This is a genomic window from Amycolatopsis iheyensis, from assembly GCF_024703995.1.
Classification (GTDB): Bacteria; Actinomycetota; Actinomycetes; order Mycobacteriales; family Pseudonocardiaceae; genus Amycolatopsis; species Amycolatopsis iheyensis.
Map to the genome: position 1 here is coordinate 1 of NZ_JAMXQV010000005.1, position 44,981 is coordinate 44,981.

The 44,981-nt window shown below is 71.7% G+C and carries 50 protein-coding genes; 22 read left to right on the forward strand and 28 right to left on the reverse strand.

From position 1 onward, the window contains the following. Window positions 1-269: 269 nt before the first annotated feature. Window positions 270-701, forward strand: coding sequence for a TetR/AcrR family transcriptional regulator C-terminal domain-containing protein (locus M8542_RS12130; protein WP_257920198.1), 432 nt, complete (start codon window positions 270-272; stop codon window positions 699-701). Between the two features lie 290 nt (window positions 702-991). Here M8542_RS12130 and M8542_RS12135 read toward each other — a convergent pair whose 3' ends face one another. From M8542_RS12135 to M8542_RS12155, 5 genes are all read right to left on the reverse strand, one after another. Next, on the reverse strand, window positions 992-1,726 hold the full coding sequence (locus M8542_RS12135; protein WP_257920199.1) for a GAF and ANTAR domain-containing protein: 735 nt from the start codon (window positions 1,724-1,726) through the stop codon (window positions 992-994). 363 nt (window positions 1,727-2,089) lie between these two features. Continuing rightward, window positions 2,090-3,262: an AI-2E family transporter gene (locus M8542_RS12140; RefSeq protein WP_257920200.1), complete on the reverse strand. Its 1,173-nt coding sequence runs from the start codon at window positions 3,260-3,262 to the stop codon at window positions 2,090-2,092. 207 nt (window positions 3,263-3,469) lie between these two features. Continuing rightward, a complete protein-coding gene (locus tag M8542_RS12145; RefSeq protein ID WP_257920201.1) occupies window positions 3,470-3,697 on the reverse strand; it encodes a hypothetical protein in 228 nt (75 codons plus the stop codon). A 283-nt stretch (window positions 3,698-3,980) separates the two neighbouring features. Beyond that, window positions 3,981-5,786 (reverse strand): glycoside hydrolase family 15 protein, encoded by a 1,806-nt coding sequence (locus tag M8542_RS12150; RefSeq protein ID WP_257920202.1) that lies wholly within the window; start codon window positions 5,784-5,786, stop codon window positions 3,981-3,983. Continuing rightward, the gene (locus tag M8542_RS12155; protein ID WP_257920203.1) at window positions 5,783-6,964 is read right to left on the reverse strand and encodes a glucose-6-phosphate dehydrogenase; all 1,182 of its coding nucleotides are present in this window, start codon (window positions 6,962-6,964) and stop codon (window positions 5,783-5,785) included. Before M8542_RS12155 ends, M8542_RS12150 begins: the two co-directional genes overlap by 4 nt. Before the next feature lie 271 nt (window positions 6,965-7,235). On the opposite strand from M8542_RS12155, the gene M8542_RS12160 reads away from it, so the two are divergent. Genes M8542_RS12160 through M8542_RS12170 form a run of 3 tightly spaced genes read left to right on the forward strand, consistent with a single transcriptional unit; the run spans window position 7,236 to window position 9,045 of the window. Beyond that, a complete protein-coding gene (locus tag M8542_RS12160; protein ID WP_257920204.1) occupies window positions 7,236-7,715 on the forward strand; it encodes a pyridoxamine 5'-phosphate oxidase family protein in 480 nt (159 codons plus the stop codon). A gap of 52 nt (window positions 7,716-7,767) precedes the next feature. After that, a complete protein-coding gene (locus M8542_RS12165) occupies window positions 7,768-8,205 on the forward strand; it encodes an SRPBCC family protein (RefSeq protein ID WP_257920205.1) in 438 nt (145 codons plus the stop codon). A 6-nt stretch (window positions 8,206-8,211) separates the two neighbouring features. After that, window positions 8,212-9,045, forward strand: a complete 834-nt coding sequence (locus tag M8542_RS12170) for a DUF1295 domain-containing protein (RefSeq protein ID WP_257920206.1) — start codon at window positions 8,212-8,214, stop codon at window positions 9,043-9,045. Window positions 9,046-9,056: 11 nt separating this feature from the next. On the opposite strand, the gene M8542_RS12175 is transcribed toward M8542_RS12170, so the two are convergent. The 8 genes from M8542_RS12175 to M8542_RS12210 form a co-directional block, all read right to left on the reverse strand. Further along, window positions 9,057-10,094, reverse strand: coding sequence for a zinc-binding metallopeptidase family protein (locus tag M8542_RS12175; protein ID WP_257920207.1), 1,038 nt, complete (start codon window positions 10,092-10,094; stop codon window positions 9,057-9,059). Between the two features lie 196 nt (window positions 10,095-10,290). Then, window positions 10,291-10,734 carry a GNAT family N-acetyltransferase gene (locus tag M8542_RS12180; protein ID WP_257920208.1) on the reverse strand — a complete coding sequence of 148 codons (444 nt, stop codon included), beginning with the start codon at window positions 10,732-10,734 and terminating at the stop codon, window positions 10,291-10,293. Between the two features lie 63 nt (window positions 10,735-10,797). After that, window positions 10,798-11,355 carry an alkaline shock response membrane anchor protein AmaP gene (locus M8542_RS12185; RefSeq protein ID WP_257920209.1) on the reverse strand — a complete coding sequence of 186 codons (558 nt, stop codon included), beginning with the start codon at window positions 11,353-11,355 and terminating at the stop codon, window positions 10,798-10,800. Further along, entirely contained in the window at window positions 11,352-11,879 is a 528-nt protein-coding gene (locus M8542_RS12190) for a DUF6286 domain-containing protein (RefSeq protein WP_257920210.1), read from the reverse strand. The genes M8542_RS12185 and M8542_RS12190 overlap by 4 nt, the downstream gene beginning before the upstream one ends. Then, window positions 11,876-12,250, reverse strand: a complete 375-nt coding sequence (locus tag M8542_RS12195; RefSeq protein WP_257920211.1) for an Asp23/Gls24 family envelope stress response protein — start codon at window positions 12,248-12,250, stop codon at window positions 11,876-11,878. Before M8542_RS12195 ends, M8542_RS12190 begins: the two co-directional genes overlap by 4 nt. A 3-nt stretch (window positions 12,251-12,253) precedes the next feature. Then, a complete protein-coding gene (locus tag M8542_RS12200) occupies window positions 12,254-12,430 on the reverse strand; it encodes a hypothetical protein (RefSeq protein ID WP_257920212.1) in 177 nt (58 codons plus the stop codon). 11 nt (window positions 12,431-12,441) lie between these two features. Further along, window positions 12,442-12,717 (reverse strand): hypothetical protein, encoded by a 276-nt coding sequence (locus M8542_RS12205; protein ID WP_257920213.1) that lies wholly within the window; start codon window positions 12,715-12,717, stop codon window positions 12,442-12,444. Further along, window positions 12,714-13,163: an Asp23/Gls24 family envelope stress response protein gene (locus tag M8542_RS12210; protein ID WP_257920214.1), complete on the reverse strand. Its 450-nt coding sequence runs from the start codon at window positions 13,161-13,163 to the stop codon at window positions 12,714-12,716. Before M8542_RS12210 ends, M8542_RS12205 begins: the two co-directional genes overlap by 4 nt. Window positions 13,164-13,344: 181 nt before the next feature. Between M8542_RS12210 and M8542_RS12215 the strand changes: the two genes are divergently transcribed. Next, on the forward strand, window positions 13,345-13,521 hold the full coding sequence (locus tag M8542_RS12215) for a CsbD family protein (RefSeq protein WP_257920215.1): 177 nt from the start codon (window positions 13,345-13,347) through the stop codon (window positions 13,519-13,521). Between the two features lie 351 nt (window positions 13,522-13,872). After that, window positions 13,873-14,232 carry a TetR/AcrR family transcriptional regulator C-terminal domain-containing protein gene (locus M8542_RS12220; RefSeq protein WP_257920216.1) on the forward strand — a complete coding sequence of 120 codons (360 nt, stop codon included), beginning with the start codon at window positions 13,873-13,875 and terminating at the stop codon, window positions 14,230-14,232. A gap of 396 nt (window positions 14,233-14,628) precedes the next feature. On the opposite strand, the gene M8542_RS12225 is transcribed toward M8542_RS12220, so the two are convergent. The 5 genes from M8542_RS12225 to M8542_RS12245 form a co-directional block, all read right to left on the reverse strand. Continuing rightward, entirely contained in the window at window positions 14,629-15,684 is a 1,056-nt protein-coding gene (locus M8542_RS12225; protein ID WP_257920217.1) for an alpha/beta fold hydrolase, read from the reverse strand. A gap of 11 nt (window positions 15,685-15,695) precedes the next feature. Then, entirely contained in the window at window positions 15,696-16,955 is a 1,260-nt protein-coding gene (locus M8542_RS12230) for an esterase/lipase family protein (RefSeq protein WP_257920218.1), read from the reverse strand. Window positions 16,956-17,629: 674 nt separating this feature from the next. Further along, entirely contained in the window at window positions 17,630-18,085 is a 456-nt protein-coding gene (locus tag M8542_RS12235) for a hypothetical protein (protein WP_257920219.1), read from the reverse strand. A gap of 37 nt (window positions 18,086-18,122) precedes the next feature. Further along, the gene (locus tag M8542_RS12240; protein ID WP_257920220.1) at window positions 18,123-19,133 is read right to left on the reverse strand and encodes an RluA family pseudouridine synthase; all 1,011 of its coding nucleotides are present in this window, start codon (window positions 19,131-19,133) and stop codon (window positions 18,123-18,125) included. A 15-nt stretch (window positions 19,134-19,148) separates the two neighbouring features. Further along, on the reverse strand, window positions 19,149-19,535 hold the full coding sequence (locus tag M8542_RS12245; RefSeq protein WP_257920221.1) for a DUF5313 domain-containing protein: 387 nt from the start codon (window positions 19,533-19,535) through the stop codon (window positions 19,149-19,151). Window positions 19,536-19,591: 56 nt separating this feature from the next. On the opposite strand from M8542_RS12245, the gene M8542_RS12250 reads away from it, so the two are divergent. The 3 genes from M8542_RS12250 (at window position 19,592) to M8542_RS12260 (ending at window position 21,556) form a co-directional block, all read left to right on the forward strand. Then, the gene (locus M8542_RS12250) at window positions 19,592-20,029 is read left to right on the forward strand and encodes a MarR family winged helix-turn-helix transcriptional regulator (RefSeq protein ID WP_257920222.1); all 438 of its coding nucleotides are present in this window, start codon (window positions 19,592-19,594) and stop codon (window positions 20,027-20,029) included. A gap of 99 nt (window positions 20,030-20,128) precedes the next feature. Continuing rightward, complete coding sequence (locus M8542_RS12255) at window positions 20,129-21,010, forward strand: TIGR03854 family LLM class F420-dependent oxidoreductase (RefSeq protein ID WP_257920223.1); 882 nt, start codon at window positions 20,129-20,131, stop codon at window positions 21,008-21,010. Between the two features lie 75 nt (window positions 21,011-21,085). Continuing rightward, the gene (locus M8542_RS12260; protein WP_257920224.1) at window positions 21,086-21,556 is read left to right on the forward strand and encodes a hypothetical protein; all 471 of its coding nucleotides are present in this window, start codon (window positions 21,086-21,088) and stop codon (window positions 21,554-21,556) included. Here the strand turns inward: M8542_RS12260 and M8542_RS12265 are convergent. Then, window positions 21,553-23,067, reverse strand: coding sequence for an MDR family MFS transporter (locus tag M8542_RS12265; RefSeq protein WP_257920225.1), 1,515 nt, complete (start codon window positions 23,065-23,067; stop codon window positions 21,553-21,555). The genes M8542_RS12260 and M8542_RS12265 overlap by 4 nt on opposite strands. 125 nt (window positions 23,068-23,192) lie before the next feature. On the opposite strand from M8542_RS12265, the gene M8542_RS12270 reads away from it, so the two are divergent. Then, window positions 23,193-24,353, forward strand: coding sequence for a DUF1015 family protein (locus M8542_RS12270; RefSeq protein ID WP_257920226.1), 1,161 nt, complete (start codon window positions 23,193-23,195; stop codon window positions 24,351-24,353). Here the strand turns inward: M8542_RS12270 and M8542_RS12275 are convergent. Both M8542_RS12275 and M8542_RS12280 read right to left on the reverse strand, forming a co-directional pair. Then, window positions 24,350-25,276: a squalene cyclase gene (locus M8542_RS12275; RefSeq protein WP_257920227.1), complete on the reverse strand. Its 927-nt coding sequence runs from the start codon at window positions 25,274-25,276 to the stop codon at window positions 24,350-24,352. The two genes, M8542_RS12270 and M8542_RS12275, sit on opposite strands and share 4 nt — an antisense overlap. Next, complete coding sequence (locus M8542_RS12280) at window positions 25,276-25,782, reverse strand: DinB family protein (protein ID WP_257920228.1); 507 nt, start codon at window positions 25,780-25,782, stop codon at window positions 25,276-25,278. The genes M8542_RS12275 and M8542_RS12280 overlap by 1 nt, the downstream gene beginning before the upstream one ends. A gap of 55 nt (window positions 25,783-25,837) precedes the next feature. Between M8542_RS12280 and M8542_RS12285 the strand changes: the two genes are divergently transcribed. Genes M8542_RS12285 through M8542_RS12295 form a run of 3 tightly spaced genes read left to right on the forward strand, consistent with a single transcriptional unit; the run spans window position 25,838 to window position 28,366 of the window. After that, window positions 25,838-26,917 carry an ATP-dependent DNA ligase gene (locus tag M8542_RS12285; RefSeq protein ID WP_257920229.1) on the forward strand — a complete coding sequence of 360 codons (1,080 nt, stop codon included), beginning with the start codon at window positions 25,838-25,840 and terminating at the stop codon, window positions 26,915-26,917. After that, a complete protein-coding gene (ligD, locus tag M8542_RS12290; RefSeq protein WP_257920230.1) occupies window positions 26,914-27,918 on the forward strand; it encodes a non-homologous end-joining DNA ligase in 1,005 nt (334 codons plus the stop codon). The genes M8542_RS12285 and ligD overlap by 4 nt, the downstream gene beginning before the upstream one ends. A gap of 1 nt (window position 27,919) precedes the next feature. After that, window positions 27,920-28,366 (forward strand): GNAT family N-acetyltransferase, encoded by a 447-nt coding sequence (locus tag M8542_RS12295; protein WP_257920231.1) that lies wholly within the window; start codon window positions 27,920-27,922, stop codon window positions 28,364-28,366. Window positions 28,367-28,370: 4 nt separating this feature from the next. On the opposite strand, the gene M8542_RS12300 is transcribed toward M8542_RS12295, so the two are convergent. Continuing rightward, on the reverse strand, window positions 28,371-28,655 hold the full coding sequence (locus M8542_RS12300; RefSeq protein WP_257920232.1) for a hypothetical protein: 285 nt from the start codon (window positions 28,653-28,655) through the stop codon (window positions 28,371-28,373). 69 nt (window positions 28,656-28,724) lie between these two features. Continuing rightward, window positions 28,725-29,729, reverse strand: coding sequence for a CobW family GTP-binding protein (locus tag M8542_RS12305; RefSeq protein WP_257920233.1), 1,005 nt, complete (start codon window positions 29,727-29,729; stop codon window positions 28,725-28,727). A gap of 438 nt (window positions 29,730-30,167) precedes the next feature. Between M8542_RS12305 and M8542_RS12310 the strand changes: the two genes are divergently transcribed. The 3 genes from M8542_RS12310 to M8542_RS12320 all read left to right on the forward strand — a co-directional run bounded on the left by M8542_RS12310 (window position 30,168) and on the right by M8542_RS12320 (window position 33,311). After that, the gene (locus tag M8542_RS12310) at window positions 30,168-31,322 is read left to right on the forward strand and encodes a nitric oxide synthase oxygenase (RefSeq protein WP_257920234.1); all 1,155 of its coding nucleotides are present in this window, start codon (window positions 30,168-30,170) and stop codon (window positions 31,320-31,322) included. Between the two features lie 109 nt (window positions 31,323-31,431). Then, window positions 31,432-31,938 (forward strand): flavodoxin domain-containing protein, encoded by a 507-nt coding sequence (locus tag M8542_RS12315; protein WP_257920235.1) that lies wholly within the window; start codon window positions 31,432-31,434, stop codon window positions 31,936-31,938. A 77-nt stretch (window positions 31,939-32,015) separates the two neighbouring features. Beyond that, on the forward strand, window positions 32,016-33,311 hold the full coding sequence (locus M8542_RS12320; RefSeq protein ID WP_257920236.1) for an MFS transporter: 1,296 nt from the start codon (window positions 32,016-32,018) through the stop codon (window positions 33,309-33,311). Between the two features lie 12 nt (window positions 33,312-33,323). Here the strand turns inward: M8542_RS12320 and M8542_RS12325 are convergent, their stop codons facing one another. From M8542_RS12325 to M8542_RS12340, 4 genes are all read right to left on the reverse strand, one after another. Then, on the reverse strand, window positions 33,324-33,851 hold the full coding sequence (locus M8542_RS12325; RefSeq protein ID WP_257920237.1) for an STAS domain-containing protein: 528 nt from the start codon (window positions 33,849-33,851) through the stop codon (window positions 33,324-33,326). A 58-nt stretch (window positions 33,852-33,909) separates the two neighbouring features. Then, window positions 33,910-34,494, reverse strand: a complete 585-nt coding sequence (locus M8542_RS12330; RefSeq protein WP_257920238.1) for a nucleotidyltransferase domain-containing protein — start codon at window positions 34,492-34,494, stop codon at window positions 33,910-33,912. Window positions 34,495-34,640: 146 nt separating this feature from the next. Next, window positions 34,641-36,134 carry a sialidase family protein gene (locus M8542_RS12335; protein ID WP_257920239.1) on the reverse strand — a complete coding sequence of 498 codons (1,494 nt, stop codon included), beginning with the start codon at window positions 36,132-36,134 and terminating at the stop codon, window positions 34,641-34,643. Window positions 36,135-36,249: 115 nt separating this feature from the next. Further along, complete coding sequence (locus tag M8542_RS12340) at window positions 36,250-37,218, reverse strand: YeiH family protein (RefSeq protein ID WP_257920240.1); 969 nt, start codon at window positions 37,216-37,218, stop codon at window positions 36,250-36,252. Between the two features lie 70 nt (window positions 37,219-37,288). Here M8542_RS12340 and M8542_RS12345 point away from each other — a divergent pair, with 70 nt between their 5' ends. From M8542_RS12345 to M8542_RS12355, 3 genes are all read left to right on the forward strand, one after another. Then, complete coding sequence (locus M8542_RS12345; protein ID WP_257920241.1) at window positions 37,289-38,191, forward strand: LysR family transcriptional regulator; 903 nt, start codon at window positions 37,289-37,291, stop codon at window positions 38,189-38,191. 92 nt (window positions 38,192-38,283) lie between these two features. Beyond that, window positions 38,284-39,153 (forward strand): PadR family transcriptional regulator, encoded by an 870-nt coding sequence (locus M8542_RS12350; protein WP_257920242.1) that lies wholly within the window; start codon window positions 38,284-38,286, stop codon window positions 39,151-39,153. 59 nt (window positions 39,154-39,212) lie between these two features. Continuing rightward, entirely contained in the window at window positions 39,213-40,244 is a 1,032-nt protein-coding gene (locus M8542_RS12355; protein WP_257920243.1) for a class I SAM-dependent methyltransferase, read from the forward strand. Between the two features lies 1 nt (window position 40,245). Here M8542_RS12355 and M8542_RS12360 read toward each other — a convergent pair whose 3' ends face one another. Continuing rightward, complete coding sequence (locus M8542_RS12360) at window positions 40,246-41,565, reverse strand: M14 family zinc carboxypeptidase (protein WP_257920244.1); 1,320 nt, start codon at window positions 41,563-41,565, stop codon at window positions 40,246-40,248. A gap of 182 nt (window positions 41,566-41,747) precedes the next feature. On the opposite strand from M8542_RS12360, the gene folP reads away from it, so the two are divergent. Genes folP through M8542_RS12375 form a run of 3 tightly spaced genes read left to right on the forward strand, consistent with a single transcriptional unit; the run spans window position 41,748 to window position 44,917 of the window. Beyond that, window positions 41,748-42,617 (forward strand): dihydropteroate synthase, encoded by an 870-nt coding sequence (gene folP, locus M8542_RS12365; RefSeq protein ID WP_257920245.1) that lies wholly within the window; start codon window positions 41,748-41,750, stop codon window positions 42,615-42,617. After that, on the forward strand, window positions 42,614-43,354 hold the full coding sequence (locus M8542_RS12370) for a pyrimidine reductase family protein (protein WP_257920247.1): 741 nt from the start codon (window positions 42,614-42,616) through the stop codon (window positions 43,352-43,354). The genes folP and M8542_RS12370 overlap by 4 nt, the downstream gene beginning before the upstream one ends. Before the next feature lie 27 nt (window positions 43,355-43,381). After that, window positions 43,382-44,917, forward strand: coding sequence for a hypothetical protein (locus M8542_RS12375; RefSeq protein ID WP_257920246.1), 1,536 nt, complete (start codon window positions 43,382-43,384; stop codon window positions 44,915-44,917). Window positions 44,918-44,981 lie beyond the last annotated feature (64 nt).

Below are 44,981 nucleotides of genomic sequence, written 5' to 3' on the forward strand. Positions count from 1 at the left end.
CGGTCGGTCGATGCCACCAGACCCGGTGACACCACCCCCCGGATCATGCCTTCGACTGGGGGCGCAAGTCATGCCGGGCCTGGTGACCACAGCTCCTTGATCAGGAACCACGAAAAAGGTAACGGGGGCGCCATGTCGCTCTACCGCCACATCACGAACAAGGACGACCTCGTCACGCAGATGGCCGACCTCGTCTTCGGCGAAGTGGAACTGCCCGATCCGGGGCCGACGGGCTGGCGCGCCAAGCTCGAACTGGTCGCACGACGGCAATGGCCCTGTTCTGGCGGCACCTCTGGCTGCCCAAAGCGGTCTCGTTCACCCGTCCTTCGCTCGCGCCGAACATGATGCAGCACACCGAATGGACTCTGCGTGCGCTGGACGGCTTGGGCCTGTCACTGCGCACGCGCATGCAGGAAGCGCTCGCGCTGCACTCGCTGGTGCTCAACGCCGCGTTGTCCACAGCGGACGAAATGGAGGCCGAGCAGGAGACCGGAGTGACCCTCGCTCGCTGGTTGCAGACGCAGCAGACCAGGACCGAGGAGCTGTTGGCGAGCGGCCGGTTCCCCCTGCTGGCCCAAGTGCACGAGGAAATGGTGCCCGATCTCGACGAGCTGTTCGAGTACTGTCTCGACCGGCACCTCGACGGATTCGCGATCCTGGTGGCCGAGCAGGAGGCTCGCCGGGTTGGTGAACCGAAGTGACGGCTGCGCGGCCGGCATGATCCGATTCCGGCCGGACGGTGGTCGCTGCTGCGGAGCGAGCGCTACGACGCGCTGAAGCCGACCGAGTTCGCGGCTCGGGCCGCGTCATCCCGGGCAGCGCTGGTGCGTCCAAGCCCGGCGCGAGGGTAGGTACCCGGGTCGGGTGGTAGCGGTGGCGCGGGTGCCGCGATCTCCGGTGTCCGCAAGGACTCTCAGGGCGACCGACCCGGCCCGGAGACGACGGGCCGGCTGAGGCGCTTCCGGTGTGGATCGTAGGGTTTGATGGGCGGTCAGTCGGCAGTCCTCGGCCGACCCGAAACCTCGACGACGAATCGACCGGCGACGTCGCGCAGCTTGGTGTTGGTCTGCTGGGATTCGGTGACCAGTCTCCGCATGGCGGTTTCGGCGTCGATGCGGTGAATGGCCATGAGCATGCCCTTGGCTTGTTCGATCACCGCGCGGGAACGCATGGCGGTGGTGAGGTGCTCGCACTGTTCGGCCGCGTGACGGTAGCGGCGCGCGCTGCGCAGCCCGAACGAGACGAGGGTGGTGTAGACGGTGATCAGGTGCGATTCCGCCGCGGCGAACCCGTGGTCGCCGAAGCCGAACAGGTTCAGCGCACCGGCGAGCGTGTCGTCCACGCGCAGGGGCGCGGCCAGGTAGCTGCCGACGCCGAAAGCGGAGGCGCGGCGGGCGAACTCCGGAAACCGGTCGGCCGCGTTCGGCATGGCGATCCGCACGACGTCACCGGTTTCGGCGGCGCGCAGGCAGGGTCCGGTGCCGGCCTGGTACTGGCCGCGGTCGATCTCGACCGCGCGCGGGTCGGAGTGCGCGGCGGTTTCGGGTTCACCGTGGTGGAAGGCGGTGATACTCGCCATGTCGGCATCGGGGAACGCTCGCACAGCCTCGGCGACGATGGTGTCGAGAACGCTTTGTTCGCCTTCGTCGCTCTCGAAGGACTCGGTCAGCGATCGGGCCGCGCCGGCGAGCTCGTCGAACGCGCGGGGCAGGTCTTGGTCGAGCATGGTCGCTCCTGTCGAACTGTGGCGGGTGCGTGCGGAGGCCGATCCCGGCCTCTTGCCGCCGCTGTGGTTTCAACGGAGCGGCCGGAAGCGTAACCGCCGGCACCGACACTTTCCGAGCAGCGACGGTCCAGTGTCGCCCGTGATACGGGGAAAGGCCGGTAGTTGCGCTGGATGCCGTCGGGTCAGCCCCTCACGGTGGATGGACAGTGTGGTGGATCACATCCGGTGGTCGCTTCGCGCGAGTCGCGTGTGAGACGGTGCGAAAGGGGTATGCGCCGGTGTCTTGCCTACGCGCAAGGCGGCTGAAAAGGGGTGGCGCCGGTTCAGCCAGCAGCCGGCGCCACCGCCGGGGACGTGGTTCCGTCATGCCTGGTCGAGCCGAGGGTAGAGCACCTCCTTGACCAGCAGGAGGATCGCCGCGGCGACGGGAATGGCGACCAGGGCCCCGATGATGCCCAGCAATGCTCCGCCGACCAGGACGGCCACGACGGTGATCAGCGCGGGGACCTTGAGCGCCGTGCCGATGATCTTCGGGACCAGCAGGTAGTCCTCGGCCAGCCGGTAGACGAGCGCGAACCCGACGGTGGCCAGGCACACCGGCAGCGACACCGTGAGCGCGACGACGCTGATCAGCACGCCGCCGATCACGGACCCCACCACCGGGATGAGATCCAGGACCGCGACCGCGACGGCCAGCAGAGCCGCGTAGGGCACCCCGAAGACCAGCAGCCAGATCAGGGTGAGCACGCCGGCGATCACGGAGACGGCCAGGTTGCCCAGGACGTAACCGCCGACCTTGGCGAAGATGTCGTCGCCGATCAGGATGGCGCGTGGCCGGCGGGAATGCGGGATCAGCCGGTACATCGTGGTGCGGATCCGGGGCAGGTCGGCGACGAAGTAGATCGTCAGGACGATCACGACCAGCGCGTCGGTGACGACGCCGAACACCGCTTTGCCCGCGCCCAGGACGCCACTGGTGAGGCTGCCGCCCGAGCTGAACGCCGACTGGACGGCCTGTTGCAGGTGGAACCGGTCGTTGAGCCGGCCGAGGAACGTGGTGTGGTCCTGGAGCTGACGCACGTAGTCCGGTGCCTGGTCGACCAGGGCGGTCGCCTGTTCGACGATGACGGGGATGGCGGCGGCGAGGAAGCCACCCAGCACCGCGAGCGCGGCGACGAACACGGCGGCGACGGCGAGCCAGCGCGGGAAGCGGTGGTTGACCAGCCACGACACGACGGGTTCCAGGCCGATGGCCAGGAACAGGGCGAGCCCGACCAGGACGAGGATCTGTTCGGCGCCGGCGAGGAGCTGGATGAGGCCGTAGGTCACGGCGACGCCGGCGGCGGCGGTCATGCCGATGAAGAAGGGGGACCGGCGGTCGAGGCGTTTGCCGACCGTGCCCAGCGGTTGTTCGGGGGTGCTGATTTCGGCGGCTTCGGCTTCGGCCTCGGCGACCGTGCCCTCGTCGGTGTCGCTGTGCGGTTGCCCGACCAGCGGATGGTGAGCTTCGGCGGCGGGGCCGGAGGGTGACGTCATGGGATACCGCGCTGTCTCGCACCGGGCGGTGCGTGGGGGAGGGCCGGCTCGATCGTGAAGAGCGATCTGCGCGCTGGTGATCGGCTGGTGGCTCAACCTCGCGCAGGATAGCGATCCGCGCCGGAATCCAAACCTCGTTCGCGGCACCCGTTATGCGGATGGCATCGGGACTTCGCGGATCTGGTGATGGCGGTGGCCCGCTGGGCGTCAGCCGATCGCCGTCCTGCGGTCGAGGTACTCGACGGTGCAGCCGGCGAGCCGCCGCGCGGCGTCCTCGGCGTGTGCCAGGCACAGCCTGCCGCCCTCGCCGTCTTCGTCGGTGACGACCGTGGCGACCGGTTCCGCACACGGGCTGTGGAGCCGGTCGTAGCTCCACTCGCGGCCGCAGCCGATGACGGTGCACCGGGCCCGGTCGGTGTCGGACCGCAGTGTCATCCCGTGGACGGGGCAGACGCCCCACGGAACGTCGCACATGTTCGGGTCACGAGACACCCGGACGCGGACGAGGTACTCGGCGGTCCGGGAGATCTGCTCGGGTGTAGTCCTCCAGGTCGTCGGTGGCCTTGTCCATCGGCTGGGCCAGCCGGTTCAGGCTCCCGTCGTCGGCAGCGGCTCGGGCGTCTTCTGCTCAGGCATCGTCGTCCGTGGAGGTGAGGGAGCGGGAGGAGGCCACCGATGAGCTCTTTCTCACCCATCCGCGAATCCGGGTAATCGCCGCTCACCCGTCCAAGGCACGGTCGAGGTTGATCGCGGAACTGATCAGGGACAGGTGGGTGAAGGCCTGGGGAAAGTTGCCCAGCTGGTCACCGGTCAGGCCGATCTGCTCGGCGTACAGACCGACGTGGTTGGCGTAGGTGAACATCTTTTCCAGCGCCAGCCGGGCGTCTTCCACCCGGCCGGTGCGGGCCAGGGCTTCCACGTACCAGAACGAGCAGATGGAGAACGTGCCCTCGGCGCCGTCCACCCCGTCCGGCGCCTCCTCCGGGTCGTAGCGGAAGACCAGGCTGTCGACGACGAGTGACCGCTCCAATGCGGCCACGGTGGAGACGAACCGCGGATCGGTGGGACTGCAGAACTTCACCAGCGGCATCAGCAGCAGGGACGCGTCGGGGACGAAGTGGTCGTAGTGCTGCGAAAAGCTGTTCTCCTCCGCGCTCCAGCCGCGGGTCTGGATCTGCTCGTAGATCTCGTCGCGGACGCTCGTCCAGCGGCCGAGGTCGGCGGGCAGGCCCCGGCGGCGGGCGACGCGGATCATGCGCTCGATCCCCACCCAGCACATCAGCCGGGAGAACGTGTGGTTCTGCCGTCCGGAGCGCGCTTCCCAGATCCCTTCGTCCGGCTGGTCCCAGTGCTCGAACAGCCAGTCCAGCACCTGGACGAGGTTGTGCCACGCCTGGTGGGAAATGCCGGCGCTGTACTTGTCGAACAGGTAGATCGAGTCGATCAGCTCGCCGTAGATGTCCAGTTGCAGCTGCCGGGCCGCGGCGTTGCCGATCCGGACCGGCGCGGAGCCGCGGTAGCCCTCCCAGTGGCCGAGGACTTCTTCTTCGCGCGCGGGTTCGCCGTCGATGGTGTACATCACCCGCAACGGGCCGAGGTCGCCGTCGCCGGGGTCGTCGAAGCGGTCGGTGAGCCAGCCGAAGAAGTCCTCCGCTTCGCAGGTGAAGCCCAGGCGCAGCAAGGCGTAGAGCGAAAACGCGGCGTCCCGGATCCACACGTGCCGGTAGTCCCAGTTGCGCTCGCCGCCGACCTGTTCCGGCAGCCCGCAGGTCGGCGCGGCGATGATCGCGCCGGACGGTTCGTGGGTGAGCAGTTTCAGCAGGAGCGCGGAGCGGTGCACCATCTCCCGCCAGCGGCCGGTGTAGGTGGACTGCTCGATCCAGGACCGCCAGAACCCCACCGTGGCCCGGAAAAGGTCCTCGACCTCGTCGTCCAGTGGGCCGCCGGGCGGGTCGCCGTCGAGCACCTCGAGCACGAACACGGCGGTGTCGCCGGGGCCGAGGTCGAACTCGCCGGCGATCCCGCCGTCGGTGGGCTCCAGCGGGATCGACGTGCGCAGGCCCAGCCGCAGCCCCGGGCCGTCGAAGACGACCCCGTTCCCGTCGGTTTCGGTCCGGTGTGCCGCGCGGCCGTAGTCGAACCGGGGGCGGACGTCGGTGCTCACGCGGACGTGGCCGCGGATGTTCACCACCCGCCGGACCAGTCGTTGTCGGTGGTCGGGGTCGCGCCGGCACCGGATCGGCATGAAGTCCTGGACCTCGACGATGCCGTCCTCGGTGAGGAAGCGGGTGACGAGGATGTTGGAGTCGGGGATGTAGAACTGGTGCCGGTTGGTCACTTCGCACACGGGGTGCAGTGCCCACCGGCCGCCGTCGTCGGCGTCGAGCAGGGCGCCGAACACGCTGGGGGAGTCGAACCGGGGTGCGCAGAACCAGCTGATCCCGCCGTCGGTGCCGACGACGGCGGCGGTGCGCAGGTCGCCGATGAGACCGTGCTCGGCGATCGGGAGGTACCGCTCGCTCATCGGCCCTCCGCGTTCCGCGGTCCCTGCGAACCGCGGTCGTACCGCTGGGTGGGCGGCGGCGAGTCCAGTACCGGTGCGGCCACCTCCCACAGCCGCTCGACTTCCTCGGCGCTGGTGAACCAGGTCCGGTCACCCCGCAGCGCGTCAAGCAGCAGGTGCGCGTACGGCGTCGCTTCCGACTCGTCGGTGAGGTCGAAGCGGTGCGGGCCGGCCGTGACCACGATGTGTGTCTCGGCCAGTGCCTTGCCGGTCCGCAGGAGGAAGGGCACGCCTCGCCAGCGCCCGGTGTCGACGAATGCTTCCAGCGCGACATACGTTTCCCGGTCGGATTCCGGGTCGACGTCGTCTTCGTCGCGGTAGCCCTCGTACTGGCCGAACACCGTGCGTGCCGGGTCGAAGGGCCGCAGCGCCCGGAACACCGCCAGCTTGGCGGCGTGCAGGCTTTCGGCGTCGGGGTGGTTCGGCGGATCCATGGCCAGGACGCCGAGGACCTGGCACAGGTGGGTGGGGACCATGTCGCGGAAGGTGCCGGTGGACTCCATGAAGGACCCGCGGCCTTCGATGTCGATTTCCTCGGGCACGTCGATCCGCACGGACGACACCGGCCCGGTCAGCTTCCCGGGCAGGTCCCGGACCGCGTCCTTGCCGAGGAAGTGGTCGATCCGGAAGATCCGCTCTTCGGGGAAGACGGCCCGGACGGTTTCGTTCAGCTCGCGGGCCGAGGCGAGGTCGTGACCGAACGGCTTCTCGACGATCAGGCGCGCGTCCTCGGCCAGACCGGTGTCACCGAGCATGCGCACCATGGGCCCCATCGCCTCCGGCGGCACGGAAAGGTACAGCATCGTCCGGGCGCCGTCGCCCAGCTCCGCAAGCGCCGCGCGCACGGCCGCGGCGAGGTCTTCACCGTCGTCGCTGTCGGACGTCACGAACGAGAGGTGGCCGGCGAAGACGTCCCAGGTCGCCGTGTCGATATCGCCGAACTCCCGGACGTCCCGGCCGAGGGTGTCACGGAATTCGCGGTCGCTTCCCGGCGACGTCCGCCCCGTGCCGATCACCCGGAATCCGTCCGGCAGGCCGCCCGCCCGCCACAGCCGGACGACACCGGGGAACAGCAGTCGCTTGGCCAGGTCGCCGGTGGCACCGAAGATCACCAGGACGTGCGGAGGGATCTCCGACATGGGGGCACCTCGTTCGATGGTCGGGGATTTCAGGTCCAGGCGACCGGATGCTAGGCGTCCGTTCGGGGCCTCGCACCGCGAAGGACGGGGTCGGCATCACTCGTGCGGGTCATTTCGGAGCGCTGCACCCTCGCCGGGCTTGGCCGGTGACTTTGCGGGTACCCACGCACAGTTCGGGTCGGGGTCGCCGGAACCGGCACCGATCGTCGACCTGGCCGACGGCGCCCGGCGCTTCGAGACGGCCGGAAACCCACTGAAGACGGAGGACTCCATGAGCGACGACGATCACCGCATCGTCACCGAGATCGCGCGGAAGGTCCGCACGGCGATGATCACCAGCCGCGGCGCGGACGGCAGGCTGACCAGCCGGCCGATGACGAGCCAGCGGATGGACTTCGATGGCACCGCCTGGTTCTTCGTCAGCAGGACCGCCGACCTGGTCGCGGACATCGCCCGGGACGGCCAGGTCAACGTCGGCTACGCGGGCTCCGGCTCGTGGCTGTCGCTGAGCGGCACCGCGTCCGTGGTCGACGACCGGGCCCGCAAGAACGCACTGTGGAACGAGTTCGTCGCGGCCTGGTTCCCGAACGGCCCGGACGACCCCGACGTCGTGTTGCTGAAGGTGGACGCGGACTCCGCGGAGTACTGGAACACACCCGGCGGCAAGCCCCGGGCCCTGTTCGAGATGGCGAAGGCCCGGGTGACGGGGAACCGGCCGGATCCGGGGGACAACGACACCGTGGACCTCTGACCCCGGCGGATCCCGGTTCGCAGGACTGCCACGACTACGGAAGGAAGACGCTGTGACCACCGTTTCCCGCACTTTCACCGTCGGCCCCGCGCCCGACGTCGTCGTCCCGTACCTCGCCGACTTCGGCCACGCCGAGCAATGGGATCCCGGCACCGAGCGGTGCACCCGCAACGACGACGGGCCCGTGCGGGTCGGGTCGTCGTGGCACAACACCTCGAAGATCGCGGGCATCAGCACGGAGCTGACCTACACGCTCGAGCAGCTTTCTGCCGATCGGATCGTGCTGGTGGGCCGCAACGACACCGCGACCTCGACCGAGACCATCGACGTCGTCGCCGACGGGAGCGGGTCGCGCCTGACCTACACGAACGACCTGGAGTTCAAGGGAGTCGCGAAACTCGCGGCGCCGCTGGGCAAAGTGGTGTTCGAGAAGCTCGGCAACGACACCGAGCGGCGGTTGACCGACGTGCTCAACGGCCTGGGCCGGTAGCCGCCGATGCGATCGCGACGACAGCCGGGGCCGGACGTGCGCAGCCTGCGCCGGGTGGCCGTGCTCTCGGCCGGGGTCGTGGCGTGTGCCCAGGCCGCCACCGCGGTGGTCGCGCTGCGTGCGGGCCGGCGTGACTACGCCGACGCGGTGTGGGGGCCCGGCTTGGCCGCGGTCGCCGTCACGAGCGCGCTGGCCGGGCGGGGTGACGTTCGGCGGCGGTGGGCGCTCGCGGCCGCGACGAGCGCGTGGGCGGTCCGGCTGGAACGTCAGATGCTCACCCGGATCCGCGGCAGCCGGGAGGAAGACCCGCGCTACACCGAGTTCCTGGACGGCGACTCGACGGCGGCCGTGGTCGGCAAGGTCTTCGTCACCCAAGGGCTGAGCCAGCTGCTGGTCTCCGCGCCGATCCAGCTGGCCGCGGCGAGCGCGCCGCCGCGCGGCCGGCGCAAGTGGCTCGCGCCGGCCGGGCTGGCGGTCATGGCCGGTGGCGCGCTGGTCGAAGCGCTGGCGGATCGCCAGAAGGCGCAGTATTCCGAGCGGGACGAGGACGAGCGGCCGGACGTGCTCGACACCGGGCTTTGGGGCTGGTCACGGCACCCGAACTACTTCGGCGACTCACTGGTGTGGGACGGCGCGTGGCTGGCCGCGACGGCGTCCCCCTTCGGCGGGTGGACGCTGCCCGCCCCGGCCCTGATGAGCTACCTGCTGATGTTCGCCACCGGAGCCAAGCGCACCGAACGGCGGATGCAGGACCGCCCGGGTTACCGGGACTACCAAAGCCGGGTCGCGTTCTTCTTCCCCCGGCCACCGCGGACCGCACCGACGGACGATGCAGCGTGACGGTGTCGAGGTCAGCCGTGCCGGCCGAGCTTGCTGTCGACGAACCGGAGTTTCGCCTGGACGGCCGGTGACAGCGCGAACGGGTAGAGGTCGTCCTTGCCCATGCTGCGGTTGAGCTGGTTGAGCGCCCGCGACAGCGGGACCCAGGTGGCCATCAGGGCGTCGACGTCACGCGGGTGGTCTTCGGGCTCCGCGTCGACCGGGCTGCCGGGATGCGGCGCGATCGGCGTGCCGGCCACGAGCACGCCCAGTGCGGCGGCGGTCTGGACCGTGTCGCGGATGTGGAGCAGGTGGGCGAACGTCTCCGCCCAGTCCTCCCACGGGTGCGCGCCCGCGTAGTGGCTGACGTGGGTGTCGGTCCACTCGGTGCCGGGGTCGCTCGCGTAGTGCGTCGCCAAGGCTTCTTGGTAGTCGGCGCGCTCGTCGCCGAAGACGCGCCGGAACTCGCCGGGGTCGCCGGCGACGAGCACGTCCCAGTACCAGTGGCCGACCTCGTGGCGGACGTGCCCGAGCATCGTCCGGTAGGGCTCGGCCAGCTTCGCGCGTAGCCCTTCCCGGAACCCGTCGTCGCCTTCGGCGAGGTCGATGGTGATCACGCCGCCGGCGTGTCCGGTGGTCACCGGCTCTTCGGCGCTGGACAGCAGGTCGAACGCCAGTCCGTGCTCCGGGTCGTCGGTCCGTGGCGTAGTGGGAAGGCCGAGGTCGTCGAGCTGGTAGAGCAGCCGTCGCTTGGCGGCTTCGGCGACCCGGAAGGTGTCGTCGACGTCCTCGTCGGCCGGGCGGGTGCGGGTCAGGGCGCAGCAACCGCACAGCGGGCCGCCGGCGGCGAGCCAGTTGCACCCGGCGAGTTCGGCGTTGGCGCAGCGCCGGTTCTCGTCGGCCCGGAGCATCGACGCGCTTCCGCGGTCGAAGCCGACATCGGTGCCGCACACCACGCAGGCCGAGTTCTCGAAGAACAGCAGGTTCGCGCATTTCGGGCAGGTGAAGGTGCGCACGGGTTCCCTTTCGTACCGGGCGACGCTCAGGCCCGTGACCACCGCACGGGACATCTGGCCTGGAGTTACCCCGTGGGTGTCCCGGACGAACATGCCCGGGTGGAGGCGTCTTGGCTGCTGCCGACCGATGGCAGGCGACGACGCCACCGGGCGGTGCTGCGGACCGGCTGGCGAGCCGCCTCGCTCACCGTGAGACCCGACTACCCGGTTCGCACGTTCAGGCACCTGCCGAAGTAGCCGCGGTGGCTCGTCACCCCGCAGGGCGTTCGAAGATCTGATCGATCCCGTTCCGGGCGTCGTCACGGATGTGGACGAAGCCGTGGCGTTCGTAGAGGCCGCGGACCCGGTTGCCGCGGTCGATCGCGAGCCGGAACGGTGGCCGATCCGCCGTCTCCCGCAGGACGGCGGCCAGGACCTCGCCGCCGATCCCGCGTCCGTGGACCACCGGGGACAGGTAGAAGTGTTCGATCCACCGAGCGTCCGGCTCCGGGCGGACCGCGATGCTGCCGACGTCCTCGCCGTCCAGCGTCACGACACGGGTGTTGGCGGGGACGAATCCGGCGAGGAACCTCCCGCGCGCCCAGTCGCGGTTCCAGAGCCCGAGTCGTTCGAGATCCGGCCGCATGGCCTCCGCCTTCAGGTCGGCCAGCCATTCCGAGTCGTTCGCCGTCGCCGCCCGGAAGGTCCACCGCACCACGCCATCTTTTCACGGGTGCCCGGTGCCGGCGCACCGCGGCGCCCGGCTGGGCAGGGCCCATCAGGCGACGCGGGAGCCGGCTGCCGTGGTGAAGCGCAGTTCGACCTGGGTGGGCAGGTCGTCGAGGTCGAGGGCCTGGCACAGCCGGGACACACCTTCGTCGCGGATGCGGTCGCGGATCTCGGCGGGGTCGCCGTCCTGCTCGACCGAGACGACCGCGAGCAGCTCCGGGTGGTCGGCCGGGCCGGTGAGGGACGCCGTCGCGGTGCGCACGCCCGGGTAGCCGCGCACTTCTTCGATGAACGGGGCGACGGCCGTGGTGGTGGCCAGATCCGTGGTGCCGGTGCCGGATTCGAAGTGCCAGGTGCGGCCGGCCGGCTTGCGGACCAGCTGCGCGGCCAGCCAGCGCAGCCCGGCCAGCGCGACGACGACGCCGGCGGTCGCGGTCACGTACCACGCCCAGGTCGGCGGCAGTGCGGTGCCCGGCACGATCGGCCGATCCGCGCCGAGCGCCGGGAGCCAGTGGAAGCGGATCGCGGCCGGGACCGCGCCGGCGGCGATCAGCAGCAGGCCGAACCCGGCCAGCAGTGTCCGGTTGAGACGGGCGGGACGGTTCACGACGTGCTCCTCACTGCGCGAAGACGGACCTTGACCTCGGGACGGCGGACCGGGGCGATCCGGTCCAACCGGTTCGCGATCGCGACGCGGACCGCGTCGGCGATCCCGTCGGGGCGGGTCCGGCGCGTCCGCACCCGGACGCGGATGCTGCGCCGTCGCACCTTCAGCCGTACTTTGTCCACGCCGTCGACCTGTGCCGCGGCCCTCCGGAGGGTGGAGCCGTAGCTGTGGCGCGAGGCGCCGGAGTCCAGGTCACCGCGCAGCGGAAGCACGGTGAGCTTGCCCGGAAGCACCGCCGCGAGCACCAGGATCAGGCCGAGCAGCGCGACGGCCCCGCCGGTGATGAGGACGGGCAGGTCGGCCCAGTGCAGGTCGTGCAGCTGCCGTGCGGTGGCGTCGTAGTCCAGCCACGGGCGCTCGCCGAGGATCATCTGGATGGCCACGATCGCGGCGAGCGCGCCGGCCGCGGTCACGACCAGCGCGGTCAGCGCAGCCGGAGTGCTGCGGCGTGGGCGGCGTTTCACGAGACCCTCCTCGAGGACGTGGCCGGCGGGTGCAGTGCGGTGACGGTGATGTCCACCCGTTCGACGTCGAGCCCGGTCAGTTCGCTCACCCGCTCGCGCAGGTGGGCCCGGGCCTGTTCGGTGGTGCGTGCGACCGACGCCGGGTAGGTGATCGACAGCCGGGTGGCCAGCCGCACCCGGTCGCCGTCGACCTCGGCATCGACCTTGACCGAGCGCTCGGCGTCTTCGCCGCCGAGCGCGACCCCCAGCACCCGCCCGGCGGCGCCGCCGACGTCATCGAGCTCACGGGCGGCCTGCGCGGCGATCCGTTCGACCGCCTGGCCGGCGATGACCAGTTCACCCCGCTCTTCGGCGGGCACCGTGGTGGTCATGGCTCAGCCCCGGTCCCGGCCGAACAGCTGGCCGAGGTCGATCTTGCCGTCGAGGTGACGGCCGATCAGGAAGCCGATCGCCCCGAGCACGAGCACGGCCAGGAACGCGCCGAACCCGCCGAAGGCGAGGGCGAGGCCGAGCACGAGACCGGTGAGCAACCCGGTCCTGGTGGCATTCATGGGAACCTCCATCAAGAAGTGGTGGGTACGGCCACGTCGCCGACGAACACGCGTACGGGCCGGTCGAGCGGGCCGATCGCGACCCGGACCGCGGTCGCCGCGTCGGCGGCGGTGGCCGGGTAGCTGAGCACGACGCCGATGGTCACCTCGTCGTCGGTGACGCGGACCCCGGCGACGCGCCGACCGGGCAGCAGCGTCGCGATTTCCCCGATCCGGCCGCCGTGCGGGCCTGCTACCTCGGGCAGGCCCGCCACGGCTTCGGCGATCGCGACCGCGTCGGGTGTCACTGCACCCGGCCGGTGTCGGCGCTCTGGTCGTCGGCGTCGTCGCCGGGCAGGTTGAGGTCGTCCACGGCGATGTTGACCTCGACGACTTCGAGGCCGGTCATCCGCTCGACCGAGGTGATCACGTTGCGCCGCACCGACCGTGAGAGGTCGGCGATCGACACGCCGTACTCCACGACGACCTGCAGGTCGACCGCGGCCTGCTTCTCGCCGACCTCGACCGACACGCCCTGCCCCGCGGAAGCGGTCGCACCCGGGATGCGTTCGCGGATCGCGGAGAAGGCACGGGCGGCGCCGCCGCCGAGGGAGTGCACCCCGGGCACCTCGCGGGTGGCCAGGCCGGCGATCTTCTGCACCACGGTGTCCGCGATCGTGGTCGCGCCCTTGCCGGTGACGAGGGCGCCGGTCGTCTCGGTGGTGGCGGGGGTCTTCGTGGTCGTCTCGGCCATGGTGTTCCTCCTTCGTCGGGTGAACTGTTGTGCCGGGAGGACCCGAGGTGGGTCGGAATCGTCACGGCCACGATCGAGTGAACACGGTCACGCGGCCGGGGAAGTGACGAATGGGTCGCCGGGATGTCTTGATGGCATAACCGTCCACAAGGGACGGTAACGGCGCCGGAGGAGCGAAGACATGTCGTTGGGCGACAAGATCGGGAACAAGGCCGAAGACTTCGGCGGCAGGGCCAAGGAGACGGCGGGCAAGGTCACCGGCGACGACGAGCTGCGCGCCGAAGGCCAGGCCGACCAGGTCAAGGCCGGAGTCAAGGACGCGGTCGACAAGGTCAAGAACGTCCTGAAGAAGGACTGAGCCCGCCCGGGAGACCGGTGGCCGTCGCGGCAAGAGGGAGCGCGCCGGTCACCGCCCGGGGATGGCGGCGGCGCATCGCGGATCGGGCCGGTCCGGCTCGGGGGAGGGCGACCAGGAAGCCGGTGAGCGCGAGCAGCCCCGTCACCCCGAAGTTGACCAGCCGGCGGGCGCGGAACGGCTGACGATGCGCAAGCTCGCCGAACGGCTCGAGGTGACGTCCACCGCGCTCTACTGGCACGTCGCGACCAAGGAAGACCTGCTCGACCTCGCGCTCGATCACGTCGTCGGCGAAGTACCGGTGCCCCCGCCCGGCCCGGACTCCGGACGCTGCTCGTCGGCTGGCGCGCCGCGATGCTCGCCCATCCGTGGTCGCCCGCTCTGCTCGGCCGCCCGCTGCTCGGGCCCAACGTGCTGGCGCGTACCGAGGTCATCCAGGCGAAGCTCGTCCAGGCCGGGCTGGCCGAGCTGGAACTCGCGGCCGCGACCCGCACCCTGGCCGGCTTCGTGCTCGGCGCGTCGCTGGCGGACGCCACCTGGCACCGGCTGGATGACCCGTCCGCGATCGCCAAGGTCCGCGCGCACATCCTCGATTCCGCCGAGCGCTACCCGACCCTGAGCACGTCCGGGTTCGTCGATGCCGGGTGGCCGGACGACGAGCTGTTCGTCTTCGGACTCGACCGGGTGCTCGACCGGCTTCTGGCCAGAACCTGATCGCGGCGGGCTCGCCGAACTCGCGAACCCGTGGCACATCTGCCCGGAGACAAGGCCGAATGCGGTGAGGTAGTCGGCGCGAGCGCGGCCGTGGTTCCACCCGAACCGCCGCTTTGCCGTCAACTCCGCGGTCCGCCGCCCGGATTACCGACCCGACGTTGCTCGATGCGGCGTCAGGACTCCCTGACCGCTTCGGGCAGGGGCACCGGAGTGGCGCGAAAGCGGGCTGGCGCCACCCCATACGAGCGGCGCAAGCCGCGTATAACGACCTATGCGACGAGGCTGATGTGAGCAGCACATGGGTGAGGAAGCCAGAAGGTCGGTAGTGGCGTCGCGCCTGCGACAGCCCGTGGAACCGATCGTGATCCTGCCAAGGCGGCGGATGGCGGTGTCGGATCAGCCCTTGGCCAACCCGTCGAGCAGTGCCGCTGAGAATTCCTTCGGCTTCTCGATGTGCGGGCTGTGCCCGGTGTCTGCGATGACCACCTCGCGGTAGTGGCCGCCCGCCGCGGCGTAGCGGTCGAGGACGGCTCTGGTCTGGGTGACCATCGGCTGCGCGGGGTGGGTGGCCTCGCCCGGCCAGCCGGGCACCGCGCCTAGCCGGCCGAGGTGGGCGAGGTCGAACATGGAGGTGTCGGACACGATCTGGTCGTCCGCTCCCCGCACCCAGAGGATCGGGGGCTTGCGCTCGATCGCGTCGAGGTCGTCGAGGCGGAAATGGCCGGGCGCCATGGTGTTGAGCACGCCACGGGTGCCCGGCGCGACGCCCGGCCACGCGTCGGTCGTGGTGAAGTCGCCGGGGTAGTGGTCGTCGCCGACCCGGGTGGTGAGCATCGATTCGACGAGATCGTCGAGGCGGGCGGGGTGGAACGGCGGTTTGACGTAGAAGGCCAGTAGCACCTGCCGCGGGGAGAACGGCGACTCGTCGGAGGTGTCGCCGTCCTTGAGCCGGGTGACGAAATCCGGGTTGCCGCCACCGCCGCCCGATCCGGCGCCCGCGGCGTCGACCAGCTCGCCGTCCGCGCCCTTGGTGCCGCCGTAGCCGTAGGGCGAGACCGGGTTGACCAGTGTCACGGTGCGCGCGAGCGCGGGGTGCTCGCGCAGCAGCTGCAGGACCACGCCGCCGCCCATGCTCCAGCCGACCAGGTGCGCGGCGCCGACGTCCAGCGCGGCCAGCGTGGCGATCACGTCGTCGGCGTAGTCGCGCACGCCCCGCGTCGCGTCCACCGGCAGCGGGTCGGTGCCGCCGAATCCGCGCAGGTCCACCGCGATCGGGCGGTACCGCCGCGGCAGGTCGAGCATCGATTCCTGCCAGAAGGCCGAGGACGAGATGTTGCCGTGGACGAACACGACCGGTTCGCCGTGCTCGCGGCCGGCTACTTCCAGCACGTGTGTGGTCAGCCGATCGGTCGGCACCTTCGCCGAAGTGATCCCGTCGAGGAGTGTGGTCACTGTCGTCCCTTTCACGCCAGCCAGCTCGTCACCTGGGACATCGACGCCGACGCCCAGCCCAGCTGCAAGTGGTTCACCGAACCGATCAGCGCCGTCGCGGCGAGGTGGCCGATGCCCGTGCTGTTCAACGCGCTGGTCACGAACACGATGCCGTCGCTCGGGCCGCGGTTCTCGTTGAACACGCCGACGATGGTGGGTGAGCCACCGGCCAGCAGGTACACCGAGACGCTTGCCGGGGTGCCGGCGGACTGGATGGTGGAGATCATCGACCCGGCGTCGATCGCGGCCTGGATGCCCGTCCCGTCGGTGTAGAAGCCCTGGCCGCCGTAGTAGGTCGTGTACCAGTCCTGCTGCGAGCCGTCGACGCCGAACGTGCTGTCGAAGCGGGCCAGCATCTGCCGTTGCCCGGGGTAGGTGTCCCAGCCGGCGGTGGGGGTGATCGACAGTTCCGGGTGGTAGGTGTACGCGCCGTAGCAGGTCATCCTCGTGTGCGGGCTCGGCGCGTTGATGCTGACGCCGCACTCCGGCCAGATCGACAGGTCGTGCGCGTAGCCGTGCGCGAACGGGTAGTCGTAGCCACCGTTCGGCCCGCCGAGGGTGATCAGCTTGCGCACGTCGCCGGCGTAGGCCCGTCCCCACGGGGGCTTCACCGAGGACACGTACATCCGGGTGGACAGCTCGCCCTTGCTCCAGCCGACCAGGTCGACCTGGCTCACGCCCAGCCGTGCCTTGATCAGCGCGATCGCGTCGCCGACCTGCTGTGCCTGCTGGCGGTTCTCGCCCTGCTTGTGCGCGAAGCCGATGGCGAACACCCGGTACCCGCGCGAGCCGAGGTACTGCATCAGCCCGGTCGACGGGCACGTCGCCGAACCGCACCCGAAGCCGCCGGACTCGTTCGGATTGGCCCAGGCCCGGTCGGGATTGTCGTTGGCACCGTGGACCAGCAGCACCGGCGTGGCCTTCGCGCCGGTCGACCAGCCGGGTGCGGAGTACAGCAGGAACCGCGACGAGGACGGCTGCGCCACCCCGCCGAAGAAGGTCAGCCGCTGCCCGTCCTGGTTGCCCCGTCCGTCCGGCGGATACTGCTCGTCGGCGAATCCCGGTGTGGTGTCGCGGTAGCGCTCCACCCTGTCCCACCCGTTGGCGACGGTGCCGAACGTCGCCTCCTTGGTCAGGTAGGCAGGATCGGCGGCGGCAACCGGCAAGGCCGGCGCGGCGACCTCCACACCGACGACGATGGCGGCAACGGCCACCAGGCTGAGCAGGCGCACGACGGGCTCCTCACGACACCGGGGGAACTCCGCAACTATCGGCCACCGGGCGAGCCGGGGCAATGTGCGCCGGCCACGTCCCGCGCGCCTCGGACATGGTCGTGGGCACCACGGGCAGCACCTTCCGGATATCGCCGAGCCGCTCGACTGGTTCGCGGATCTAGTCCTTGGTCAGCCGCTTCGCCTTCGGCTTGACCCTTATGCGCGCTCTTCGCTTCGGCCTGTCGGGCTCGGGTCTCGGTGATCCTTCACGTGACGGGGTGCACGACGGCTCCGGGTTCGAGCGCAGGGCGGTGGCGCTCCGGTGCACGATCGCATACGACGACGCGCTTCACGCCGGCAGCGATCGCGGGATCGACGTCAAGGTTCGGCTGCGTCGCGTAGAGGGTGTCGACGGTGTTGTGGAGCCGGTGGGGGCGAAGCTCGTGCGTGCCAGTTGTCTGGGAGTGGCAGGAAGCCAGGCCGTCTACACGCCGTCACGCGTCCGGCCCGGATCGACCCCAGCCAGCCTCAGTCGGCATACAAACGCAGGTCAGGCCCTATCTGGCTGCGAAAGGTGCCAGCGGGGGACGGTCTCCCAAGTTCTGGCACAAATAGGCGAGAGGGGATCTTCAAGCCGTGTCGCCTCGGTGTGACGCGGGCTTGAAGATCCCGCCGGGACCCGATCGGCTGCGTCAGCAGGCGTAGTGGATGCTCGTGAAGCCGACGTACAGCGAGCCGTAGTCCCGCAAGCTCTCGCTGATGTCCACGGTCGAGCCGCCGCCGCCGACCGTGTTGCTGGCCCAGAGCGGCTCGCCGCCGCTCGTGTACACCACGAAGTTGCCATCACCCTGGTAGGTGGCGTAACTACCGGGCCACCCATTGGTGTTGGACGCCCAGCACACCTTCCAGCCGGCGCCGGGCCAGTACTCGACCAGGTTGCCGTCCGTCTGCATTCTCAGGATGAAGTTGCCGCCCGCGGAGTCGAGGTAGTCGTCGGGACCCAGCACGTCACCCCTGAAGAGGGAGTGGCCGTGGTAGGTCGCGGGGCGCGCCGGAGCGGCGTTCGCGGTCGCCGTCGTCAATGGAGTCATCAGCAGGGCGCAGAGCGCGGCGATTGCCGTCATCCGGGTGATCAGCGTCTTTCGCATGAGCTATCCCCTTCGGTGGTCGACGCAGCGGGAGGCGTCACGACTCCCGGTGCGGTTGCCAGCCTTGCGAGGGCGCTGGCGCTGCGGCAAGCCTTTCGACGGTCGTCGAACCGGTGGGCGGCGCCGCCCACGCGTCGAGGTCGTCCCACGCCGACAGCCGCCGGGTGCTGGTGAACCGGCGGGGCGTGCCGGTGACCGGGTCGTCGAACGCGAGCACCTTTGCCAGCAGCTGCAACGGTTTCGTGAAGTCGCCGAGGGGTTTTTCCCGCAGCTGGGGGTAGAAGTCGTCGCCGAGGATCGGGATGCCGAGGCCGCTCAGGTGCACTCGCAGCTGGTGCGTCCGGCCGGTCGACGGCGTCAGCCGGTAGCGGCCCAGGCCGGCGCGGTGCTCGATCAGCTCGACGAGCGTCTCGGCGTTCGGCTCGCCCGGCACCTCCTGCGCGGCCAGCACGCCGCGGTCCTTGACGATCCGGCTGCGCACGGTCCGCGGCAGCGCCAGCGCCGGGTCGTGCCGCGCGATCGCCTCGTATTCCTTGTGCACCTTGCGGTCCCGGAACAACGTCTGGTACTTGCCGCGCAGCTCCGGCGTGCTCACGAACATCACCAGCCCCGCGGTGACCCGGTCGAGGCGGTGGGCGGGGGACAGCTGCGGCAGGTCGAGGTCGTGGCGCAGCCGCACGAGCGCCGTCTCGAGGATGTGCTGCCCGCGCGGGATGGTCGCGAGGAAGTGCGGCTTGTCGACGACCAGCAGGTGCTCGTCGCGGTGCACCACGGTGATCTCGAACGGCACCGGCACCTCGTCCGGCAGGTCGCGGTGGAACCAGATGAACGAGCCAGGCTCGAAGGGCGTTTCGACGCCGAGCGGGCCGTCGATGCCGTGGATGCGTTCTTCGCGGAGCATCTGCTCGATGCGTTCGGGTGTGACGCGGGGGAGCCGGTCGACGAGGTGTGCCAGCAGTGTAGGCCAGTCGCCATCGGCGGGCAGTTTCAGCCGGGCGGGGTCGAGCCCGTGGCGGGGCGGGATCGGCGGCCGGAGCTTGCGTCTCATCGCCCCCGACTGTAACTAACCGCCGGTGCGGTAGCGCGCGATGTAGCGGGCGGTGGCCTCGGCGTTCTTCACCGCGGCGGCCCGGGCGCGCACCTGCCGGCCGGTGTGACGCGGGAAGCCCTGCCGGCCGAGCCGGTGCTCGACGCTCTCGTCCATGTACGCGCACGAGTAGAAGTACGCGACGAGGGCGGCCATCAGGACCAGCGACAGCCGCAGCCCGATCGAGACGGGCACCAGCAACCACACCAGGCACAGCGGCGCGATGCCGACCGAGCGCTGCAGCACGTACCGGGCCCGCCAGTGCTTCGACGTCGCGTCGTGCAACACCCACTCGTTGTAGCGCTCGGGCAGCCGGACGCCGACCGCGTAGCCGAACCAGCGGAGCACACCAGGTCGTTCCATGACGTCCAGAGTACACTAATGATTAGCACACTAATCGTTAGTGTTAGGATCACGACATGATCGATCTGGGCGAGGACCCGCTGAAGCTCGACCGGCAGGTGTGTTTCGCGTTGTCGGTGGCTTCGCGCAGCGTCATCGGCATCTACCGGCCGCTGCTGGAGCCGCACGGGCTCACCCACCCGCAGTACCTGGTGATGCTGGCGCTGTGGGAGCGCTCGCCGCGGTCGGTGAAGGACCTGGGCACGAGTCTGCGCCACGAGCCGGCGACACTGTCGCCGCTGCTCAAGCGGCTGGAAGCACTCGGGTACATCACGCGCGCCCGCAGCCGTGAAGACGAGCGGCAGCTGACGGTGGAGCTGACCGGGAGCGGGCGCGCGCTGCGGGCGGAGGCGGAGAAGATCCCGTACCAGGTGGTCGAGACGCTGGGGATGGACGTCGCCGAGCTGGAGGCGCTGCACGCGGTGCTGACCCGGGTCATCGACGCGACCGCGTAACGGCGACGAGTACCAGCGGCTGCACGGGATCCGAGGCCCCGGAATGCCGCGCCGCCCCGCGCGTTGTCCTCTAGGGGGACCGACTCGTCAGGGGGCAGGGTGCTGAAGATCAGGCTGGGTGTCGCGCCGGCGGCGGGGACCGGGCCGGCGGAGTTCGCCGGGCTCGCGCGGCGGCTCGAGGACGCCGGGGTCGACTCGCTGTGGCTGTCCGAGCTCGTCTACTCACCCGAGGTCGACCCGATGATCGGGATGGCGCACGCGCTCGCGCGGACGTCGAAGCTGAAAGTCGGCACCGGCGTCGCGATCCTGCCCGGGCGGCATCCCGTGCTGGTCGCCAAGCAGCTGCTCACCCTGGCCGGGCTCGCGCCGAAACGCGTGCTGCCCGTCTTCGGCCTGCGGCCGGCCCGGGAAGCCGAGCACGACCTCTTCCCGGTGCCCGCCGGCCGGCGCGCGGCCGTGTTCGACGAGTCGCTCACCCTGCTGCGGCGGCTCCTGGAGGAGGACGAAGTCTCCTTCGACGGCGAGTTCTTCCACGTCGACCGTGTCCACCTCGGCCCACGCCCGGGCAAGCGCCTCGACGTCTGGCTCGGCGGGACGGCTCCGGCGGCACTGCGCCGGGCGGGCCGCCTGGCCGACGGCTGGCTCGGCAGCTTCCACACCCCGGCCCAGGCTCGCGCCGCGCGCATCGCCATCCAGGAGGCCGCCGCCGAGGCGGGCCGCGAGATCGAAGAAGACCATTTCGGGCTGAGTCTCGTGGTGGCGGACCAGGGGATCCCGGCCGAGCTGGCCGCGATCGCGGCCAGCCGGAGCGCGGGGGCGCCGGTGGCGGACCTCATCGCGACCAGCTGGGCCGACGCGCGCCGGCTGGTCGAGCGGTACATCGAAGCCGGGCTGTCGAAGTTCGTCATCCGGCCCGGCCACGGCGGCTTCGACGCGTTCCTGGAGAAGTTCCAGGCCGAGCTGGTGCCCCTGCAGAACTGAGCCGATCGGGTGAGCCGCCTCAACGCGGAGCGGGGCCGGGGCGTGTTCGCCGTGAACCCGATCGGAAGGACCGGAATGCGCAGACTCGCGACCATCCTCGGAACCACGGCGATGCTGGCGGCGGTGACCGCCGGAGCAGCCGAAGCCAGGCCCACGTCGTTCAGCGCCAAGGTGGTGCACGGCGCGGGCACCGGCGCCACGGCCGGGGCGCTCACCGGCGGGATGAGCTGGTCCAGCTCCTTGAAGTCCGTGACGCTGTCGAACGTCAAGCTGACCGTGCGGGCCGGTGAGTGCGTCAACTTCCGGATCACCGGCCGCCAGGGTTCGGCGGTCGTCGCCGGCCCGAAGTCGTACCCGCCGGCCGACCACGGCGGCAGCTACTGCACCGACACCGGCTACACGTGGTCGTTCGGGACGATCGGCCTGACATCCGCCGCCCGCGGCGGGATCGAGTACGTCGACTTCTCCATCACCGACTACACCCACACCCTCGCCGGCTGGACCACCTGCGACCGCGACGCCGCCTGCACCGGCGCCGACCACTAGAACTCGAGCTGCTCCGCCTTCCGCGGCATCAGCAGCAGCGCCACCACCGAAACCAGGGCGACCACCAGCAGCCCGATGAACACGTAGTGCGTCGCCTCCGCCAGGGCGCCGCGCACGAAGGTCGCGACCGGCGAGTCGTCGTGCCCGTCCAGCACGACACTCGCCGCGTCGACCGACGGCGGCAGGTGGCCGGCCACCTCCGCCGGTGGGGCGGCGAACCGCGAAGCCAGCGTCGCGTTGGCGATCGCGCCGAAGACGGCCACGCCGACCGCGCTGCCCAGCGACCGGCTGAACAGGTTCGTCGCGGTCACCACGCCCCGGCGGTCCCAGCCGACCACCGACTGGATCGCCACCAGCGTCGGGCTCGACGTCAGGCCGAGGCCCACCCCCAGCACGAACGCCGCGGCGGCCGCGAACCAGAGTGACGACGACGCGTCGAGCAGCGCCACCAGCGTCCCGCCGCCGATGATGAACACGCTGCCGATCAGGGCCGTGTCACGGAAGCCGATGCGCAGGTAGATCTTGCCCGCCAGGGACGCCGAGAGCGGCCAGCCGACGGTCAGCGCCGCCACCGCGAACCCGGCGACCAGCGCGCCCGCGCCGAGCACCCCCTGGGCGTAGGTCGGCAGGTACGACGTCAGCCCGAGCAGGACCGCGCCCACCACGACCGCCAGCAGGTTGCCGCCCACCAGGATCCGGCGGGTGAACACCCACAGCGGCAGCACCGGCTCGGCGGCCCGCTTCTCCACCAGCACGAACACGGCCAGCAGCAACGCGCCCATGACGAAGATCGCGACGCTCGGCACGGACCCCCATGCCCACGCGACGCCGCCTTCGAGCAGGCCCAGGATGACCAGCGAGCAGCCGATCGTGAGCAGCGCGGCGCCGGTGTAGTCGACCTTGTGGGCCTTGCGCTCCACCCGCTCGGCGAAGTTGCGGTGCAGCATCAGCGCTGCGATCGCGCCCAGCGGCAGGTTGATGAAGAAGATCCAGCGCCAGTCGAGGTACTCGGCGAACACGCCGCCGAGCGTCGGGCCGACCACCGACGCGATGCCCCACACGCTCGCGACGTAGCCCTGCACCCGGGCCCGTTCCTCCACCGTGTAGAGGTCGCCGATCACCGTCATCGACATCGGCTGGATCGCGCCGGCGCCGATGCCCTGCACCGCGCGCGCCGCGATCAGCACCGGCATGCTCCACGCGGCCCCGCACAGCACCGAGCCGACCAGGAACGCGGCGATCCCGAAGAACATCACCGGACGGCGGCCGAGGACGTCGGCGAACTTGCCGTAGAGCGGGACGGTGACCGCCTGGGTCAGCAGGTAGATCGAGAACAGCCACGGGAACTGGGAAAACCCGCCGAGGTCGCGCACCACCGAAGGCACGGCCGTCGCGATGATCGTGCTGTCGAGGGCGACCAGCGCGGTGCTGAGCATGACCGCGAGCAGCACGGGACCGCGTTCCGACCGGAACCCGACCCCCTTCACGCTGGTGGCGGCGGGTGTCGTCATCGGCGATGTGCTCCTCGGGTTCCCCATGACCGGACTCAACTACTTTGCAGTCCTAAGCATTCCATCCGGCGGTGCGCCACCCCAGCGAATTTCCGTCACAGTCTTCTGCGCGGAAGATGGGTGGGATGAGCGACTGGATCCGGCCGATCGGCCAGGGGTGGGTGGTCCGCGACGCGGTGCCGGGCCCCGACGTCGACGAGTTCGCCGAACCCGACCGCGTGGTGGCCGCGCTGGCCACACCCGGGGCCGCGGACAGCCTCCTGGCCGTGCAGCACCCGGCGCGCACGCCCGCGGCGCTGGCCCGCGGGCTCGGCCTGGCCGACGCCGTCCCGGTCGCCCGGGCGGTGCTCGAACGGCTCCGCAAGCGCCACTACCGGCCGGTGCGCGAGTTCGTCGCGCCCTACCGGATCGAGGGGCCCGACGGAGTGGCGCTGGGCTTGCTCTGCCTGGTCGACCCGGCCGCGGTGACCGACGACGGCGCCGCGCGGGTCCGGCACACCGAGGACGTCTACCCGGACGTCGTCGCCGAGCGGGCGGCCGTGCTGGCCGGCCTGGGCTGCGCGACGAGCGCGGCGCTGCTCGTCCCGGCCGCCGACGGGGACCTGCTGACCGAGCAGGTCGAACGCGCCTGCGCCGGGCTGGGCCTGCCCGATCTGTCCACTTCGGACGCCGCCGGGCGGCGGCACGACCTGTGGGTGGTGCCGCCCGGTGCGTTGCAGAACCGGCTGCTGGCCGCGGTCGTCGGCGCCGACCTGCTGGTCGCGGACGGCAACCACCGCGTGGCGGCGGCCGCCGCGGCCGGCCACGGCGCGTTGCTCGCGCTGGTCACGGCCGGTCCCGAGCTGCGGATCGGGGCGATCCACCGGGTGCTCACCGGCACCAGGCTCGGCCCGGAGGACCTCGTGTCACGCTGGTGCGCGGCCGGGCTGGACGTCCGGTACGACGAGCACGCCGTGCCGGTCCCGGGCGAGGTCGTCGTGCGCGCGGGCGCGGCGGTGCTGCGGATCCCGCTGCCCGCGCCGGACGGGCCGTCGCCGGTGATCGACCACGAGGTCGTCGAGCGGGTCCTGTTCGCCGAGGCCCTCGGCGTCGACCCGGACGGGCCGTGCGTCCAGCCGCTCCCGGCGGGCCGCCCGGCGCCGTCCGACGCCGATGCCGTGGTCCTGCTGGCGCCGGTCCGGTACGCCGACGTCCTGGCCGTGCACGCGGCCGGGCGGCGGATGCCGCGCAAGGCCACGTACTTCACGCCGAAACCACGCAGCGGGCTGGTCCTGGCCGGGCTTTAGCCCCGGGCGTCCCACCAGTTCAGGACCCGGGTCGCCGAGAGCGTCAGCCACTTCGACGGCTCACCCGCGGGGACGTCGACGTCGAACCACACGCGGCCCGGGTCGTCGGCGGCCTGGAGCCAGGTGCCGTCCGGTTGCCGTGCCGCGCGGATCAGCTCGATCGCTTCGGCCAGGCGCGGGTCGGGCCGGTCGGCCGCGCGGAAGTGGTCGGCCGCGTTGAGCGCGGTGAACCGCCAGCGCGTCGGGGACGAGAACGCGCCCACGCCCGGCACGATCGGCTCGCCGGTCGAGAGCCGCCGCAGAAGCCGGCGCTCCAGCAGGTACTCCTCGCCCGCCAGCCGTGCCGCGCGGGCAGCGGTCGTGCCGCCGGTCGCGGTCTCGTACGCGAGCAAGCCCTTCACCGAATTGAGCGTCGAGTGGACCGACGAGCGCGTCGACCCTTCGACCCACTCGCAGTTCCAGCCGCCGTCGGGCAGGCGGTGCTCGACGAACCACGCGGCGATGCCCTCGACGTCCGCGCCCAGCCAGAGCCCGTTCATGAGGGTCCACGCGTTGATGCAGCAGTCGACTTCGCCGCCCCAGTAGGGCAGGTCGTCGTACTCCCAGCGGCTGTGCTCGGCCAGCCGGGCGGCCGTGCCGGCCAGCACCGAGGCGTCGACGCCCCATTCACGCAGCGAGTTGAGCGTCCAGGTCGTGGCCGTCCAGGGCTGGGGCTCGTCGCCGCGGAAGCCCGCCGGGAAGAACGCGCCGCCCGCCCACTGGCCGTCCGGGTCCTGCAGCGCCAGCAGGCGGGCGCCGAAGCCCTCGGTCGCGACCCGCGCGCGGGTCGCTTCCCACGTCGACGGCGGCTCGCCCGCCAGGTCGCGCTCCACCTGCCAGCGCAGGGCCGGATCGGAGTCGCGCAACCAGGCAAGCAGGTCCACTACGCCCCCGTGACGCCGTCGATCGCTTCGCGGAGGAAGTCCGCGTGGCCGTTGTGCCGGGCGTACTCGTGGATCATGTGCAGCATGACGAGCCGCAAGGAGACGTCCTCGCCCCAGCGCGCCTGGTGGCCGGTGACGTCCAGCGACTCGGCCGCCTCTTCGATCTTGCGCGACTGCTCGACCTCGGCCTGCCAGGCTTCGAACGCCTCCGCGCGCGTCGACGAGCTCGCGTCGTAGGCGGCCTGGAAGTCGCCCTCGGCCGACCACCGCAGCGGGACGTCCTCGGCGTTGATCACCCGCCGGAACCAGGTGCGCTCCACTTCGGCCATGTGCCGCACCAGACCCAGCAGCGACAGCGTGGACGGCGGGCTCGACGCGCGGCGCAGGTCCTCGTCGGACAGTCCGTCGCACTTCATGGCGAGCGTGGCGCGGTGGAAGTCGAGGAACGTGCGCAGCATTTCGCGCTCGCCCCCGACCAGCGGTGGTTCGGGTCGTTCGGTGGTCACCGGACAGTGTCTATCACGCCCCGGAATGTCGTACCGGTGATTTAAGCTCGCCGACGTGGACTTGCCCGTGATGCCGCCGGTGCGGCCGATGCTCGCGAAAGCCGTGCACGAGGTGCCTCGTGACGCGGGGCTGCTCTACGAGCCCAAGTGGGACGGCTTCCGCTGCATCGTGTTCCGCGACGGCGACGAAATCGAGCTCGGCTCCCGCAACGACCGCCCGCTGACCCGGTACTTCCCGGAGCTGGTGGAGCTGCTGGCGGCCGCGCTGCCGCCGCGGTGCGTCGTGGACGGTGAGATCGTGCTGGTCACGCCGGCCGGGCTCGACTTCGAGACGTTGCAGCTGCGCCTGCACCCGGCGGCGTCGCGGGTGCGCAAGCTCGCCGAGGAGACGCCGGCCAGCTTCGTCGCCTTCGACCTGCTGGCCCTCGGCGACACCGACCTCACCGAGACGCCGTTCCGGGAGCGTCGCCGGCAGCTCGAAGCCATCCTGAAGACCGACGCCGAGGGGCTGCAGCGGGTCCACCTGACCCCGCTCAGCGACGACCCGGCGCAGGCGGAGGACTGGTTCACCCGGTTCGAGGGGGCGGGCTTCGACGGCGTCATGGCCAAGCCCGCCGACCTGCCTTATGAGCAGGACAAGCGGGTGATGCTGAAGGTCAAGCACGAGCGCACGGCCGACTGCGTGGTGACGGGCTTCCGCTGGCACAAGGACGGCGTCGGCGTGGGTTCGCTGCTGCTCGGCCTGTTCGACGACGAGGGCGTGCTGCACCACGTCGGCGTGGCGAGCAGCTTCACGAAGGCGCGGCGCGCCGAGCTGGTCGAGGAGCTGGCGCCGCTGCGGGAGAACGCGCTGGAAGGCCATCCTTGGCGCACCTGGGCGGAGTACGAGCCCGATCCGGCCCGCAAGCCGGGCGCGAACAGCCGGTGGGCGCCGCAGAAGGACTTGTCGTGGGAGGCGTTGCGTCCCGAGTGGGTGGCGGAAGTCCGTTACGAGCACCTGCAGGGCGGCCGGTTCCGCCACGGCGGGCGGCTGGTCCGGTTCCGGCCCGACCGCACGCCGGAGTCGTGCACGTACGCCCAGCTCGACGAGGCGCCGCCCGCCGAGCTCGCGAAGCTGTTCGGGGAGGCCCGATGAGTGAAGCGCTACTGCTCGACGTCGACGGCGTCGAAGTCAAGATCAGCAGCCCGGACAAGGTGTACTTCCCGGAACAGGGCCAGACGAAGCTCGACCTCGTCGAGTACTACCGCGCGATCGCCGGGCCGCTGCTGGCCCGGCTCGGCGGGCGCCCGCTGCTGCTGGAGCGCTACCCGGACGGCGCGGGCGGCAAGAACTGGTTCCAGAAGCGCGTGCCCAAAGGCGCGCCGTCGTGGCTGAGCACCACCGTCGTCTCGACCCCGAACGGCACCACGAGTGACGCATTGGTGGCGAAGGACCTCGCGCACATCCTGTGGGCGGTGAACCTCGGCTGCCTCGGCTTCCACGTCTGGCCTTACCTCGCGGACACCCCGGAGGTCACCGACGAGCTGCGCGTCGACCTCGACCCGTCGCCCGGCATCGGGTTCGACGAACTGCGCGAAGCGGCGGTGCTGACCAAGGAGTTCCTGGCCGAGCACGGCATCGAGGGCCACTTGAAGACGTCCGGTTCGCGTGGGCTGCACCTGTACGTCATGCTCGAACCGCACTGGGACAGCTTCCAGGTGCGGGCCGCGGCGGTCGCGCTGGCGCGGGCGCTGGAACGCCGGCACCCGGCCAAGATCACCGCGCAGTGGTGGAAGGAAGAGCGCGGCTCGCGTGTGTTCGTCGACTTCAACCAGAACGCGCCGCACAAGACGGTGTTCGGCACCTGGTGCGTGCGGCCGCGCGTCGGCGGCCAGGTGTCCACGCCGATCGGCTGGGACGAGCTCGACGGCGTCGAGCCGGACGCGTTCACGCTGAGCACCGTGCCGGCCCGCGTCGCCGAGCGCGGTGACCCGTGGGCGGGCGCGGGGGAGCGGCCGCAGTCGATCGCGCCGCTGCTGGAAATGTCCGAAGCAGACATGGCGAACGGGTTGATGGACGCGCCGTGGCCGCCGGTGTACCCGAAGATGCCGAACGAGCCGCCGCGGGTCGCGCCGAGCCGGGCGAAGAAGGCCTGAGGTGGCCACCGTCGCGGAGTGCCCGGCCGACGACGGGCTGCTGATCGCCCTGCTCACCGCGATGACGGCGGAGCTGGTCGTGGTCTACGACCTGCCGCCGGACGTGCGCCCGCGTCCGCTGGACCCGGCGAGCCGCTACCTCCTGGCCCGCGACGGCCCGCGGGCGATCGGCTGCTGCGCGGTCGAGCCGGTCGCGCCGGGCGTGTACGAGCTGAAGCGGATGTTCGTGGCGCCGGACCTCCGCGGCACGGGCGTGTCGAGCGCGCTGGTGGCGGAGTCCGAGCGGCTGGCCCGCAGCGACGGCGGCGTGCGGCTGCGGTTGGAGACGGGCGTGCGGCAGCCGGCGGCGATGCGGCTGTACGAACGCGCGGGCTACCGGCGGGTGCCGAACTTCCCACCGCACGAAACCGATCCGGAGTCGGTCTGCTACGAGAAGCAGCTCGCCTAGGCGGTCATCGGAGGCCCAGGTCGAGGCTGAGCTGGGTCACGTCTTCGGCCGCCGGGGCCAGCCGGACACCGGCCGGGGGCGCCGGCAGCGTCGCGACGCAGGCCGGGCACGGCGCGAGCTCCGACGTCGTCAGGTCGACCGGCTTCCAGCTGCGTGACTCGCGCTCACCACACGCCGAGCGGCGGTAGCGGAGATCGCCGGAGCGGGTCATGAGGTGCGCCAGGGGCACCTCTTCGGGCAGCACGCCGACCAGGTACCAGCGTGGTGCGCTCACCTCGGTGGTCGTCATGGCCGCCAGTCTCCGTCGCGGGTGGCGGAACCCGAGCGCATTTGCCGATCTTCGGCGTGGCGGCGCGCCTCAGGCTTCGTCGGGCAGGTAACGGAGGATGTGCAACATCCCGCGCTCGTCGACCACCGACGGGTCCGGCGCCACGCACGCCTCGAGGTCGGCGAGCAGAGCGCCGGAGTCGATGCCCGCGCCGATCAGCACCAGCTCGGTGCGCCGCGGCGGGCCGGCCGGCCAGGCCGACCGCTCGAGCTGCACGAACCCGCCGACCGTGTGCAGGTGGAAGCGCGAGCCGTCGCCGAAGTCCGCCTGCCCCTTCATCCGGTAGAGCCCGGCCGGCCGCCGCTCCAGCCAGTCGACGAACGCCCGCGGCGCCAGCGGTGTCCCGGCGGTGAAGGTGACCGTCTCGTAGCGGGCGTGCAGGTGCTCGGAGTGGTCGTCTTCGCGCAGGTCGTCGAACGACAGCTGGCCGACGCGCTCGCCGCGGGGCTCGGGGTCGAAGAAAAGCCGCGGGTCGACGCGGCCGTGCTCGGTCACCAGCAGCGGCCGGCCCGGCGCGAGCTCTTCGACGGTGGCGGTGACCTTGGCCAGCGCGTCGGCGGGCACCCGGTCGGCCTTGTTGAGCACCACGAGGTCGGCCAGCCGCAGGTGGTCGGCCAGTTCGGGGTGGCGCTCGCGGGCGGCGTCGAACTCGGCGGCGTCGACGACCTCGGCGAGGCCGCCGTAGCGGATGTCGGGGTTCTCGCTGGCGATCATCAGCCGGATCAGGTCGCGCGGCTCGGCGATCCCGCTGGCCTCGACGACGATGACGTCGATCCCGGCCTCCGGCGCCGAGAGCCGGCCCAGCATCGCGTCGAGCCCGCTCGCATCGACGGCGCAGCACAGGCACCCGTTGCCGAGCGAGACCATCGTGTCGACCTGGCCGGCGACGGCGAGCGCGTCGACGTTCACCTGGCCGAAGTCGTTGACCACGACGCCGACCCGGGCGCCCTCGCGGTTGGCGAGCAGGTGGTTGAGCAGCGTCGTCTTGCCCGCGCCGAGGAACCCGGCGACGAGGACCACGGGGATCCGGCTCACGAAACGTCCCTCCTCTGCCGATCACCGCGACTCTAACGCCGCGCCCGGGAGGCGCATACACGGGGGAGCGCGACCGGAGAAGACCGTTCGTCGAATGCCCACGAAAAGACGCAGACGCCTCGCGAAGAATGGATCTTGTCGATTCGAGAAGTCGTCGTGATCGACGGTGAGAAATGCGCTGCGCCATGTCCGAATGACGCTTGGTGACAGATTTTTCCGCCGGGTTTTCCCAGCGAGCGACGCATTTCCGGGTGGTCGCGGAAGTCGGTCATGAGCGAAGGATTGCGCCGCGGTGAGTGCGGTGTACGCTGCCCGGCCTGGCCGGAGATGCGGATTTCGCCCCCATCTCCGGCCTGACCCGTTGACGACGAACATCGGAGGAAACGTGGATCTTCGCGCCGGGACGCAGATCACGAATTCGGAGAGTGGGGGCGCGCGATGACGGTTACACCCGAGCGGGTGACACCGGCGGTGTCGCTGAACCACCAGCGCGTCTCGGGGGAGCAGGACGTCAATTCCGCGGAAGCGGAGGAATTCCTGGACTTGATGTTCGCCGAGGGCGCGGCCGAAGAGGGCGCGCGGTTCGAAACCCGGCTGGCGCGGGTCCGCGCGGAAATCGCGGAAACGGGCACCTACACCCACACCCCCGCGGAGCTCGCGTTCGGCGCGCGCGTCGCCTGGCGCAACTCGGCCCGCTGCATCGGCCGGCTGTACTGGAACAGCCTGCGGATCCGCGACCGGCGGAAGGCCGCCGGCGCGGCCGCGATCGCCGACGAATGCGTCACCCACCTGCGTCAGGCCACCCGCGCCGGCCGGATCCGCCCGACCATCACGATCTTCGCGCCCGACACCCCGGCCGCGCCGGGGCCGCGGATCCACAACGAGCAGCTGATTCGCTACGCCGGGTACCGCTTCGAAGACGGTTCCGTGCTCGGCGACCCGCGCCACGCCGAGTTCACCGAGCGGGTGCGAAGACTCGGCTGGCGCCCGCCGGAGCGAAGAGGCTCCTTCGACGTCCTCCCGTTGCTGGTCGAGGCGGTCCCCGGCGAGCCGCGGCTGTTCACCCTGCCCCCGGACGCCGTGCTGGAGGTCCCGCTGACCCACCCCGACCACCGCTGGTTCGCCGGGCTCGGACTGCGCTGGCACGCCGTGCCGGCGATCAGCAACATGCCGCTGGAGATCGGCGGCGTCACCTACCCCGCCGCGCCGTTCAACGGCTGGTACCTCGGCACCGAGATCGGCGCCCGGAACCTGGCCGACGAACAGCGCTACGACCTGCTGCCGGTCATCGCCGAGCTGATGGGCCTGGACACCGCGTCCGAGCGCACGCTGTGGCGCGACCGGGCGCTGGTGGAGCTGACGCTGGCGGTGCAGCACTCGTTCGACGCCGCCGGGGTGACGATGGCGGACCACCACACCGAGTCGCGGCGGTTCCTGTCCCACCTGGACCGCGAGGAGCGGGCCGGTCGCCGGTGCCCGGCCGACTGGAGCTGGCTCGTGCCGCCGCTCTCGGGCGGGCAGACCGCGGTGTTCCACCGGTACTACGACCCGCCGGATCCGGCGACCCGGCCGGCGTTCCTGTCACCGGACTGAGCCGCGGGGAGTGCACCGGGGCCCACGGAGAGCAACGTGCGAGCGCCCGTATGGCGGATCGTGCCCGGCCCATGGCGCAGTACCGCGCGGCAAGGCCGACAATGGGGGCATGACCGCAGTCCTCGTCGCCTACGCCGGGCGCCACGGCGGAACCCGGCAGATCGCCGAGGTCATCGCCGCCGAGCTCGGCGAAACCGGCTTGAGCGTGGACGTGCGCGACGCCGCCGACGTGGCCGGTGTCGCGCAGTACGGCGCGGTCGTCGTGGGCAGCGCCCTGTACTACCACCGGTGGCGGCCCGAGGCCGTCCGGTTCCTCGAGCGCAACGCCCGCGCGCTCGCCGAGCGTCCGGTGTGGTTGTTCCACAGCGGACCGTGCGGCCCTGGCGCGGCCACCCACCAGGTCAGCCTGCCGGCCAACGTGGCGCTGCTGGCCGCCCGCATCGACGCGGAGCGCACCGCCACCTTCGGCGGCCGGCTCGACCCGGCCACGGTCCGCGGCCTGATCCCGCGGCTGATGGCGTCCGGACAGCGCGCCGGCGACTTCCGCGACTGGGACCGGATCAAGGCGTGGGCGCGCGACGTCGGCCGTCGCGTCCGGACCCGCGTCGCGCTGTGACCCTTGCCCGTGCGGGGTCGTGGGTGCTAGACCAGCCCTGAGGTCTTCCGGTGAGAAACCGACGGGACGGGGCAAACGTGACGGATCGGCAAGCGGGGCCCACCCCAGCCAAGAAAGCGCTTACCGCGGATCAGCGCAACAGTTTCCTCGCGGCGCTGCTCGGCTGGAGCATGGACTCGTTCGACTACTTCCTGGTCGTGTTCGTCCTGGCGGACATCGCCAAGGACAAGTCGTTCGGCGCGACCGCGACGCAGCTGGCGTTCATCACCACCGCGACCCTCGTGATGCGCCCGGTCGGCGCCCTGCTGTTCGGCCTGTGGGCCGATCGGGTCGGCCGGCGGGTCCCGCTGATCGCCGACGTCCTGCTGTACTCGGTGGCCGGCCTGCTCTGCGCGTTCGCGCCGAACTTCACCGTGCTGCTGGTCCTGCGGTTCGTCTACGGCGTCGGCATGGGCGGCGAGTGGGGCCTCGGCGCCGCGCTGGCCATGGAGAAGATCCCGGTGGCGCGCCGCGGGTTCTTCTCCGGCCTGCTGCAGGTCGGCTATTCGATCGGGTACCTGCTCGCCGCGCTGGCCTACCTGCTGTTCCACTCGGCGCTGGGCCTCGAATGGCGCTGGATCTTCGTGCTCAGCATCTTCCCGGCGCTGATCAGCCTGCTGATCCGGGCGCGCGTGCGGGAGTCCGAGGTCTGGGAGGCCACCCGCGAGAAGCTGCGCGTGACCCGGACGTCGGTCAAGGACGTGCTGCTCAACGGCAAGGTGATCCGCCGCTTCGGCTACCTGATCCTGCTGATGACCGCGTTCAACTGGATGAGCCACGGCACCCAGGACGTCTACCCGAGCTTCCTGAAGGCCCACGAGAACGGCGGCGCCGGGCTCAGCGCGACGACGAGCACGTGGATCGCGGTCCTCTACAACGTCGGCGCGATCATCGGCGGCCTGACGTTCGGCACGCTGTCCGAACGCCTCGGCCGCCGCCGGACCATCGTCACCGCGGCGGTGCTGGGCCTGCCGGTGATCCCGATCTTCGCGTTCGACCACGGCGCCGGGATGCTCGCGCTGGGCTCGTTCCTGATGCAGGTCATGGTGCAGGGCGCGTGGGGCGTGATCCCGGCGCACCTGACGGAGATGTCCCCGGACGCGATCCGCGGCTTCTACCCGGGCGTGACCTACCAGCTGGGCAACCTGCTGGCCGCGCTGAACCTGCCGATCCAGCAGGCCATCGCCGAGTCGCACGGGTACACCTCGGCACTGCTGTGGACGGTGGTGCCCGGCCTGGTGCTGGTGGCCGTGCTGACCGCGATCGGCAAGGAGGCCAAGGGGATCAGGTTCGGCGAGTCGGCGGTCGCGACGGCGCCGGCGGGCGCGAACTAGCGATCGCCCGGGTCACCGGGACGTCTTAAGCCGCTCCAGCAGTTCCAGCCACTCGATCGCCTCGCCAATCGTGGCGTGGATCGGCAGGGCGGTTTCGAGCCCCAGCGCGTCGACCGCCCGGCGGACGACCGGGGCGCAGCCGACGATCGCGAACGGGACACCCGCCTCCCGCGCGTCGGCGGTCGCCTCCAGCAGCACCGCCAGGCCGCGGGCCGAGCAGTGCGCGGTGCCGGTGAGGTCCAGCAGCAGGAGCCGCGGGGCCAGCCCGACCTCTTCGGTGAGCTGCTGGCGCAGCCGCCGGCTGCCGGAGAGGTCGATCTCGCCGCCGACGGTCAGGACGGTCGTCTCGGCGGTGGCCGTCACCACCATCCCCATCACCGGCGGCGGCTCGAGCTCGCCGTCCAGGCTCGCGTAGTGGCGGGCCATCAGCGCGTCGATGTCGAGCCCGGGCGGGTACGGGGTCGAGTCGATCTTCCGGGCCCAGGCACGCAACGCCGCCAGCACCTCGCGGTGCCGTTCGTCGTCCTCGGGCCAGGCCATGCTGGTTACATCGCTCGCGGGGGTCGCGGCGCAACAGTGGCGTCACCCACGTGGCCCATCAGAGCCGGGCCAGCCACGGGTGGTGGGGGGAACAGGCGGTGCGCACGGCCTCGGCCAGCCACTTCCGCTGGGCGGGGCGAAGGCTCCCGACGACCTCCCGGAAGTCCGTTTCGTCCTTCTCGCGGGTGTTCACGGCCTTGGCGAAGAGCTGGATTTCGGCGCGCAGGCAGGGGATCTCGCCGACGACGACGCCCAGCTCCGCGACCGGGCGGCGCACCGCCGGATCGCGGCGGGAGACCCACTCGGCGCCCTCGGTTTCGTCGAGCATGACCTGCACGCGCCACGGCGCGCCGGCCGAGGGCCGGCACCAGACGTCCTGCACCGCGGGGCCGAGGACCTCGCCGGGCGCCCACGGCCGCAGCGTGCCCGGCGGGTCGGCCGCCCACCACTCCCAGCCCGCCAGCGCGTCCTGCACCGCGAGCTGGTCCCGGCGCAGCACGAGGACGTCGATGTCGTCGTGCGACCGCCACGACCGCCCGGCGACGAGCTCCAGCGCGTACCCGCCGGCGATCCACCACGGCACGCCGACCGGCTCGAAGAGCGCGCGGACCTCGTCCGGCGTCGCCGGGTCCCAGGCGGTCACGGCGCCTCCGGCCCCACGGTGCGAACGACGCCGAGCGCGGACCGTCCCATGGGCCGAGTCTACGAGGCCGGGCCGGCTTCTGACGGCCACGCCGTCCGGGGAGTGCGGGTGGGACCCGGCCCGGGGGCGGGTCCCACCCGTCGGCGTCAGCCGCAGTGCTCGAACCCGCTGGTGTAGGCCACGCCACCGGCCGAGCCACCCCACTTCACGCACTTGTCCGCCGCCTTCGCCGCGACCGGGCCGGCGAAGTAGGAGAACGCGCCGGCGTCGGTGGCCCGCGTCGCGCCTTCGACCTCCAGGAAGGCCGAGGTCTGCGTCGGCGAGCCCGCCGAGGCGCTCTTCATCGTGCTGACGCAGTTCTGCCCGTTCGAAGCGTTGTAGGACAGGTAAACCGTGCCCGCCGAGCCGAGCGCCTGCTGGTCGATCACGCTGTAGCCACCACCGCAGGCGGGGGCCCCGAGCGCGGCTTCGGACACCGTGGCGTAGCGGATCGTGTCGTTGGCGTGGAACTCCGGGCCGGCCTCGAACAGCACGCCGACCGACGCCTGCGACAGCTGCACCATGTCCGAATAGGCCGCGTCCTGGCCCCAGACGAGCAGGCTGGCGCCGGTGCCCGTCCAGTTGCCGCCCTCGTCGAAGGACGAGTGCACCCGCAGCTCCTTGCGACGGTCGCAAGTGGACGGTGCGGCGAAGACGATCCGGTCGTACTTGCCGCCGGTGTCGGTGGCGCTCATCCGCGCCGTCGAGCCCTGCACGGTCGGGGCGACCAGGTCGCCGGCGAAGGCGAACTTCGAGCTGAACGTCGCGCCGCCGTCGGAGCTGATCGCGAAGGCGCGGTTGCGGGTTCCGTCGGCCAGGCACTTGTTCGCGTCGTTGGCCTGGTTGCGGGCGGCGGCGTAGACGCGGCCGTCGGCCAGCTCGGTGACGCTGATCTCCTGCGGGTTGATCGCCGTGGTCGGCGTGTCGGTGGCGCCGCGGTGCCAGGTGCTGCCGTTGTCGTCGCTGTAGACCAGGGCACCGGTGTTCTTGCCGCCGGTCGTCCAGCTCACGCCGGCGACGAGGCGGCCGGCGTGCGCGCCGCGGGTCAGCACGATCCCGTGCGACGGGCCGGTGGCGAGCCAGCCGGGCGCGCTCGCGAAGCCCAGTTCGGTGGTCAGCACGCGCGGCGCGCCCCACGTCTTCCCGTTGTCCTCGCTGATCGACACGCGCGGGATCCGGCCGCACGCGGGGTTGGTGTAGCACTGCATGGTCGACAGCAGCACGACCCGGTTGCTGCCGGGGATGACGATCGGCGCCGGGTTGCCCTTGGTGTCACCGTTGGCCTTGATGACGGTCTGCAGCGCGCTCCACGTCTTGCCGCCGTCGGTGGAGCGCTTCAGCACGAGGTCGATCTCGCCGAGGTCGGCGCAGTTCGCGGCGCCGCCGTTGCGGCCTTCGGCGAAGGCGAGCAGCGCGCCGTCGTTCGCCTTGACGATGGTGGGGATGCGGTAGCAGTCGTGGCCCTCGGTGTTCTTGGTGAACACCAACGTGCTCGCGACGTCGGCCTGCGCGGTGGCGGCGCCGACGGCCGCGGGGACGGCGAGGGCGGCACACCCCAGCAGTCCGGCCAGCAGGCCGCTGGCGATCCGGGTGATCTTCACGGTTCTCCCTACGGTTCATTCTACGTCCTACGTCTCGGCGACAGCGTCGACGCGGTCCGTACAAGACCCGTACAACCCGGCGTATAACGCCCTATACCTGTCCGGTAGGGAAATTTCAGGTGAACAGGGTCAGGGTGGTGAACCCGGTCGCCAGCACGAGAAGCGTCGACAGGAGACCCAGGAGCAGGGCCCGGCCACCGCCGCGCAGCAGCGGCCCGAGCCGGACCGCGCAGCCGAGCCCGAACAACGCGCCGGCGAGCAGGAGCGTCGAGGCGGTCTTCGCGACGTCGAGCGCGAACGCCGGGACGAGCCCGGTGCTGCGGACCGCGACCATCGCCAGGAACCCGAGGACGAACAGTGGCACCAGCGGCGCGGACCCGCCGCGGCGGCCGCGTTCGGTGGCGCCGACGATCGCGACCACCGGGGCGAGCAGGACCACGCGGCTCAGCTTCACCACGATCGCGACCGCGACCGCGGCGGCGCCCGCCGGCCCGGCCGCCGCGACGACCTGGGCGACCTCGTGCACCGAGATGCCGGCCCAGCTGCCGGTCCGCGTCGCGTCCAGGCCGAGGAGGTGGGCGAGCAGGGGGAGCACACCGAGGGCGAGGCTGCCGTAGCAGGTGACGAGCGCGACCGCCGTGGCGACGTCTTCGTCGTCCCGCTCGACCACGCCCTCCATGGCCGCGATCGCCGACGCGCCGCAGATCGAGAAGCCGGTGGCGACCAGCAGGGCGAGGCCGCGCGGCACGCGGACCAGGCGGCCGAGGCCGACGGTGCCGAGGAAGGTGACGGTGACCGTCAGCACCACGGCGGCGAGGGTGCCGGCGCCGAGCGCGACGACCGTCGGGAGGGCGAGCTGGAGGCCGAGCAGGACGACGCCCGCGCGCAGCAGGCGTTTCGTGAGCCGCGCGATGGCCTGGCGGTGCTCGTCGGTGAGCAGCGGCGTGCTGCCCACGACGATGCCGAGCACGACCGCGACGGTCAGGGCGCCCGCGACCGGCCACACCGAACTCAGCGCGTACGCCGCGGCGACGCCGAGCCCCGTGATCGCGAGCCCGGACGTCTTCGCCGCTGTCAGTGCCATGCTTCCAGCATCGGTCCGGCGGCGCGTGCGCGGTAGCCGTCGGTCCGCTGGGAGGTCATAGACTCAGGCTATGACCGGACCGGATCTGGATTCCCTGCGCCTGCTGGTGCTCGTCGACGACCTCGGCAGCATCGGGCAGGCGGCGACGGCGCTGGGCATCGCCCAGCCGTCGGCGAGCAAGCGCTTGTCCACTTTGGAGAGACAATTGGGACTGTCCCTGGTGGACCGCACCCGGCGGGGCTCGGCGCTGACCCCGGACGGCCGGGTGATCGCGGGCTGGGCCCATCGCGTGCTGACCGAAGTGGACGGTCTGCGCACGGGCGCGGAGGCCCTGCGCACCCAGCGCGGCGCACGCCTGCGGGTGGCGGCGAGCATGACGCTGGCCGAGCACTTCGTCCCGGCGTGGATCGGCGAGGTCAAGCGGACCGGGCCGGACACGTACGTGGGGCTCGAGGTGGTGAACTCCGAGCACGTGGCCGAGCTGGTCGCCGACGGCCGCGTGGACCTGGGCTTCGTGGAGTCGCCGGGGCCGTGGCCGGGCCTGAGCACCCGCCGGGTGGCCACGGATCGGCTCGTGGTGGTGGTCCCGGCGGGCCACAAGTGGGCCGGTCGCCGCCGCCCGCTGTCGGCGGCCGAGCTGGCGGACACGCCGCTGGTGGTGCGGGAGCCGGGGTCGGGAACGCGCGAGACGGTGGAGGCGGCCCTGCGCCGGGCGGGGGCCGGAGGGGTGAAGCCGCTGCTGGAGCTGGGGTCGGCTTCGGCCGTGCGGAACGCGGTGATCGCGGGCGCGGGACCGGCGGTGATCAGCGAGCTGGACGTGGTCCGCGAGGTCGCGGGGCGGCGGTTGGTGCCGGTGGCGGTGGCGGGGGTCGAGCTGGGCCGGGTGCTGCGGGCAGTGTGGCCGGCGGGGAGACGGCTGGCCGGGCCGGCGGCGGAGCTGCTGACGCTGGCGGTGAAGTCCGGCGCGGCTTGAGGGGGAGTGCGCTCTGAGCTGGGAGGTTGCCGGCGATCCAACGGCGATATATCGTCGAAGTGTCGGCGATACGGCTAGCGAAGGAGACAGTCATGGAGATGAGCGCTGGAGCACGACACATGTTCGGCGGGTTCGGCGGCGGGCCGGGCCACTTCGGCCACGGTGGCCACCACGGTCCGGGCGGTCACGGGCACCCCGGCTTCGAGCACGGGCCCGGCCCGCACACCCACCCTGGCCACCCGGGCTTCGGGCACGGCCCGGGCGACCATTCCGACCATGGCCCGGGCGAACGCCCCGACCACGACTTCCCCGGTCGCGAGGACTGGGACGGCGGCCCCGACCTGGCCCGCGGCGGCTTCCCCCCACCTCCGCCGCACCCACCGCAACCCCCGGGCGCACCAGGCTTCCCGGGCGGCCCAGGCTCCTTCGGCGGCCCCGGTGGCTGGTTCGGCGGCGCCGGCGCCTGGCAGCGCGTCCAGGAGTTCCGCGGTGGCGGCCGCGGCCCCAGCCGTCCGGTGCGGCCCGCCGTGCTCGCCTTGCTCGCCGAGGAGCCCCGGCACGGCTACCAGCTCATGCAGGAGATCCGCCGCCGGACCAACGAGCGGTGGCGGCCCAGTCCCGGGTCCGTCTACCCGATCCTGCAGCAGCTCGAGGACGAGGGCCTCGTCCGCACCGCCGAGACCGGCGGCCGCCGGGTGGCCGAGCTCACCGAGGCCGGGCGGGAGCACGTCGCCGGGCGGGAAGCCGAGTTCGCCGCCCTCTGGGCCGAGCCCGACGAGGCGCCGAACGCCGATCGGTTCGCCGCCCTGTGGCATGCGCTCGGGGAGCTTTCCGGCGCCGCCGCGCAGGTCGGGCACAGCGGCACCGAGGCGCAGGTCGCCGAGGTGAAGAAGATCCTCGCCGACGCCCGGCGGCGCGTCTACGCCGTGCTGGCCGACGCCGGGCTCGAGGACGAGGACTGACCGCCGCGGGCGGATCGTCCACATCGGACGGTCTGCCCGGGCGGGTAAGCTCGGGTCGCATGGAAGAAGCGGACTTCGCGGCGCACCTCACGGCCACCATGACCGGCAGCGCGCTCACCATGCTGATCGGGCTCGGCCACCGCACCGGACTGCTCGAAGCGGCGGCTCGCGGGCCTGCCACCAGCGCCGGCCTCGCCGAGCGCGCCGGCTTGCAGGAGCGGTACGTCCGCGAGTGGCTCGGCGCGATGGTCACCGGCGGCATCTTCACCCTCGACGCCGGGGAGTACACCTTCCCGCCCGAGCACGCGAAGTTCCTCCTCGGTGACACGGCGGCGAACCTGATGCCGTCCCTGCTCACCCTCTCCGCGTTCACCGGCATCCTGCCCGACCTCGAACGCGCCTTCGCCGCGGGCGGTGGCGTCCCGCGGGCGGCGTACGGGCCGTACCTGGAGACGCTCGGCGCGAAGACCGGCGACAGCTGGAAGCACATCTACCGCGAACACCTGGTGGACGGCTTCTTCGGCGCGGTCCCCGGCCTCACCGAACGCTTGACGGCCGGCGCGCGCGTGCTCGACCTGGGCTGCGGCGCCGGCAACGCGATCGCCGTCGCCGCCCGCGCGTTCCCCGCGTCGCGGTTCACCGGCATCGACATCAACGAACGGGTCATCGACCAGGCGAAGGAGACCACGAGCGGGCTCCCGAACGTCGAGTTCGCCGTCGGGGACGCCGCCGAGCTGACCGGCGACTACGACGTCATCACCGCCTTCGACGCCGTCCACGACCAGGACCGGCCCGACGTCGTGCTGCGGCGCGTCCACGGCGCGCTCCGCGAAGACGGCCTGTTCTTCATGGTGGACACGAACTTCTCCAGCGACGTCGCGAAGAACGTCGGCAACCCGCTCGCCGCGCTGTGCTACTCGATCAGCCTGATGTACTGCACGACGACGTCGCTGGCCGAGGGCGGCGCCGCGCTCGGGGCCATGTGGGGCACCGAAACCGCGCGGGAAATGCTCGCGGACGCGGGGTTCCGGCACGTCGACGTGCTGGAGTCCCCGCGTCCGCAGAACTGCGTCTACGCCTGCCGTCCCTGACTCACTGCTGGTACGGCGCCGCCGCGGCCTTCGCGGCGGTGATGAACGCGCCCTTGTTCTTCGGCCAGAACGTGCTGTCGACGCAGGTGTAGCGCGGCAGGAACCCGCCGCACGTGCCGCTCGAGCCGCCGACCTCGAACGTCACGCTGGCGACGCCGAGCGTGCCGTAGGTGAAGTCGTCGGTGGTGCCGCTCGTGTCGTAGCCGACGGTTTCCTCGTTGGTGCCGACGAGGTAGCCGTTCGACGCCGCGTACTTCGCGCCCAGCTTGCGGTACTGCGCGTCGTTGGGCGAGGTCGCCTGCGTGAAGCCCCACGGGATGATGATGTCGTTGCCGTAGCTGTGCAGCGTGATCATCGTGCCCTTGGCCGTCGACGGCGCGGGGTCGTTGTTCCCGGTGCCGCGCTGGTCCGGGAAGATCGCGCGGGCCAGCTTCTCCAGCGCCTGCGTCTCGGGCTCGGAGCCGGCGCTCACGCCCTGGTAGGTCTCGGCGCAGGCGGAGTTCGAGTCGCCGCCCCATTTGAACGTAGAGTTGCGGTTGAGGTCGATGCCGATGTTCGTGCCGGTGCAGCCGCCGCGGCTGTTGTTCGCGTTCTTGCGCTGCAGCTTCGGCGAGTTCCCGCCCGAGGCGACGATGTCGACGCCGTCCGGGTTGGAGATCGGCACCACCCACACCTCGGTGGTGTCCAAGATGGACTTCGCGGTGGCGTCGGTGGCGTAGCCGTCGGCGAGGTAGTCGATCCAGCGCCAGGCGAGCTCGCCGGTGGACAGCTCACGCGCGTGGATCTGGGCCATCATGAAGAACTTCGGCTTCGGCGACGTCGTCGAGAGCGTGCAGTCGCCGGCCTGCTTCTTCGTCAGGCAGATGGCCTGCAGGTCGTGCCCGCCGGTGCCCTTCGTCTTCTTCCACGACTGGCCGATCGTGTACTTGGTGGCCAGGTCGGGGTGCGCGGCCGCGACGGCGGTGAGGTGGTTCTCGTGCGCGGTGACCGTGCGGTACCCGCCGTAGAAGGTGTCCGCGGCCAGGGAGTTCGCCTGCGCGGGCAGTTCCTTGTAGACGGTGTCGAAGAAGGCCGGCCGGAAGCCGCGCGCACGCAGTTGCTCGGCCACCGCCTGCCCGCCGACGACGTACGCGGCGCCCGCGTCCCCTTCTTCGACGTCGAAGCCGGCCGCGGCGAGCGCCTGCGCCTGGGCGGCGGTGGCCGGGACGCGCCAGAACACCGGCGTGTCGGCGGGCTGCGCGGCGGCGGTGCCGCCGAGCAGCGCGGACAGCACGACCCCGGTCGCCGCCAGGGCGAGCCGGGACAGGGACTTTGACGCCATCGGGGACTCCTCAAGGCCGCACGGATGGGCGATCCGGTCCGGGCTCTGGGTGATCGGACCGGCACGCACAGTGTGTCGGCGGGGACAAACCCGGCACACCCCCGAAAGTCGCGAAAAGCCCCGGGCCGGCCCCCTCACTATGCTCGGCGGTGGTCAGACCGAACTTTTCACGGGAGCGCTGCATGCCGATCCACGACCTCGTCTTCCGGGGGCGACACCTCACCAGCGATCACGCGATGGTGATGGCGATCGTCAACCGGACCCCGGACTCGTTCTACGACAACGGGGTGACCTACGAGGAGGACCGGGCGCACGCGGCGATCGGCAAGGCGATCGAGGACGGCGCCGTCGTGATCGACATCGGCGGCGTGCCGGCCAGCCCCGGCCCCGAGGTCACGGTCGCGGAGGAGATCACCCGCGTGGTGCCGACCGTGGAGTGGATTCGCGCGGAGTTCCCCGACGTCGTGATCAGCGTCGACACCTACCGCGCCGAGGTCGCCGACGCGGTGTGCCGGGCCGGCGCGGACCTGATCAACGACAACTGGGCCGCCTACGAGCCGGAGATCCTCGATGTCGCCGCGCAGTACGGCGCGGGCTACATCTGCGCGCACGTCGACGGCCTCGACCCGCGCACCGACCCGGTGAAGCCGCAGTACGACGACGTCGTCGCCGCGGTGGTCAAGGACACCACCGAGCTCGCCGAGCGGGCGGTCGCCAAGGGCGTCCCGCGCGAGGGCATCATGATCGACCCCTGCATCGACTTCTCCAAGAACACCTACCAGTCGCTGGAGGTCCTGCGGAACGTCGACAAGCTGGTGGCCACCGGGTGGCCGGTGCTGATGGCGCTGTCCAACAAGGGCGTGGTCGGCGAGACGCTCGACGTCGGCATGGACGACCGGGTCACCGGGACCCTCGCGGCGACGGCGCTCGCGGCCGCGCAGGGGGCCGCGATGTTCCGTGCGCACCAGGTCCGCCAGACGCGGCACACGGTCGAGATGATCGCCAGCATCGTGGGCACGCGGCCGCCGAAGAACGCGGTGCGGTGGCTGTGATCCGGCAGATCTGGCCGCCCGAGGACGGCCGCGAGCTGGACCTGGCGGAGCTCGAAGACCTGTACCGCTTTCCCGACGTCGCGAAGTGGCTGGTCGTCAACTTCGTGTCGAGCACGGACGGCGCGATCACGGTCGGCGGCCGGTCGCGGCCGCTGTCGACCGCTCCCGACCGGGTGGTGTTCAAGCTGGGCAGCGACCTGGCCGACGTCGTCCTGCTCGGCGCCGGGACGGCGGTGATCGAGGAGTTCGACGGCGTCCACCCGGGCAAGGAGACCGCGGACCGCCGACGGCGGCACGGCCTGGAGCCGATTCCGCCGATCGCGGTGGTGACAACGGGGGCGAGCCTGCCGCCGAGCGCACCGGTGCTCACCGAGGCCGCGGTCCCGACGCTCGTCATCACGAGCGAGCGCGCGCCGCGGGACCTGCGCGAAGCGTGGAAGTCGGCCGGGGCGGAGGTGATCGTCGCGGGCGAGGACGAGGTGGCACTCGACCTCGCGGTGGCGGCCTTGACCGAGCGCGGCTTGCGGCGGATCGACTGCGAGGGCGGGCCTCGGCTGTTCGCGTCGCTGGCCGAGGCCGGGCTGGTCGACGAGTTCCGGCTGACGGTCGCGCCCTTCCTCGTGGCGGGCACGGCGGACCGCGCGGCGGTCGGCGGCGCGTTCGACCCGGTGGAGCTGGCGCTGGCCACCGTCCTGACCGACGGGGCGAGCCTGCTGACGCGTTATCTGGCGCCATGACGGACGCCCCTGGCAGAGTGAACCCCCGTGGGGGATCCGTGGGCTGACGCCGGGCTGGACCGGGACACCGTTCTCGAGGACTTTCTGGGCCGCTGGGAGGACGACCGGCGGACCGCGGGCTCGCGGGCGGAGGCGGACCGCCGGTTCCGCGGTTTCCTGTGGGGCGAGGTCGCGGCCGCGGTCTCGGCCGACGACCACGCCTTCCTGGTGTTCGAGCTGGCCATGGGCCTCGCCGAGCGGGAGCGGCCGGCCGACGCGTTCCTCCTGTTCTCCTGGCTCGCCGAGGCGTACGCGGGGCACCGGGACGAGCTCGTCGCCTGGCGCGTGATCATGGGGCTGACCGACGACTGCGTCGCGATCGCGATGCACTACCGCACGGCGGAGGCCAACGCCGCGGCACGGCAGGTGATCCGGCTGGTGCTCGACCACGTCGGCCCGCCCGGCCGGGTCCGGGTCGACCGGGCGGCCGTCCGCGCGCTCGTCCAGCTCGCCCACCTGCGTGGCGGACCGGGGGCGCCGGAGGAGAACGAGATCGCCGAGGTCGCGCGGCTGTGGGCCGAGGTCGCCGAACGCTGGGCGGCCAGCACCGATCCCGAGGTACGCGAACGCGCCGCGCAGGGGTGGGTCAACCGGGGTTTCGTCGCCCTGCAAGGCGGTGACGAAGCCGGCGCGCGGCGGATGTTCGCGGAGGTGCTCGCTCGCTTCGGCGCCGACCCGGCCGCCACCGAGCAGCTGCACGGGTACGTCGTGATCGCCGGGCACGCCGGTGACATCCTGGACCGGCTGGTGATCGACGGCCCCGAGTTCCGGCTGGACTTCCTGGAGCGGCAACGCCGGTTCTTCCCGGACAGCGGCATGGACGCCGTGGTGGAGTTCGCCCGGAGCACGCACGTGCGCTCCGTCGGCGCCGTCCGCAGCTGGGTCTGCTCGGGCGAACCGTTCGTCCTGCTGCTGCGCAACTACGACCTCACCGAGCGCAGCGGCGTCGCGCCCGACTGGTTCGTCGAGCCGGGGGAGCCCGACCACCTGCAGGTCATGCACCACGCGAAGGCCGAGAAGGCACTGATGGAGCTCGCCGGCGGCGTCCCGCTGGTGCAGGTGGCCAGCACCACCGCCGGGGAGCTGGAACTGGCCCAGTACGGCCAGTTCACCGTGTCGAACCGGTTGTACCTGCCCGACGCGACCTGGTTCGCGACGGTGTCCCGGCTGATCGCCGTCGCGGCGCAGGTGATCGTGTGGGCGAACGAGCTGACGCCGTCGCTCGAGCGGGAACTCGCCGAACTGGCCGCCCACCGCCGGACCGAAGACACGCTGGTCGTGGTGGAACCACCCGACGCCGGGCTCCCGATCTTCCTACCGCGCTCGGACCGGCCTCCGCTCACCGCGGACCACCCCGTGCTGGCGGCGTTCCCGCACCGGGTGGCCGCCGCGGACTTCGCCGGTCTCGGCGTCGCCGAGTGGCCGGCGATGCTGGGTGTGGTCGAGCGGCTGCGCGGGGCGGGTGAAGAGCCGGTCCCGGAGCGGCTGGCCCGGATCCGGTCCCGGCTGGACGCCACTCGCTGAGACCCGTCGTGAGTGTTGCGGGGGGGGGTAAAACCCCCCCAAACAACACAAAACCGCCCTACGT

Bases quoted from the DNA above. Each gene is read 5' to 3' on its own strand.
- M8542_RS12355 (WP_257920243.1), top strand. From the start codon at position 39,213: ATGGAAGAAGCGGACTTCGCGGCGCACCTCACGGCCACCATGACCGGC.
- folP (WP_257920245.1), top strand. From the start codon at position 41,748: ATGCCGATCCACGACCTCGTCTTCCGGGGGCGACACCTCACCAGCGAT.
- M8542_RS12360 (WP_257920244.1), bottom strand. From the start codon at position 41,565: ATGGCGTCAAAGTCCCTGTCCCGGCTCGCCCTGGCGGCGACCGGGGTC.
- M8542_RS12140 (WP_257920200.1), bottom strand. From the start codon at position 3,262: ATGACGTCACCCTCCGGCCCCGCCGCCGAAGCTCACCATCCGCTGGTC.
- M8542_RS12215 (WP_257920215.1), top strand. From the start codon at position 13,345: ATGTCGTTGGGCGACAAGATCGGGAACAAGGCCGAAGACTTCGGCGGC.
- M8542_RS12325 (WP_257920237.1), bottom strand. From the start codon at position 33,851: ATGGCCTGGCCCGAGGACGACGAACGGCACCGCGAGGTGCTGGCGGCG.
- M8542_RS12130 (WP_257920198.1), top strand. From the start codon at position 270: ATGGCCCTGTTCTGGCGGCACCTCTGGCTGCCCAAAGCGGTCTCGTTC.
- M8542_RS12220 (WP_257920216.1), top strand. From the start codon at position 13,873: ATGCTCGCCCATCCGTGGTCGCCCGCTCTGCTCGGCCGCCCGCTGCTC.
- M8542_RS12250 (WP_257920222.1), top strand. From the start codon at position 19,592: ATGATCGATCTGGGCGAGGACCCGCTGAAGCTCGACCGGCAGGTGTGT.
- M8542_RS12145 (WP_257920201.1), bottom strand. From the start codon at position 3,697: ATGACACTGCGGTCCGACACCGACCGGGCCCGGTGCACCGTCATCGGC.
- ligD (WP_257920230.1), top strand. From the start codon at position 26,914: ATGAGTGAAGCGCTACTGCTCGACGTCGACGGCGTCGAAGTCAAGATC.
- M8542_RS12310 (WP_257920234.1), top strand. From the start codon at position 30,168: ATGACGGTTACACCCGAGCGGGTGACACCGGCGGTGTCGCTGAACCAC.
- M8542_RS12340 (WP_257920240.1), bottom strand. From the start codon at position 37,218: ATGGCACTGACAGCGGCGAAGACGTCCGGGCTCGCGATCACGGGGCTC.
- M8542_RS12265 (WP_257920225.1), bottom strand. From the start codon at position 23,067: ATGACGACACCCGCCGCCACCAGCGTGAAGGGGGTCGGGTTCCGGTCG.
- M8542_RS12350 (WP_257920242.1), top strand. From the start codon at position 38,284: ATGGAGATGAGCGCTGGAGCACGACACATGTTCGGCGGGTTCGGCGGC.
- M8542_RS12210 (WP_257920214.1), bottom strand. From the start codon at position 13,163: ATGGCCGAGACGACCACGAAGACCCCCGCCACCACCGAGACGACCGGC.
- M8542_RS12315 (WP_257920235.1), top strand. From the start codon at position 31,432: ATGACCGCAGTCCTCGTCGCCTACGCCGGGCGCCACGGCGGAACCCGG.
- M8542_RS12175 (WP_257920207.1), bottom strand. From the start codon at position 10,094: ATGTCCCGTGCGGTGGTCACGGGCCTGAGCGTCGCCCGGTACGAAAGG.
- M8542_RS12150 (WP_257920202.1), bottom strand. From the start codon at position 5,786: ATGAGCGAGCGGTACCTCCCGATCGCCGAGCACGGTCTCATCGGCGAC.
- M8542_RS12260 (WP_257920224.1), top strand. From the start codon at position 21,086: ATGCGCAGACTCGCGACCATCCTCGGAACCACGGCGATGCTGGCGGCG.
- M8542_RS12345 (WP_257920241.1), top strand. From the start codon at position 37,289: ATGACCGGACCGGATCTGGATTCCCTGCGCCTGCTGGTGCTCGTCGAC.
- M8542_RS12200 (WP_257920212.1), bottom strand. From the start codon at position 12,430: ATGAATGCCACCAGGACCGGGTTGCTCACCGGTCTCGTGCTCGGCCTC.
- M8542_RS12170 (WP_257920206.1), top strand. From the start codon at position 8,212: ATGCGATCGCGACGACAGCCGGGGCCGGACGTGCGCAGCCTGCGCCGG.
- M8542_RS12155 (WP_257920203.1), bottom strand. From the start codon at position 6,964: ATGTCGGAGATCCCTCCGCACGTCCTGGTGATCTTCGGTGCCACCGGC.
- M8542_RS12270 (WP_257920226.1), top strand. From the start codon at position 23,193: ATGAGCGACTGGATCCGGCCGATCGGCCAGGGGTGGGTGGTCCGCGAC.
- M8542_RS12160 (WP_257920204.1), top strand. From the start codon at position 7,236: ATGAGCGACGACGATCACCGCATCGTCACCGAGATCGCGCGGAAGGTC.
- M8542_RS12135 (WP_257920199.1), bottom strand. From the start codon at position 1,726: ATGCTCGACCAAGACCTGCCCCGCGCGTTCGACGAGCTCGCCGGCGCG.
- M8542_RS12195 (WP_257920211.1), bottom strand. From the start codon at position 12,250: ATGACCACCACGGTGCCCGCCGAAGAGCGGGGTGAACTGGTCATCGCC.
- M8542_RS12240 (WP_257920220.1), bottom strand. From the start codon at position 19,133: ATGAGACGCAAGCTCCGGCCGCCGATCCCGCCCCGCCACGGGCTCGAC.
- M8542_RS12235 (WP_257920219.1), bottom strand. From the start codon at position 18,085: ATGCGAAAGACGCTGATCACCCGGATGACGGCAATCGCCGCGCTCTGC.
- M8542_RS12245 (WP_257920221.1), bottom strand. From the start codon at position 19,535: ATGGAACGACCTGGTGTGCTCCGCTGGTTCGGCTACGCGGTCGGCGTC.
- M8542_RS12300 (WP_257920232.1), bottom strand. From the start codon at position 28,655: ATGACGACCACCGAGGTGAGCGCACCACGCTGGTACCTGGTCGGCGTG.